At 68.4% G+C, this 57,451-nt stretch carries 49 protein-coding genes, 4 tRNA genes and 1 pseudogene; 28 read left to right on the top strand and 26 right to left on the bottom strand.

Going from position 1 to position 57,451, the window contains the following annotated elements:
* Nucleotides 1-1,790, bottom strand: a 1,790-nt coding sequence (locus tag H7J06_RS32440; protein ID WP_264041155.1) for a cadherin-like domain-containing protein, incomplete at its 3' end; no start/stop codon positions are given.
* A gap of 583 nt (nucleotides 1,791-2,373) precedes the next feature.
* Here H7J06_RS32440 and H7J06_RS21545 point away from each other — a divergent pair.
* Nucleotides 2,374-3,656: pseudogene (locus tag H7J06_RS21545) on the top strand (IS256 family transposase).
* A 146-nt stretch (nucleotides 3,657-3,802) separates the two neighbouring features.
* Here H7J06_RS21545 and H7J06_RS32445 read toward each other — a convergent pair.
* Nucleotides 3,803-4,618 carry a hypothetical protein gene (locus H7J06_RS32445; RefSeq protein ID WP_264041156.1) on the bottom strand — a complete coding sequence of 272 codons (816 nt, stop codon included), beginning with the start codon at nucleotides 4,616-4,618 and terminating at the stop codon, nucleotides 3,803-3,805.
* Between H7J06_RS32445 and H7J06_RS21555 the strand changes: the two genes are divergently transcribed.
* A complete protein-coding gene (locus tag H7J06_RS21555; protein ID WP_264041157.1) occupies nucleotides 4,587-6,737 on the top strand; it encodes a cadherin-like domain-containing protein in 2,151 nt (716 codons plus the stop codon). The genes H7J06_RS32445 and H7J06_RS21555 overlap by 32 nt on opposite strands.
* Nucleotides 6,738-6,983: 246 nt before the next feature.
* Here the strand turns inward: H7J06_RS21555 and H7J06_RS21560 are convergent, their stop codons facing one another.
* The 5 genes from H7J06_RS21560 to H7J06_RS21580 form a co-directional block, all read right to left on the bottom strand.
* Complete coding sequence (locus tag H7J06_RS21560) at nucleotides 6,984-7,883, bottom strand: YncE family protein (RefSeq protein WP_264041158.1); 900 nt, start codon at nucleotides 7,881-7,883, stop codon at nucleotides 6,984-6,986.
* Complete coding sequence (locus H7J06_RS21565; RefSeq protein WP_264041159.1) at nucleotides 7,880-8,092, bottom strand: hypothetical protein; 213 nt, start codon at nucleotides 8,090-8,092, stop codon at nucleotides 7,880-7,882. Before H7J06_RS21565 ends, H7J06_RS21560 begins: the two co-directional genes overlap by 4 nt.
* Nucleotides 8,093-8,349: 257 nt before the next feature.
* A tRNA-Ser gene (locus H7J06_RS21570) sits at nucleotides 8,350-8,440 on the bottom strand.
* Between the two features lie 118 nt (nucleotides 8,441-8,558).
* A complete protein-coding gene (locus H7J06_RS21575; protein ID WP_264041161.1) occupies nucleotides 8,559-9,017 on the bottom strand; it encodes a nucleoside deaminase in 459 nt (152 codons plus the stop codon).
* On the bottom strand, nucleotides 9,007-9,525 hold the full coding sequence (locus H7J06_RS21580; RefSeq protein ID WP_264041162.1) for a tRNA adenosine deaminase-associated protein: 519 nt from the start codon (nucleotides 9,523-9,525) through the stop codon (nucleotides 9,007-9,009). The genes H7J06_RS21575 and H7J06_RS21580 overlap by 11 nt, the downstream gene beginning before the upstream one ends.
* A gap of 82 nt (nucleotides 9,526-9,607) precedes the next feature.
* Here H7J06_RS21580 and H7J06_RS21585 point away from each other — a divergent pair, with 82 nt between their 5' ends.
* Nucleotides 9,608-10,552, top strand: coding sequence for a prephenate dehydrogenase (locus H7J06_RS21585; protein ID WP_264041210.1), 945 nt, complete (start codon nucleotides 9,608-9,610; stop codon nucleotides 10,550-10,552).
* Here the strand turns inward: H7J06_RS21585 and H7J06_RS21590 are convergent.
* Genes H7J06_RS21590 through H7J06_RS21610 form a run of 5 tightly spaced genes read right to left on the bottom strand, consistent with a single transcriptional unit; the run spans nucleotide 10,515 to nucleotide 14,627 of the window.
* Entirely contained in the window at nucleotides 10,515-11,117 is a 603-nt protein-coding gene (locus H7J06_RS21590; protein ID WP_264041163.1) for a putative glycolipid-binding domain-containing protein, read from the bottom strand. The genes H7J06_RS21585 and H7J06_RS21590 overlap by 38 nt on opposite strands.
* Nucleotides 11,118-11,119: 2 nt before the next feature.
* Nucleotides 11,120-11,899 (bottom strand): ABC transporter permease, encoded by a 780-nt coding sequence (locus H7J06_RS21595; protein ID WP_264041164.1) that lies wholly within the window; start codon nucleotides 11,897-11,899, stop codon nucleotides 11,120-11,122.
* Nucleotides 11,896-12,555 carry an ABC transporter permease gene (locus tag H7J06_RS21600; RefSeq protein WP_264041165.1) on the bottom strand — a complete coding sequence of 220 codons (660 nt, stop codon included), beginning with the start codon at nucleotides 12,553-12,555 and terminating at the stop codon, nucleotides 11,896-11,898. Before H7J06_RS21600 ends, H7J06_RS21595 begins: the two co-directional genes overlap by 4 nt.
* Entirely contained in the window at nucleotides 12,556-13,656 is a 1,101-nt protein-coding gene (locus tag H7J06_RS21605; RefSeq protein WP_264041166.1) for an ABC transporter ATP-binding protein, read from the bottom strand.
* A gap of 17 nt (nucleotides 13,657-13,673) precedes the next feature.
* Nucleotides 13,674-14,627 (bottom strand): ABC transporter substrate-binding protein, encoded by a 954-nt coding sequence (locus tag H7J06_RS21610; protein WP_308205814.1) that lies wholly within the window; start codon nucleotides 14,625-14,627, stop codon nucleotides 13,674-13,676.
* A gap of 156 nt (nucleotides 14,628-14,783) precedes the next feature.
* Between H7J06_RS21610 and H7J06_RS21615 the strand changes: the two genes are divergently transcribed.
* Nucleotides 14,784-15,158, top strand: coding sequence for a LapA family protein (locus tag H7J06_RS21615; RefSeq protein WP_264041167.1), 375 nt, complete (start codon nucleotides 14,784-14,786; stop codon nucleotides 15,156-15,158).
* On the opposite strand, the gene H7J06_RS21620 is transcribed toward H7J06_RS21615, so the two are convergent.
* Both H7J06_RS21620 and H7J06_RS21625 read right to left on the bottom strand, forming a co-directional pair.
* Nucleotides 15,151-16,188: a phosphotransferase family protein gene (locus H7J06_RS21620; protein ID WP_264041168.1), complete on the bottom strand. Its 1,038-nt coding sequence runs from the start codon at nucleotides 16,186-16,188 to the stop codon at nucleotides 15,151-15,153. The genes H7J06_RS21615 and H7J06_RS21620 overlap by 8 nt on opposite strands.
* A 9-nt stretch (nucleotides 16,189-16,197) precedes the next feature.
* The gene (locus H7J06_RS21625; protein ID WP_264041170.1) at nucleotides 16,198-16,797 is read right to left on the bottom strand and encodes a histidine phosphatase family protein; all 600 of its coding nucleotides are present in this window, start codon (nucleotides 16,795-16,797) and stop codon (nucleotides 16,198-16,200) included.
* Nucleotides 16,798-16,836: 39 nt separating this feature from the next.
* Here H7J06_RS21625 and H7J06_RS21630 point away from each other — a divergent pair, with 39 nt between their 5' ends.
* Entirely contained in the window at nucleotides 16,837-17,598 is a 762-nt protein-coding gene (locus H7J06_RS21630) for an SDR family NAD(P)-dependent oxidoreductase (protein WP_264041171.1), read from the top strand.
* Nucleotides 17,599-17,677: 79 nt separating this feature from the next.
* On the opposite strand, the gene H7J06_RS21635 is transcribed toward H7J06_RS21630, so the two are convergent.
* Together H7J06_RS21635 and H7J06_RS21640 are read right to left on the bottom strand one after the other, a co-directional pair.
* Nucleotides 17,678-19,555: an alkyl/aryl-sulfatase gene (locus H7J06_RS21635; protein ID WP_275079726.1), complete on the bottom strand. Its 1,878-nt coding sequence runs from the start codon at nucleotides 19,553-19,555 to the stop codon at nucleotides 17,678-17,680.
* Between the two features lie 43 nt (nucleotides 19,556-19,598).
* Entirely contained in the window at nucleotides 19,599-20,090 is a 492-nt protein-coding gene (locus H7J06_RS21640) for a metallophosphoesterase family protein (protein ID WP_264041173.1), read from the bottom strand.
* A 137-nt stretch (nucleotides 20,091-20,227) separates the two neighbouring features.
* Here H7J06_RS21640 and H7J06_RS21645 point away from each other — a divergent pair, with 137 nt between their 5' ends.
* Nucleotides 20,228-22,567 (top strand): putative bifunctional diguanylate cyclase/phosphodiesterase, encoded by a 2,340-nt coding sequence (locus tag H7J06_RS21645; protein WP_264041175.1) that lies wholly within the window; start codon nucleotides 20,228-20,230, stop codon nucleotides 22,565-22,567.
* On the opposite strand, the gene H7J06_RS21650 is transcribed toward H7J06_RS21645, so the two are convergent.
* The 3 genes from H7J06_RS21650 to H7J06_RS21660 form a co-directional block, all read right to left on the bottom strand.
* Complete coding sequence (locus tag H7J06_RS21650; protein ID WP_264041176.1) at nucleotides 22,530-22,919, bottom strand: nuclear transport factor 2 family protein; 390 nt, start codon at nucleotides 22,917-22,919, stop codon at nucleotides 22,530-22,532. The two genes, H7J06_RS21645 and H7J06_RS21650, sit on opposite strands and share 38 nt — an antisense overlap.
* A 22-nt stretch (nucleotides 22,920-22,941) precedes the next feature.
* Nucleotides 22,942-24,741: an Ig-like domain-containing protein gene (locus H7J06_RS21655; protein WP_264041177.1), complete on the bottom strand. Its 1,800-nt coding sequence runs from the start codon at nucleotides 24,739-24,741 to the stop codon at nucleotides 22,942-22,944.
* 61 nt (nucleotides 24,742-24,802) lie between these two features.
* On the bottom strand, nucleotides 24,803-25,291 hold the full coding sequence (locus H7J06_RS21660) for a M15 family metallopeptidase (protein ID WP_264041179.1): 489 nt from the start codon (nucleotides 25,289-25,291) through the stop codon (nucleotides 24,803-24,805).
* A gap of 170 nt (nucleotides 25,292-25,461) precedes the next feature.
* Between H7J06_RS21660 and H7J06_RS21665 the strand changes: the two genes are divergently transcribed.
* Nucleotides 25,462-25,698 carry a hypothetical protein gene (locus H7J06_RS21665; protein WP_264041180.1) on the top strand — a complete coding sequence of 79 codons (237 nt, stop codon included), beginning with the start codon at nucleotides 25,462-25,464 and terminating at the stop codon, nucleotides 25,696-25,698.
* Here the strand turns inward: H7J06_RS21665 and H7J06_RS21670 are convergent.
* Together H7J06_RS21670 and H7J06_RS21675 are read right to left on the bottom strand one after the other, a co-directional pair.
* Nucleotides 25,672-25,744 (bottom strand) — tRNA-Arg (locus H7J06_RS21670). The genes H7J06_RS21665 and H7J06_RS21670 overlap by 27 nt on opposite strands.
* A gap of 39 nt (nucleotides 25,745-25,783) precedes the next feature.
* Nucleotides 25,784-25,872, bottom strand: a tRNA-Ser gene (locus H7J06_RS21675).
* Nucleotides 25,873-25,990: 118 nt separating this feature from the next.
* On the opposite strand from H7J06_RS21675, the gene H7J06_RS21680 reads away from it, so the two are divergent.
* Genes H7J06_RS21680 through H7J06_RS21695 form a run of 4 tightly spaced genes read left to right on the top strand, consistent with a single transcriptional unit; the run spans nucleotide 25,991 to nucleotide 28,804 of the window.
* Nucleotides 25,991-27,055: a pyridoxal phosphate-dependent aminotransferase gene (locus tag H7J06_RS21680; protein ID WP_264041181.1), complete on the top strand. Its 1,065-nt coding sequence runs from the start codon at nucleotides 25,991-25,993 to the stop codon at nucleotides 27,053-27,055.
* Entirely contained in the window at nucleotides 27,052-27,525 is a 474-nt protein-coding gene (locus H7J06_RS21685; protein WP_264041182.1) for a DUF4334 domain-containing protein, read from the top strand. The genes H7J06_RS21680 and H7J06_RS21685 overlap by 4 nt, the downstream gene beginning before the upstream one ends.
* Nucleotides 27,526-27,542: 17 nt before the next feature.
* A complete protein-coding gene (locus H7J06_RS21690; protein WP_264041183.1) occupies nucleotides 27,543-27,947 on the top strand; it encodes a hypothetical protein in 405 nt (134 codons plus the stop codon).
* 32 nt (nucleotides 27,948-27,979) lie between these two features.
* Nucleotides 27,980-28,804 (top strand): crotonase/enoyl-CoA hydratase family protein, encoded by an 825-nt coding sequence (locus H7J06_RS21695; RefSeq protein WP_264041185.1) that lies wholly within the window; start codon nucleotides 27,980-27,982, stop codon nucleotides 28,802-28,804.
* A gap of 14 nt (nucleotides 28,805-28,818) precedes the next feature.
* Here the strand turns inward: H7J06_RS21695 and H7J06_RS21700 are convergent.
* A tRNA-Ser gene (locus H7J06_RS21700) sits at nucleotides 28,819-28,905 on the bottom strand.
* A 62-nt stretch (nucleotides 28,906-28,967) separates the two neighbouring features.
* Between H7J06_RS21700 and H7J06_RS21705 the strand changes: the two genes are divergently transcribed.
* Nucleotides 28,968-29,951, top strand: a complete 984-nt coding sequence (locus tag H7J06_RS21705) for an NAD(P)H-quinone oxidoreductase (RefSeq protein ID WP_264041186.1) — start codon at nucleotides 28,968-28,970, stop codon at nucleotides 29,949-29,951.
* A gap of 1 nt (nucleotide 29,952) precedes the next feature.
* Here the strand turns inward: H7J06_RS21705 and H7J06_RS21710 are convergent, their stop codons facing one another.
* Nucleotides 29,953-31,149 (bottom strand): cysteine desulfurase-like protein, encoded by a 1,197-nt coding sequence (locus H7J06_RS21710; protein ID WP_264041188.1) that lies wholly within the window; start codon nucleotides 31,147-31,149, stop codon nucleotides 29,953-29,955.
* Between the two features lie 109 nt (nucleotides 31,150-31,258).
* On the opposite strand from H7J06_RS21710, the gene H7J06_RS21715 reads away from it, so the two are divergent.
* Genes H7J06_RS21715 through wzm form a run of 5 tightly spaced genes read left to right on the top strand, consistent with a single transcriptional unit; the run spans nucleotide 31,259 to nucleotide 36,253 of the window.
* Nucleotides 31,259-33,205, top strand: coding sequence for a DUF6541 family protein (locus H7J06_RS21715; protein WP_264041189.1), 1,947 nt, complete (start codon nucleotides 31,259-31,261; stop codon nucleotides 33,203-33,205).
* 19 nt (nucleotides 33,206-33,224) lie between these two features.
* Nucleotides 33,225-33,728 carry a bacterial proteasome activator family protein gene (locus H7J06_RS21720; protein ID WP_308205815.1) on the top strand — a complete coding sequence of 168 codons (504 nt, stop codon included), beginning with the start codon at nucleotides 33,225-33,227 and terminating at the stop codon, nucleotides 33,726-33,728.
* A 2-nt stretch (nucleotides 33,729-33,730) separates the two neighbouring features.
* The gene (gene wzt / locus H7J06_RS21725) at nucleotides 33,731-34,540 is read left to right on the top strand and encodes a galactan export ABC transporter ATP-binding subunit Wzt/RfbE (RefSeq protein WP_264041192.1); all 810 of its coding nucleotides are present in this window, start codon (nucleotides 33,731-33,733) and stop codon (nucleotides 34,538-34,540) included.
* Entirely contained in the window at nucleotides 34,533-35,426 is an 894-nt protein-coding gene (gene glfT1, locus H7J06_RS21730) for a galactofuranosyltransferase GlfT1 (protein ID WP_264041193.1), read from the top strand. The genes wzt and glfT1 overlap by 8 nt, the downstream gene beginning before the upstream one ends.
* Nucleotides 35,423-36,253, top strand: coding sequence for a galactan export ABC transporter permease subunit Wzm/RfbD (wzm, locus tag H7J06_RS21735; RefSeq protein ID WP_264041194.1), 831 nt, complete (start codon nucleotides 35,423-35,425; stop codon nucleotides 36,251-36,253). Before glfT1 ends, wzm begins: the two co-directional genes overlap by 4 nt.
* Here the strand turns inward: wzm and H7J06_RS21740 are convergent, their stop codons facing one another.
* Nucleotides 36,254-36,724 carry a carboxymuconolactone decarboxylase family protein gene (locus tag H7J06_RS21740; RefSeq protein WP_264041196.1) on the bottom strand — a complete coding sequence of 157 codons (471 nt, stop codon included), beginning with the start codon at nucleotides 36,722-36,724 and terminating at the stop codon, nucleotides 36,254-36,256. It abuts the gene before it with no gap.
* Between the two features lie 49 nt (nucleotides 36,725-36,773).
* Here H7J06_RS21740 and pdxR point away from each other — a divergent pair, with 49 nt between their 5' ends.
* Complete coding sequence (gene pdxR / locus H7J06_RS21745) at nucleotides 36,774-38,186, top strand: MocR-like pyridoxine biosynthesis transcription factor PdxR (RefSeq protein WP_264041197.1); 1,413 nt, start codon at nucleotides 36,774-36,776, stop codon at nucleotides 38,184-38,186.
* Here pdxR and H7J06_RS32450 read toward each other — a convergent pair.
* Nucleotides 38,177-39,175: an AraC family transcriptional regulator gene (locus H7J06_RS32450; protein WP_264041198.1), complete on the bottom strand. Its 999-nt coding sequence runs from the start codon at nucleotides 39,173-39,175 to the stop codon at nucleotides 38,177-38,179. The two genes, pdxR and H7J06_RS32450, sit on opposite strands and share 10 nt — an antisense overlap.
* Nucleotides 39,176-39,328: 153 nt before the next feature.
* On the opposite strand from H7J06_RS32450, the gene H7J06_RS21755 reads away from it, so the two are divergent.
* The 9 genes from H7J06_RS21755 to H7J06_RS21795 are packed head-to-tail and all read left to right on the top strand — an operon-like array spanning nucleotide 39,329 to nucleotide 55,920.
* A complete protein-coding gene (locus tag H7J06_RS21755; protein ID WP_264041199.1) occupies nucleotides 39,329-40,420 on the top strand; it encodes a PE-PPE domain-containing protein in 1,092 nt (363 codons plus the stop codon).
* Nucleotides 40,420-41,688, top strand: a complete 1,269-nt coding sequence (locus H7J06_RS21760; RefSeq protein ID WP_264041200.1) for a hypothetical protein — start codon at nucleotides 40,420-40,422, stop codon at nucleotides 41,686-41,688. Before H7J06_RS21755 ends, H7J06_RS21760 begins: the two co-directional genes overlap by 1 nt.
* Nucleotides 41,689-41,712: 24 nt before the next feature.
* Nucleotides 41,713-42,108 carry a GtrA family protein gene (locus H7J06_RS21765; RefSeq protein WP_264041215.1) on the top strand — a complete coding sequence of 132 codons (396 nt, stop codon included), beginning with the start codon at nucleotides 41,713-41,715 and terminating at the stop codon, nucleotides 42,106-42,108.
* Between the two features lie 19 nt (nucleotides 42,109-42,127).
* A complete protein-coding gene (dprE1, locus tag H7J06_RS21770) occupies nucleotides 42,128-43,489 on the top strand; it encodes a decaprenylphosphoryl-beta-D-ribose oxidase (protein ID WP_264041201.1) in 1,362 nt (453 codons plus the stop codon).
* Entirely contained in the window at nucleotides 43,490-44,272 is a 783-nt protein-coding gene (dprE2, locus tag H7J06_RS21775; RefSeq protein ID WP_264041203.1) for a decaprenylphospho-beta-D-erythro-pentofuranosid-2-ulose 2-reductase, read from the top strand.
* 35 nt (nucleotides 44,273-44,307) lie between these two features.
* Complete coding sequence (locus tag H7J06_RS21780) at nucleotides 44,308-46,131, top strand: galactan 5-O-arabinofuranosyltransferase (protein WP_264041217.1); 1,824 nt, start codon at nucleotides 44,308-44,310, stop codon at nucleotides 46,129-46,131.
* 6 nt (nucleotides 46,132-46,137) lie between these two features.
* Nucleotides 46,138-49,428: an arabinosyltransferase domain-containing protein gene (locus H7J06_RS21785; RefSeq protein WP_372515378.1), complete on the top strand. Its 3,291-nt coding sequence runs from the start codon at nucleotides 46,138-46,140 to the stop codon at nucleotides 49,426-49,428.
* Between the two features lie 52 nt (nucleotides 49,429-49,480).
* Nucleotides 49,481-52,738, top strand: coding sequence for an arabinosyltransferase domain-containing protein (locus H7J06_RS21790; protein ID WP_264041205.1), 3,258 nt, complete (start codon nucleotides 49,481-49,483; stop codon nucleotides 52,736-52,738).
* A 20-nt stretch (nucleotides 52,739-52,758) separates the two neighbouring features.
* The gene (locus H7J06_RS21795) at nucleotides 52,759-55,920 is read left to right on the top strand and encodes an arabinosyltransferase domain-containing protein (protein WP_264041218.1); all 3,162 of its coding nucleotides are present in this window, start codon (nucleotides 52,759-52,761) and stop codon (nucleotides 55,918-55,920) included.
* Here the strand turns inward: H7J06_RS21795 and H7J06_RS21800 are convergent.
* Nucleotides 55,910-56,461: a TetR/AcrR family transcriptional regulator gene (locus H7J06_RS21800; protein ID WP_264041206.1), complete on the bottom strand. Its 552-nt coding sequence runs from the start codon at nucleotides 56,459-56,461 to the stop codon at nucleotides 55,910-55,912. The genes H7J06_RS21795 and H7J06_RS21800 overlap by 11 nt on opposite strands.
* A 131-nt stretch (nucleotides 56,462-56,592) precedes the next feature.
* On the opposite strand from H7J06_RS21800, the gene H7J06_RS21805 reads away from it, so the two are divergent.
* Nucleotides 56,593-57,435: an LLM class flavin-dependent oxidoreductase gene (locus H7J06_RS21805; protein ID WP_372515379.1), complete on the top strand. Its 843-nt coding sequence runs from the start codon at nucleotides 56,593-56,595 to the stop codon at nucleotides 57,433-57,435.
* The last annotated feature ends 16 nt before the right edge of the window (nucleotides 57,436-57,451 follow it).

The following is a 57,451-nucleotide window of genomic DNA, read 5'->3' on the forward strand; positions in this document are numbered from 1 at the left end:
GACAACGTCTCCGTCCCCGGCCGAGTCGGGTCCGGAATGTAGTACACGCTTTGGGTGACCGACGTCGACGAGCCTGGAAACGGCGGGCTGCTCACGCCCGTGGGCACGGGCACCAGGCCCGCGGCATCGGCGTACAACCCGCCATGCACGGGCGTTGCGATGTAGCCGCTTGTCAGGTCACCTTCGGGCTCGGCGTAGGTCAGCGTCACCTTCACCGCGCCGTTGGCCGCACCGGTCTCCTCGGTCACCACCGACAGCGTCGGCGCGTCGTTGACCGGGTTCACCGTCATGGTCACCGTGCCCAGCGCGGACGCGTTGGCGGCGCCGGTTCCGTCCTCGACCGTGTACGCAAATGTGTCGGTGCCGTTGAAGTTTCCCTTCGGTGTGTAGGTGAAGGTGCCGTCGGCCTTGATCGACACGGACCCGCCTGCGCTGGTGGCTTTGGTCACCGGCACCGTATGCAGCGCGTTGCCGTCGGAATCGGAGTCGTTGCCGAGCACCGACCCACTGAAGGCAGTGTCCTCGTCGGTGGTGAACGAATCGTTCCCCGCCGCTGGCGCGTGGTTGACCGGAGTCGTGCTTGGGGCCACCGTGACGTCCACGCGGGCGGCGGCGGTGTGGGTCTGGCCAAGGGCGTGAACGTGCGAGGCCCCGGTGGCGTCGGTGGCGGTGACGAAGAAGTAGTCCTCTCCGACGTATCCGGCGGTGGGCGTGTACGTGTAGGTGCCGCTGGCCTGATCCACGGTGACGGTGCCGTGGGCGGGAGCACCCGTCCCGGTGCTGGGCACGGTGTAGGCGAGGACGTCGCCGTCGGCGTCACTGCCCCCGAAGGTTCCGTGCACCTGGTCGTCGTCGAGGTCCTGGCTGGTCTGCCGTGGCGCCAGGACCGGGGTCGAGTTGGCGAACGATTCGTTGAACTGGCGACGGACGAAGGCCAACACACCCCACAAGACGGGGTTGTCGGCGGGTGCACCCGGGCCGATGAGCGGAGCCAATGCCGCCGATATCAGATTCAGCGCGGTGGAGATGATCGTGCCTGGCAATGCCAGCACGGCGTCCGCGAGGGTGGGCTGCGGTGCCGTCGGAACCGGTAGCACGGGTACGGCCAACGCGCTGATGGTGTTGTCCTGCAATGCGTTCGACTCTGGAGCATTGATAGTCGCCAGTCGGGCGGCAAAGACGGGCGGTGCCTCGTGACCGGCGGGAGTCGACGCTGCGAACGTCGGGCTCCCCGTGGCGACGGCGGTACCGTTCGTGGCGATGGCGCCGTCGTGGTCTTGCGCACCAACGGGCACGGCAGGTGCCGACGGTGTGGACGTCGGCGGGACCGGCGCCGGAGTGGCGACCACCGTCGTCGGACTCGCGACGGTCGGGTCGGGATTGGCGGCCTCGGGCGCGGTGGTGGCGGTGCTTGGCGGAAGCGGAGGTGGGCTGTCCTCCGTGGTGGCCTCGCCGATGCTGCCGGTGTTGCTTGAGCTGCCAAACGTCACCGTTGGTCCGGATGGGCCGCCCCCCACCGTCGTCGTGGTCGACCCCTGCTGGGTGGTCGTGGTGGTCGCGGTACCGGTGTCGGTGATGCCGTCCTGTGCCGCGCCGGGGGTGCTGGTGTCGGAGCTGCCGGTGTCGGCGTTCGGCCCGGCCGGGTTCGCTCCGTCTTGCGGTGGGTTGTCGTTGCTCGAGGCGCCCGTGTCGTCAGCCCAGGCGATGCCCGGCGCGGTGACGACCGCCGTGCCAATGCCTAGGGCCACGGCCAGGGCGCCGACTCGACCGACATACTTTGCACAACCCACGAAGACTCCCCCCAGAGACTGCGGCCGGCACCTTTGCCAGCGCTCACAGCAAAAGTGAAGCTAATCGCCAGCGGCCCTGGGGGAAACGGGGAAAACCCTACGCGCTCGGGGTGAGAACCCGAGATTGGTGGGGACCGGCGCAAACGCAAGAACCGCCCTTACCTGCGTGAACAGGAGGGCGGTTCGTGGCGGTGGCGGAGGGATTTGAACCCTATTCGTCGCTGCTGCGTGTGGGCTGAAAACGGTGCTGAACGGCGAGTTTAGATCACTGGAGATTCGAACAGATGACCACTAATCAGGGGCATGTGTGGGCAAAATGTGGGCACGACGTTCGCCCACCTTCCGAAGTTGGGCTTCGACGCCTGGTGTTGAATGAAACGCTGTTCGTCTGCAATGCCCCGTATTCCTGGCCCTCCTGACCCGTGCGCTGGAGGCAGAGGATCCGCGCCGGGTTGCGTCCAGCAGAGTGGTGTACGAGTCGGACCTGATCAGCGGTACCGGCGTGTCGTAGCCGACTGATTGAAGGTCATCGCGTGCTTCTTCGAGGGACCGTCCAAAGTCACTCGAGCAAAGGAACCACGCGATGACCGCTGCCCAGAATATCGACCTGCCCACCGTGCTGGCCGAACGACTCACCACCACCCACCCCGACGTCCTGCGAGAGCTGCTCGCCACGTTCATCCACACTTTGATGGGCGCCGAGGCCGACGCCCTGTGCGGCGCCGGTTATGGCGAACGTTCGACGCAGCGCACCAATTCCCGCAACGGCTACCGGCACCGCGAATTCGACACCCGCGCAGGTACATTGGATCTCGCGATCCCGAAGCTACGGCAAGGTTCGTACTTCCCGGACTGGCTGCTGGAACGCCGCAAACGCGCCGAGCGGGCGCTGACGACTGTGGTCGCGACCTGTTACCTGCTCGGGGTGTCCACCCGGCGGATGGACAAGCTCGTCGACACGTTGGGCATCACCAGCCTGTCGAAGTCTCAGGTCAGCGTGATGGCCAAGGAACTCGACACCGCCGTGGGGGCGTTCCGCACCCGCCCGTTGGACGCCGGCCCCTACACGTTCGTGGCCGCCGACGCCCTGGTGCTCAAAGTCCGCGAAGGCGGGCGGGTGGTCAACGTGCACGCCCTGATCGCTGTCGGGGTCAACGCCGAGGGCTACCGGGAGATTCTGGGTATCGACGTCAGCACCGCCGAGGACGGCGCCGGCTGGTTGACGTTCTGGCGGTCGTTGACCGCCCGCGGCCTGTCCGGGGTGAAGCTGGTGACCTCCGATGCGCATGCCGGCCTGGTGGCCGCGATCGGTGCCACCCTGCCCGGAGCGACGTGGCAGCGGTGCAGCACCCACTACACGACCAACCTGATGGCGGTGACCCCGAAGTCGTCGTGGCCGTGGGTGCGCACGCTGCTGCATTCGGTGTTCGATCAACCCGACACCGAATCCGTTGCCGCGCAATATGATCGGATCATCGACGCGCTGGCCGACAAACTGCCCAAGGTGGCCGACCACCTCGAGGCAGCCCGGCCGGATCTGCTGGCGTTCACCGCGTTCCCCAAGCAGATCTGGCGCCAAATCTGGTCGAACAACCCCCAGGAGCGGCTCAACAAGGAGATCCGCCGGCGCACCGACGTCGTGGGCATCTTCCCCGACCGCGACGCCCTGATCCGCCTCGTCGGCGCCGTGCTGGCCGAACAGCACGACGAATGGGCCGAATCGCGATTCGCTACCTCGGATCTCCCAGTTTCAGCGAACCTGGGGCGGGGTGTTTACAAAATATTTGCATTCGTGTCTATAGTTTGCCGTGCAAGCCCCGGTACGTGATCACCGATCCCAGTGACGACAGTCAAGATCAGCGCTGACGCACCCTATTCGAAGCAAATCCGGGTAAGCGCGCGCGTCGGGGAAGCGGGATTGCTGTCATGAGTGCTCATCGGGTGAAGAATCGTGCCAAGGCAAAGGCTCGAGCAGCCAAGTCGGGTCGCGGCCGCCATCGCGTCCCGTCGACCTACGAGGTGCCGACGTGGGTGAGGACCTCGGCGGTGACCGTGGGTTTGGGGGCGGCGTTGATCAGCGGTTCGGGTGTGGCCCACGCCGACACCGACGCCGCGTCGGGGTCTCCCTCGTCGGCGAGTAGTAGCTCCAGCACCGACACCGGCACCGGCACCGCCAAGACCGCCACCGAGGGCACGGCGGCAACCCGTACGACGTCCTCGCCCGCCGCGGGGGCCAGCTCGACCACGACGACCTCACCGTCGTCGACGATTTCAGCGACCACGGTGGGCGGCAGTTCCGGGTCGACCACGACCACTTCCGCGGGCGCATCCAGCTCTGAATCGACCGGGTCGACGAAGCCGATCACCTCCTCGAGTTCCTCGGCGGCCAGTTCCGGTTCGGAGTCGACCACACCGGCGTTATCGGCGTCACCGTCGTCGACCACGTCGTCGGCTGGTTCCAGCGCGGAGTCGACCGCGCCCGCCTCGTCGGATCCGGTTGCGCCCACCACGGCGGGTCCGACGACCCCGGCTACCGAGCCCACCGGGACTGCGCCGACGGTGCCAGCCTCCGAGCCCACCGGGCCGGCGTCGACGCTTACCCCGACCACGCCGGCTTCCCCCGCCACCACCGCGGGGGCAACCGCTCCCACGCCGGCCCCGGCGACGGGTGCGGCGACACCGGCGGCGTCCTCGGCGCCGGCCAACCCGCTGCTGAAGGCCGCGGTGTCCAAGACCGCAGGGTCATCCACTGCTTCGTCGAGCGCCGCGAACGCCGTGGCGTCGGGAGTCGCACCGGTGGCATCGACGGCCAGGTCGACCGCCCTCACCCCGGCAGCCCTGTCGGTGACACCGGTGGCGCCGGTGTCTCAGGCGGTGGTGACGCCGTTCACCGCGATCGTCGGCGTGGTGTTGTCGATCTTCGGGCTCAACGCCGGAAACGCGTTGAGCTCCCCGTCGGCTCCAGTCACCCCGCCGAACCCGTTGGCCGATTTGGTGGTCGCGGTGTTCCGCCGCATCCAAGCGGTGTTCACCCCCTACGCCGCTGACCGCGTTCAACAGAGCGTGGATCCGGTGACCGGGGTGGTGACCGGGTCGGTGGCGTTCACCAGCCCGCTGTTCCTGCCCCAGACCTACACCGTCACCACAGCGCCGACCTCGGGCACCGTCACCGTCAACGCCAACGGCACCTACACCTACACCCCGAGCGCGGCCGCCCGTCAGGGCACGGTGAGCAGCGACGGGTTCACGGTGACCGCGTCGAACTTCTTCTCCTCCGCCTCCAGCACGGTGTCGGTGCCTATCTCGCGGACCAATCAGGCTCCCGTCGCGGGGGCCACCTACGTCACCAACCCGGGGGAGAACGGGGTGGTCCTGGGTCAGGTCAGTGCGACCGACCCCAACGGGGACCCGATCACCTACACCACGGCGGCGACCTCGACGTTGGGCGGCACCGTCGTGGCGCTCAACGACACCGGCGGGTTCGTCTACACCCCGACCGCCCAGGCCCGCCACGACGCCGCCGCGACCGGCGCGCCGGCGTCGGCGTTGTCGGATTCGTTCACCATCACCGCTTCTGACGGCCGCGGCGGGGTGACACCGATCGTGGTGTCGGTGCCGGTGTCCCCTGCCGACGCCGCCCCGGTGCCCGGTACCACCACGGTCAACCCGGCCGGGACCAATGGTGTGGTGACCGGCACGGTGTCGGTGATTGACGCCGACGGCGACCACCTCACCTACACCGGGCCCACCGGCACGACCGCCAACGGTGGGACCGTGACGACCACTGCGACAGGGGGTTTCACCTACACCCCGAGTGCGGCCGCGCAGCACGCCGCCGCCGGTGGTGGGCCGAGCACCGACGGCTTCACCGTGACCGCCGATGACGGCCACGGCGGCTCGGTCGCGGTCCCGGTCAGCGTCACCATCGTCCCGACCAACACCTCGCCCACCGCCACCTACACCGCCGGCGCCCCCGGCACCACGGGGGTCGTCACCGGGGCCATCACCGCGACCGACGCCGACGGTGATCCGTTGACCTACACCGGACCCACCACCACGACCACCCACGGTGGCACCGTCGTGGTCACCTCGACCGGCGCCTTCACCTACACCCCGAGCGCTGCCGCCAGGGCCGCGGCCGCGGTGGGCGGGCCGACGACCGACACCTTCGCAGTCACCGTCGCCGACGGGCACGGCGCCACGACCACGGTGAACGTCGTAGCCAGCATCAGCCCCCCCGCCAGTCTCCGTCTCCCCTACATGGGATTCGGCGGCGACCTCATCCTCCAGAGCGACGGCACAAGTACTGTCTATGAGCTTCCTGACGGCGTCACCGGCGGTACGACCGCGTTGGGCGGAACCGTCACCGCCGTCGTCGCAGCGAACGTGAACGGCGTTTTGGAGTACACCCCTAGCGCGCAGGCCCGCGCCAACGCCGACGCGGGCGGGCCACTGGTGGACGTCTACCAATCCATCATCGTCGACCCGACGGGCACCCCCATCGGCTTCGTCGAGGTCGGGTTCCCGATCGTCCCGGCCTCACAGCAACCCGTCCTGCTGGAGCTGTTCACGAACGTCGGGCCACTCTGGACGGATAATCAAGGCGGCCTCGTCTCCCAAGCCTATATAGCTTTGAGCATCAACGACCCGTACTACGGTTATATAAAGGTCCACACCGCGCTAGGTGGATCGATTTGTCAACAACCGGACCCCTTCTTCTTCACCTACCGCAGCCCTGCCGGCAGCACCACCATCGTCGACAACGCCGTCGCGGGTGGACCGCTCCTCGATACTGGCGTCATCAACGTGTACGCCAGTGGCGATATACCGCCCGACCCACTTGTCTTTCAATTGGGTGTCGGGATACCGATTAGCCTTCCCGCCGGCGTCACGGTATACGCGGACGTGCCAATACCACCACCGGCGGCAGTCACTAACCAGACATGAGCGTCGTCGGCAGCGAGTCGCTCGTACCCTCGGCGCGCCGGGCACCATCTCGTTTCTAGAAATTCGAGACAGGAGTTCTACTTCGGCAATCCGTTCGGATCGGACCAGGTCGCAGCGTCTCGAATCCTGTCTCGCACATGCGGTCTTACGTTTCGTCTGGTGCTCGCAGTGAGATGGTGGTGGGGAAAATCCGATCCATCGACGCCCGGTCAGTACTCAGCGCAATCCGCCTGAAACTTGTCACGATCAACTCCAGGGCCAGCGAGCATGAAGGACGTTGTCGACGCCGTGATCGAATCCAGTTTCGAGTGTGTGTGCTCCGTCGATGATTCCCTGCACTGCCGGGTCGACGACCGCGTTGATCGCGATCTGCGGAACACCGACAGTGTGGCCTATCGTGTTGCCAATTGCGCCGACCACGGCGCTAGTGGCACCGCCTGCGGCGTCGAAGGGATGGGTGATCAGGTATTGCACGAACTCGCTTGGTGACAATGGTGGGCCGCTCGTGGTGAACGACTTGGCGGCTTGAGCGGACAAGTCGAGGAAGATGCCCAGACCTCTGACGAGGAATATGGGGTTGGTTTCCAAGGCTCCTGCGCCCAATTGCACTGTGTCGTATAGCGCGTCGCCGAATCTGCCCTGGGCCAGGTCGTCGAAGATCACGCTGACGTGCAGTGCGGAGCCAATGACGCCTACCTTAAAGTCATCGAAGATCGTTCCGATCGAGTCGATCCATAGATGCATCGCGTCGTTGCCGCCGGCTGAGCCGGTCCCGCCGGTCGACGTTCCGCCACCGGTGGTTCCCCCACCTGAACTTCCCCCACCTGAGGTACCGCCTGTGCCCGTTCCGGCGCTGGCAGCGGGAAACTTGGTGGTGTCGAAGACGTAGACCGTGCCCCCGCCGCCATTGTCCATCAGGGTTTGAGCTGCGTAGAGGAAATGGCCGTCCGGGCTCAGGGCGTAGTTGGGATACTCCAGCAGGGGGCTCGACGTCTGGTTGGTGAGGGAGAGTGTGCCTGCGTCGAATACATTCACGTATTCGGTGCCCGTGGAGTCCATTGACTCGGCGTAGACCTTGCTGCCGTCGGGGCTGATCGCCACGCCGTCGCCGCCATAGCCGAGGAGAACGACACCTTTCGTCGTCAAGGTGCCGTGTCGATGACCGCCAGAGTCGCGTTCGGGCCTGTTCCGAGTGCATTTCTCGACACGACATACATGCTCTTGCCGTCGGGGCTCAACACCGCCGACGTCACTGGCATCGCCACGGTGGTGGTGCGGTTCGTTGCGGTGTCGACAGCGGTGATAGTCCGGTTGGTCGTGTCGGTGACATACACGGTCTTGCCGTCGGGGCTCACCACAAGCCCTCCCGTGTGGGTGGGTGTCAGCGGCACCGTATTCGTGACCGTGTTCGTCGTAGCGCCGTCATCAACTGAGGTCGGGTCGCCGAACGTACCGTCAGTGGGTGGCGAGGCACCGCCGCGCGCTCGGACTCGCTGGTCGATCAGGGGCGGCTACGACAGATTGTGGTCAAAATGTGGGCAGGGAACGACTCATCACATCCCCTGACTATCCAAAAAACCGCCCTGACCTGCGTGAGCAGGGGGGCGGTTCATGGCGGTGGCGGAGGGATTTGAACCCTCGGACGGGGGTTACCCGTCACACGCTTTCGAGGCGTGCTCCTTAGGCCGCTCGGACACGCCACCGTGGGGCAGCTTACCGGGAAGGCGGCGCGGCCCCTAATCGCCGCCGACCGTGGGCCGCATGGCGAATTTCGGGCCGCCTTTCGCCATGAGACCCACACTCGGCGCGCCCGCCAAACGCTCACCGCTGGCGGGCGAAGAACTCCGTCAGCGGCGCCGCGCACTCCTCGGCCAACACGCCGCCGCGCACCTGCGGCCGATGCGTCAACCGTCGGTCGCGCACGACGTCCCACAGTGAGCCAACGGCACCCGTCTTCGGCTCCCACGCCCCGAACACCACCCGGGCGACGCGTGCCATCACCAGAGCGCCGGCGCACATGGTGCACGGCTCGACCGTCACCGCGAGCGTCGCGCCCTCCAACCGCCACCCGTCGCCGAGCACCGAGGCCGCCGCCCGCAGCGCCAGGATCTCGGCGTGCGCGGTCGGATCGCCGAGCGCTTCCCGCGCGTTGGCCGCCCGCGCCAGCTCGACGCCGTCGGAACCGACCACCACCGCACCGATCGGCACGTCGCGGGGTCCGACGGTGCAGGCCGCCTCCAGCGCGAGACGGATCAGGTCGGCGTCGGACTTATCGGTCAAGCTTGTCCAGGAAGGCCGACATCTCGTCGCCGAAGCCCATCTCCTGGGCGATCCGCGAGAGCTGCTCGTCGGCGTAGTCGTCGTCGGAGATGATGATGCTCAGCACGCCCTCGGACAACCCGATGTCGGAGAGCACTCCGAGGTCACCCTCCTCGAAGGGATCCTCGTCCTCGAGGTCGTCGGGGTCGACGTCGGTGCCGAGCTTCTCGAGGACCTGCCTGGCGATGTCGTAGTCCACGGCGGCGGTGGCGTCGGACAGGAACAGTCGAGCACCGCCCGGTGCGGGCCGCACGATGACGAAGAACTCGTCGTCCACGTCGAGCAGACCGAATACCGCCCCGGCGCTTCGCAGTTCCCGCAGCTCGGTTTCGGCATCCGACAGGTTCGTCAGCGCGCCGTTACGCAGCGCCGAACAGCGCCACTTGCCGTCCTCGCGGACCACCGCGACGCCGAATCCGTCCGGGAGATCTGCGGCTTGGTTCTGCGCCTGCGCTCGCTGTACTCCCATGGAGGGCAACGCTAGTCCCAGCTCAGGGTTTTTGACCAGCCATCACGATCAGTGTCAACCTTGCAGGGTGACCAGACGACCGGTGTGCGTGTTGGGCCTCGGGCTGATCGGCGGATCGTTGATGCGCGCGGCGAGCGCCGCCGGCCGCGAGGTCTTCGGGTACAACCGTTCCGTGGACGGCGTGCGCGGCGCCCGCGACGACGGCTTCGACGCCTCCACCGACGTCACCGAGGTCCTGCAGCGGGCCGCGGCGGCCCAGGCGCTCGTCGTACTCGCCGTCCCGATGCCCGCCCTTGCGACCATGCTCCACCACGTCGCCGCGACGGCGCCCGACTGCCCGCTCACCGACGTCACCAGCGTGAAAGTGGCCGTCCTGCAAGCAGTTCGAGAGCACGGTCTGCTCGCGCGCTTCGTCGGAGGGCACCCGATGACCGGGACCGCCCACTCGGGCTGGACCGCCGGGGACGCCACCCTCTTCGTCGACGCGCCGTGGGTGCTCGGCGTCGACGACCACGTCGACGAGCACGTGTGGGCCGAGGTCATGCACCTGGCGCTGGACTGTGGGAGCTTCGTCGTCCCGGCCCGGTCCGATCAGCACGACGCCGCCGCGGCCGTCATCTCCCACCTGCCACATCTGCTGGCCGAGGCACTGGCCACGACGGCGGCCGACGTGCCCCTGGCGTTCTCGCTAGCCGCGGGCTCGTTCCGGGATGGAACCCGCGTTGCCGCCACCGCGCCCGACCTGGTGCGCGCGATGTGCGAGGCGAACGCGGGCCCGTTGGCCTCGTCGCTCGACACGGCCATCGAGTTGCTGAGCCGCGCCCGCGACCATCTGGCCACCCGGGATTCCGTCGCCGAACTGGTCGAGTCGGGCCACGCCGCCCGCACGCGCTACGACGGCTTCGACCGACCGCAGATCCTGACCACCTCGATCGGCGAGGAGGGCTGGCGCGAGCAACTCGCCGCCGCCGGGCGTGCCGGCGGCGTGATCAGATCCGCTCTGCCAGTCCGGGATAGTCGAGGATGAATCCCTCGTCGTCGACGGTGACCGTGGTCTCCGCGACCGGCGACTTCAGCTCGATGCCGGCGCCGGGCTTCCCACTCGCATAGTCGATGGTCACGGTGTCCACCGTCAGCTCCGGCAGCCGCACGTAGACCACGGGCAGCGAGACCGACTCGGCCTCCTTGTAGAGCCCGGTCCGCCGAATCGGCAGCGCGTTGAAGAACGGGCTGTAGATCACGTCGACGTCGAGTGCACCGCCGTACGGCTCCCGCGTGGAGTGGTTCTGCTTGTCCTGCACCAACCACATGTTCTCTTCGTCGCGGGCGATGTTCAGCTGGCGTTCCCGTTCGGCCATGGTCACCGTCAAGGACAGCCGCTTGGTGGCGCCGCTGTCGTCGGTGACCAGGTCATAGGACGCGCTGAACGCCGGGTGCACCTCCGTCGCCGCGGCCACGATGCGACCGTATGCCTTGATGCGGTTGCCCGACAGTTGCACCCGAACCGATTCCATCCGGGGCACGTCCTGCGCGCGCCACGTCAGAACTGCCGGCCAGTTGTCCTGCGACTCAGAGCGGACTACTTCACTCATGCCTACACCGTAGGCGACGGCCCCCGTGCTTCGTGGTCTCCTCGCGAAAGCCCACCAGATCGTGACGTCGATGCGGCTTCGAGCGCGACCTCGTCGCCGAGGAACGGCTGCGGCATCTTCCGGAATCTGTCGGTTCCCGGCTCCGACAGCCACACCGCGAAGGCCAGCGCGGCGTCCAGGATCAGCGCCAGGGCCGTGACGACCAACGCGCCGACCAGGGCGAGGTAGAACTGGCGCACCTTGATGCCGTCGATGAGGTAACGGCCCAAGCCGCCGAGGCTGGCGTAGGCGGCGATGGTGGCCGTGGCGACGATCTGCAGCGTCGCGGTGCGCACGCCGCCGAGGATCAACGGCAGGGCGTTGGGCACTTCGACCCGCAACAGCACCCGGGACTCGGTCATCCCCATCGACCGGGCGGCGTCGACGACGGCGCGGTCGACGTTCGCGATGCCGGAGTAGGTGCCGGCGAGGATCGGCGGGATGCCGAGCAGCATCAGCGCGATCGTCGGCGGAACGAGGCCGAGCCCCCACAGCAGCACGCCGAGCAGCAGCACGCCGAGCGTCGGGAGCGCCCGCAGGGCGTTCACCCCGCCGACGACGACGAAGGTGCCGCGGCCGGTGTGCCCGATGATCATGCCGATCGGGATCGCGATCACCGCCGAGAAGACGAGCGCCACGGCGGTGTACTGCAGGTGCTCGAGGATGCGCACCGTCAAGCCCGCGGGCCCGCCCCAGTTGGCGGCGGTGAAGATGAAGGACAGTGCCTGCTGCAGGAAGTTCATCGGGCACCCGCCTTGGTCTTCTTGGCCGACCGCACCCACGGGGTCGCGAACTTGCCGCCGACCATGATGAGGGTGTCGACGACGATGGCGAGGACGAAGATCGCCACGATGCCGGCGATGATCTGATCGCTCTTGTCCGCCTGGTATCCCTCGGTGAACCAGGTGCCGAGGCCGCCGATGCCGATCACCGAGCCCACCGACACCATCGAGATGTTGGTCACCGCGACGACGCGCAGGCTGGCGACGAGGACCGGAATGGCCAGCGGCAGCTCGACTTTCACGATGCGCGTCAGCGGTTTGTAGCCGACGGCGGTCGCGGCGTCCAGGACCGCCGGCGGGACGGCGTCGAGCGCCTCGGGCACCGCCCGCACCAGCAGTGCCACCGTGTACAGCGTCAGGGCGACGATGACGTTGGCCTGGTCGAGGATTCGGGTCGGGATGACCAACGGGAGGACGACGAACAATGCGAGCGACGGGATCGTGAAGATGATGCTGGCCACGACGGTCGAGAAGCGCCGGAGCACCGTCGTGCGCTGCACCAGGGCGCCAAGCGGCACCGCGATGACCAGACCGAGAACCAATGGCACCAGCGACAGCCAGAGATGGATCAGCGTCAGATCCCAGGCGTCGCCGAGGTGTGTGAAGAGATACCGCACCTAGGTGGATCCCTTCTTGCCCTTGATGGCCGCGATGACGTCGTCGGCCTTCACGCCGCCGATCACCTGCTGCCGGTCGTCGACGACGACGCCGAGCCCAGCCGGCGACGACAGTGCGGCGTCGAGCGCCAGGCGCATCGTGCCGTTGGGGACCAGGAGCGAGCCGCCGGCAATGGTGCTGTCGTACAACGACTTTCCCTGCCGATGCAGGCCGACCCCGTTCACGTCGATCCAGGCGTACGGCGAACCGTCGGCCCGCGTGACCAAGGCCCACTCGTCCGGACCCAGATCGAGGGCGTCGACGCCGGCCTCGCTGACGGTCCTGAGGTCGTGCAGCGGCAGCCCGGTGCCCGGCGTGAACTGCAACCCCCGGTAGCCGCGGTCGGCGCCGATGAACCCGGCGACGAAGTCGTTGGCCGGGTTGGACAGCAGGCGCCGCGGCGCGTCGTACTGCTGCAGCTTGCCGCCGCGGCCGAACACCGCGACCTTCTCGCCGAGCTTCAGCGCCTCGTCGATGTCGTGGGTGACGAACACGATGGTCTTGCGCAATTCGCTTTGCAGCCGCAGGATTTCGACCTGCAACTCCTCCCGCACCACCGGGTCGACGGCGCTGAACGGCTCGTCCATCAACAGGATCGGCGGATCGGCGGCGAGCGCGCGGGCCACCCCGACGCGCTGCTGCTGACCGCCGGAGAGCTGGGCCGGGTACCGGTCGGCGAGCTTCGGGTCGAGCCCGACCCGCTCGAGCACGCCGAGGGCCGCCTTGCGCGCGGAGCGGCGCGACTCCCCCATCAGCACCGGCACCGTCGCGACGTTGTCGACCACCTTCAGATGCGGCATGAGTCCCGCGCTCTGGATGACGTAGCCGATGCCCAGCCGCAGCTTCACCGCGTCGACCTTGGTGACGTCCTTCCCGTCGACGGTCAGCGTGCCCGACGTCGGGTCGATCATCCGGTTGATCATCCGCATGGACGTCGTCTTGCCGCAGCCCGACGGACCGACGAACACGGCCAGGGTGCCGTCGGGGACGTCGAGGGTCAGATCGTCGACGGCGACGGTGCCGTCCGGGTACTTCTTCGTTACGCCGTCGAAGGTGATCATCGGAAGTCCTCTGCTGTCTATCCGGTAACCGGCTTGTCGAACCCGTTGTCCTGGACCCACTTGCGTGCCGCCTCGTCCGGGTCGACGCCACTGTTGCCCGACGTGGCGGTGTTCATCTCGATCAGCGCCTGCGTGCTCAACTTCGCCGACACGGCGTCCAACACCGACTTGAGCTGATCGGACATCTTTTGCGAGGCCACCAACGGAACGACGTTGGCGGCCAAGAAGTTGTTCTTCGGATCCTCCAGGACCACCAGGTTGTTCTGCGGAATCGCCTGCGACGTGCTGAAGATGTCCGCCGCGGTCACGGTGCCGTCGACCAGTGCCCGGACCGTCGCGGGACCGCCGCCGTCGCTGATCGAGACGAAGTTGGCGGGGGCGATGTCGAGCCCGTACTTGGCCTTGAGGCCCGGCAATCCCTCGGCGCGAGTCTGGAACTCCGACGGCCCACCGACTTTCACCTCGGCGGAGTGGGCGGCCAGATCGCCGATGGTCTTGAGATTCCACTTCTGCGCCGTGGCGGCGGTGACCGCGATGGTGTCCTGGTCGTTGGCCGGCGACGGCGTCAGGATGGAGAGATCGCCTGGCAGCGCGCGGTACAGCGCCAACTCGACCGACTGCGGATCGGTGGCCTTGGTGTTCTTGTCGAAGTACTGCAGGAGGTTGCCGGTGTACTCCGGGATCAGGTCGATCGAGTGGTCCTTCACCGCGGGCACGTAGGTCTCGCGACTGCCGATGCCGAACTGGCGACGGATGTCGAACCCGTTGGCCTCCAACGCCTGTGCGTAGATCTCGGCGATGATCTTGGACTCGGTGAAGTCGGCCGAACCCACCGCGATGGACTTCAGGTCACCCGACACCTCACCCCCGCCCAAGGGATTGGAGCTACCGCACGCGGCGGTCACCAGGGCGAGCGTCGTCGCCACCACGGCGAGGGCGCGTCTGCGCGTGGATCGTCGTACGGGGTTCACATGAACGTCCTTTCGGCGTCACCGGCCTGGAGCGACCATAGCCAGCCGATGCGGATGCTGCTTGGCTTTGACTCGGGGTGATTTCGCTGATGACGATCCGGGGACTACCCACTGCCGACGGTTTTCAATTCGCCGGAAAGGGGCAAGGATGGACCCATGAGCGTCGACCCGCAGTTCCAGCCCACCGATCCGAGCCATTCCGGCCCGCTGGACCCGGTCGAGCCCGGACCCGTCGACGCGCCCGCGTCGAGACCGGTACCCGAGAATGCCGTCCACTTCACCAGGGCCGCGGCGCTGTGGTCGGCGCTGATCGTCGGCTTCCTGGTGTTGATCGTGCTGTTGATCTTCATCGCGCAGAACACCGCGTCCGGCACCTTCCACTTCCTGGGCTGGTCGTGGAGCCTGCCACTGGGCGTCGCACTCCTGGCGGCCGCCGTGCTCGGCGGCCTGGTCACGACGCTGGCCGGCGTCGTCCGCATCGTGCAGCTGCGACGCGCGGCGAAGAAGAACTACAAGGCCGCGCTCAGGTAGCGGCGAGCTCCGAAAGACCGGCCGCCACCAAAGGTGCGACGGCCTCCCCCACCTTGTCTCCGTACTCCGTGCCGCCGCCCATCCGGTCGCGGAACTGAATTCCGGCCGCGATGATGGCCAGTTTGAAGTACGCCAGCGCCATGTAGAAGTTCCAGTGGTCCAGCGGCACGCCGGCCGCGACCGAATACTTCTGCGCCAGTTGGTCTGCCGACGGAATCTGCGGGGACGCCCACGCCGCGTTCGCATGGACCATGTCGAACATCGGATGGCGGTACACGCACATCAGCGCGGCATCGCTGAGGGGATCGCCCAACGTCGACATCTCCCAGTCGAGCACGGCCCGCACCTTCGTTGCGTCCGTCGCGTCGAGCATCGTGTTGTCGATGCGGTAGTCCCCGTGCACGATCGAGCTTCTGGTCTGCGGCGGCAACGACTCCCCGAGCGCGGCGTGCAACCGCTTCACGTCGGCGTCGCGGGGGTCGTCCTCGAGGCGCACCAGATCCCACTGCCCACCCCAGCGCCGCACCTGGCGTTCCAGATAGCCGGTCGGCTTGCCGAAGTCGCCGAGCCCGACGGCTTCCGGGTCGAGGGCGTGCAGGTCGGCCAGCACCGTGATCAGCGCGTCGACGCAGGCGTCGATGGCACTCTGATCGCCGAGTGCGGTCAGTTCCTCGGAATAGCGCACCACCCGGCCCGGGACGAAGTCGACCATCTGGAACGGCGCACCGAGCACCGAGTCGTCGTTGCGCATGGTGACGGCGTGGGCGACGGGCACCGCGGTGTTCTCCAGGGCGGCCACCACCTTGTACTCGCGGGCCATGTCGTGGGCCGACGGCGTCAACCCGTGCAGCGGCGGGCGGCGCAGCACCCACTTGGCGGCGTCGTCGAACACCAGGAAGGTCAGGTTGGACCGGCCGCCCGCGATGAGCTCGCCGCGCAGCTCACCCTGGCGTGGGACCCCGATCTCTCGCAGGTGCACGTCGAGCGCATCCAGGTCGAGGCCGTCGAGTGGGGAAGCATCCGTCGTCACCGGACTTGTCTACCACCGCAGGTTTCGCGGCAGCAGGTCCCATACGTGTTCGGTGCCGTTGATCGACGCGACGTTGAGGCCGGCCCTTCGCGACGACAGCAGTCGCGTCACGCCCGCGTAGTCCACCTGGACGCACAGCAGCCGCTCGGTCTTCATGACGGTGTGCACCACGGCGTTGATGACGCCGCCGTGGCTGAACACCGCGACCGTCTCGTCGTGCCCTGCGGCCGCGACGACGTCGTCGACGCCGGCCCTCACCCTGGCGATGAAGGCGTCCTCGTCCACGTCACCGGGCAGCCGCCCGCTCATCAGGCGCTTGAGGTCCTCCTCCGAGGCCTGCTCGATCGGGGTGTAGTGCGACAACCCGTAGTCGTATTCGGCGAGGCGTTCGTCGACCTCGATTGGCAGCCCCAGGGCGTCGGCGACCGGTTGCCCGGTCTGCAGGGCGCGCCGCTGCGGGCTGCTGACCAACCGCGTGATGGGAAACCGCTTCAGCGCGTCGGGTAGCCGATTGGCCTGCTCGACGCCCTCGGCGGACAGGTCGGGGTCCGACCCCTGCCCGGCCTCGCTGCGAAGGGGTAGCGCATGTCGAACCAATAGCAGTTGCACCGTGACACCATATGGCTGCCGAGAGGGGAGAGACCCACCGTGGGGTATGCCGACGAGTTGTTCGACCTGACCGACCGGGTGGTGCTCGTCACCGGCGGCAGTCGCGGTCTGGGCCGCGAGATGGCCTTCGGCGCAGCCCAATGCGGCGCCGACGTCGTGATCGCCAGCCGGAACCTCGAATCGTGCGTCGTCACCGCCGAGGAGATCTCGGCCGCGACCGGCCGCACCGCGTTCCCGTACCAGGTGCACGTCGGGCGGTGGGATCAGCTCGACGGACTGGTCGACGCCGTCTACGACCGGTTCGGCAAGGTCGACGTGCTGGTCAACAATGCCGGCATGTCACCGCTCTACGAATCGCTGACGTCGGTGAGTGAGAGGCTCTTCGACGCGGTACTCAACCTGAATCTCAAGGGCCCGTTTCGGCTTTCGGCGCTGATCGGCGAGCGCATGGTCGCCGCGGGTGGCGGCTCGATCGTCAACGTCAGCTCCGTCGGCTCCATCCGGCCGACGCCCGACCTGCTGCCCTACGCCGCGGCCAAGGCGGGGTTGAACGCCCTGACCGAGGGCCTTGCGAAGGCCTATGGTCCGACCGTGCGGGTCAACACGTTGATGGCGGGCCCGTTCCTCACCGACGTGAGCAAGGCCTGGAATCTGGACGGCACCGAGACGCCGTTCGACGACCTGGCTCTCGAGCGCGCCGGACAGCCCAGCGAAATCGTCGGCGCCGCACTGTTTCTCGCTTCCGACGCGTCGAGCTTCACCACCGGGTCGATCCTGCGGGTCGACGGGGGCCTCCCCTAGCCCACCCCGGGCGATTTGCGGTGTCTTAGGAGCGCTCACCGCTCCTGATCGCACACAAATCGCGGGTGGGGCTAGGCAGCTAGGGGGTGACGATCGCGAAGTTCGGGTCCGGGCGGTCCAGCACGCCGAGCAGCGACGCCATCGCGGAGGCGTCACCCGCGATCTGCACCCCTGGCGAGGCGGTGTCGCCCGTGGCGAAGGTCACCAGCCGCAGCTTGTTCACCACCGTGACCGTCGCCGTGGCGGTCTGCGGGTCGGCGGATGTCTTGCGATACACCAGCACCCCGTTGCGCAACGTCAAGCGGTAGTTCGCCGCCAGATCCTCGAAGGTGACGTCGAGGGCGAGGTCCAAGCCCCAGGCCTTGGGCCCGTTGACGCTGATCGCGAAGCTGTCGAACATCTGCTCCGGCGTCAGCTGCGACAACAGCGACAGCGACGTCGTCTGCGCCGGCGTACCGAAGTTGCCCTCGCGCAGTTCGGTGGCGCCGCCGAGGAAGAAGTTGCGCCACGTGGCGTTCTCCGCGCCGTAGGCCAACTGTTCCAACGTGTCGGCGTACAGCGTCCTGGCCCCGTCGTGGTTCTCGTCGGTGAAGATGGCGTGGTCCAGAAGTGTTGCAGCCCAGCGGAAGTCGCCTTCGTCGAAGGCGGTACGGGCGATCTCCACCACCCAGTCGAGGCCACCCATTGCGGCCACGTAACGCGGTGCGATCGCCTCGGGCGGGTGCTGCCACAGCCGTGCCGGGTTGCCGTCGAACCAGCCCATGTAGCGCTGGTAGACGGCCTTCACGTTGTGGCTGACCGACCCGTAGTAGCCATGCGTATGCCAGGCCTCGTGCAGCGCGGGCGGCATCTGGAACGTCTCGGCGATCTCGATGCCGGTGTGGCCCTGGTTGATCAGCCGCAGGGTCTGATCATGCAGGTATGCGTACAGATCCCGTTGCAGGGACAGGAATTCGACGATGCGCTCCTCGCCCCACGTCGGCCAGTGATGCGAGGCGAACACGACGTCGGTGCGGTCGGCGAACGCGTCGATTGCCTCGGTGAGGTAACCCGACCACGCGTGCGGGTCGCGCACCAGCGCACCGCGCAACGTCAACAAGTTGTGCAGATTGTGCGTCGCGTTCTCGGCCATGCACAGCGCCCGGTAACGCGGGAAGTAGAAGTGCATCTCGGCGGGCGCCTCGGTGCCCGGCGCCATCTGGAACTCGATCTCGACGCCGTCGACGGTGCGCGTCTCACCCGTGGCGGCCACGTTCACGGTCGGCACGATGACGGCCACCTCACCGGTCGACGGCGTCTGTCCGAGGCCGCACCCGACCTGACCTTGCGGTCCGCGGGCCAGCACGGTGCCGTACATGTACGCCGCCCGGCGCGTCATCGCCGTGCCCGCGTAGACGTTCTCCTGCACCGCGTGCTCGATGAACCCCGCCGGCGCGATGACCTCCACCCGGCCCGCGTCGACGTCGGCCTGCGTCGTCACCCCGAGAACGCCACCGAAGTGGTCGACGTGGCTGTGGGTGTAGATGACGGCGGTGACGGCGCGATCTCCCCGGTGCGCGCGGTAGAGCGCCAGTGCGGCCGCCGCGGTCTCGGTGGACACCAGCGGGTCGATCACGATGACGCCGGTGTCGCCCTCGATGAAGCTGACGTTGGACAGGTCGAGGCCGCGGACCTGGTAGACGCCCGACACCACCTCGTAGAGGCCCTGCTTGGCCGCCAGCGTCGACTGACGCCACAGGCTGGGGTGCACGGAGGTCGGCGCGTCCCCGGTGAGAAACGAGTAGACGTCGTTGTCCCACACCACGCGACCGTCGGCGGCCTTGACGACGCAGGGTTCGAGTGCGGCGATGAAGCCGCGGTCGGCGTCGGCGAAGTCCCTGGTGTCGGCGAACGGAAGACCGCTCACGTGCTCGGCGTGGGCCGTTTCGATCACGGCGGTGGGCGGCTTCTGGTCCATGCCCATGACCCTGCCACCACGCGATGGCGGGTGAGGCCGAAACTCACACGCGGTGCAGTGTGACGTCCGACAGCACCGCGTCGTGGACGGTCGCCGTCATGTAGGTGCAGAACGGTTGCCGGCGCCGATCGGTCGGGGAGCCTGGATTCAGCAAACGCAGGCCCGTCTCGGCGGTGGTGTCCCAAGGGATGTGACTGTGCCCGAACACCAGCACGTCCACGTCGGGGTACGCCTTCGCCATCCGCTGGTCCCGGCCCGTCGACGCACCCGTCTCGTGCACGACGGCGAAGCGCACCCCCTCGAGCTCCACGTCGGCGCGTTCGGGCAACCTTTGCCGCAATTGGTCACCGTCGTTGTTGCCCCAGCACCCCACCAGCCGCGCGGCCCGGGCCTCCAGCTCGTCGAGGAGTTCGGGCACCACCCAGTCACCGGCGTGAAGCACCACGTCGACGTTGCCCACGCGGTCCCACACCGAGGTCGGCAGGTCCTTGGCACGCTTCGGCAGGTGGGTGTCGGCGATCAACAGCAACTCCACGCCGTCCACGGTAACCGCAATACGGCAGACGCACTCACTCCGTTGCTGGGATTTCGTTTACCGGACCACGTAGGCTGGCGGGCACGTGCTCCAAACGGAGGAAAATTGACGCTGCGATCAGCGACCTGGGGGGGTCCATGACGGTACGGCCCCGCAGCCGGGCGACGATCGCGCCTGCCACCGGCGTGCTCCTGGTGTTTGCCAGCTGGCTTGCATTCGGGTGGGGCGGACCGGTGGTCACGGCGTGGTTCAGTGAGGTCGCCTCGGTGGTGGCCAGCGCGTTCGCCACCAGCTGCACGGTCGCGGCCGCCCGCCACACCCACGGGCGCCAGCGGAAGTCCTGGGTGTGCCTGTCGGTCGGCCTGTCCGGATGGGTAGCCAGCAATCTGTTGTGGGCCTACCTCGAGCACGTCGCCCACCAAACCCCCTCGGCGCCGGGCCTAGTAGACCTCGGCTACCTCCTGCTACCCGTCAGCGGCTGTGCGGCGGCGCTCTTCGTGCCCTTCGGCGGCGCCCGGTCCAGCCTGCGCATCGTCCTCGACGGAGTGCTGGTCGCGACGGCACTCTTCGCCATCGCGTGGACCACGTTCCTGCGGGAGCTCTTCGAACTGAGCAACGTGTCGGGTCTCGCGTTCGCCGTCTCGGTGGCCTATCCGGTCGGCGACGTCGCCATGGTGACCTTCGCCCTGGTGATCGTCGCGCAAGCCAGGCCCGGTCGTCGGCTTCCCCCGGCGCTGCTGGCGGTCGGGTTGGCACTTCTCGGCGTCGCCGACGGCATCTACGTCGTCGAGGCTGCGCACGGCGAGTATCCGAGCCCCGCCATCACGATCGGGTGGGTCACCGGTCTTTACGTCATCGGACTTGCCGGCCTCGTGGCGCAGCGCCTCCCCGCCACCTCGCTGCCCTCCATGCGCGCGACGCCACGCGCCGTCTTCTGGGTTCCCTACGTGCCCGTGCCGTTCGCCGTCGTCCTCGGCGCTCGCGAACTGTTTGCCGGAGAGAGCCAGCCGATCCTGATCGCCGGGATCGTCCTGATCTTCGTCGCGCTGGCCCGCCAGTTCGTGCTGCTCGACGAGAACCGCCGGCTTCTCGAGATCGTGGCCGAGGTGGCGCTGCGCGATCCGTTGACCGATCTCGCCAATCGGGCCCTGTTCAACGACCGACTGGCTCACGCCATCGAACTGCGCGGTCGCACGGGCGCACCCGTCGGCGTGCTGGTGGCGGACCTGGACGACTTCAAACTGGTCAACGACAGCCTCGGCCATCCCGTCGGCGACGAGTTGTTGCGCAGCGTGAGTGACCGCATCCAGTCCGTGGTGCGCCCCGGCGACACCGTCGCCCGGCTCGGCGGCGACGAATTCGCGATCCTCGTCGAAGATTCGCCCGCCGTCGCCGACCAGATTGCCACGCGCGTGGTTCGGGCCATGGGCGAACCCTTCGTGGTCGACGGTCGCCCGGTCGACGTGCGACTCAGCATCGGGCTGGCCACCGCCGCCGGTGATGCGGACCTCTCTGCCGAGGAGCTGTTCAAGCGGGCAGATCTGGCGATGTACTCGGCCAAACGGGCGCACGCCGGGTCTCGCAGCTTCACCCCCAACATGCGGCAAGACGCCACCGAGTTGAACCTCCCCAGCCAGCAAGAGCGGACGGGCTGCCGCAGCGGCGTCGCCCGCATCGAGTTCCTGAGCGACCTGCGACGGGCCGTCGACGACGGCGAACTCGATCTGGTCTACCAACCGAAGATCAGCCTGCACACGTGGTCAGCCGTCGGCGTCGAGGCGTTGATCCGTTGGCCACACCCGGAATTCGGGCTGCTCGAACCCGCTGACTTCCTCCCGATGGCCCGCGAGAACGGGATGATGGAGACCCTCACCGACTTCGTGCTCGACCGCGCACTGGCCGATGCCGCCGGCTGGCGCGCGGCGGGCGTCGACATGCCGGTAGCGGTTAACGTGTCGGCGCCGTCGCTGAACGACGACGCGCTGCCGGACCGGGTGCTGTCGGTGCTCGCCCGCCACGGGCTGCCACCCGCCACGCTCACCGTCGAGATCACCGAAGACGCGTTGGTGTCCAGCGTCGCCCGGGCCAGAACCGTGCTCGAGGAGCTGCGGGATTCCGGTGTGCGGGTTGCCATCGACGACTTCGGAAGTGGTTATGCCGCAATGACCTACCTCCACGAACTGCCGGTCGACGAACTGAAGCTCGACCGGGAGTTCGTCAAGCCGATCCTGCACGACGAACGCGCCGCCGCCATCGTCGTGTCCGTGCTGCACCTGGCGAAGGGGTTCGGGCTGGCCTGCGTGGCGGAGGGTGTCGAGGACCGGGCGACGGCGGAACTGTTGAAGAGTCATGGCTGCGGTTACGCCCAGGGCCACTACTTCAGCCGGCCGGTGAGCGCACAGGCCATCAGGCACTGCATGCCCGCGGCCGCACCCGCCGTTACGGCGACGACAGCAGTTCGGCCATCCTGGGCATGATTGCCTGCAGTCCCTTGAACGGGCGCATCATCACCTTGAACGAGACGATGCGGTCGTCGTCGTCCCACCGGATCGCGTCGATGCCGTTGACGTAGACGCCGTCGACCGTGGCCTCGAACTCCAGGACCGCCGAGCGATCGCCGACCCATTGCTCGACGTAGTGGAAGTCGGTGCCGCCGAACATCTTCGCCGCCGCCATCAGGTAGGACGCCGTCTTTGCCCGGCCCTCCTGAGGGGTGAACACCGCCGGTGAGTAGAAGACCGCGTCGTCGTGGAGTAGGTCGTTCAGCGCGGCCGGGTCGTGGCCGCCGTCGATGAACTGGTGCCAGCGATCGATCACAGACGACGTCATGGGGTCATCTTCGCAGGGCGCGTCAGTGGTTGGACGCAAACCCGTCGACCACCGTGTACCCGATGTCCTTCAGGATGCCGAGCTCGATGGGGCTGAGCGTCCTCAGCCGTGGACCGGTACCGCTGAAGGCATTCATCAGCTGCTGGTTGGCGCCGGTAAAGGTGTCGTCGTCCAAGTGCGCCACCGCGCTGTTCGAAAACTCAGCGGGCGTGTAGACCGGCACGGGTCCGCCGTACGCGGCAACCGCATTGGGACCGGCGAAGTACAGGCCGCCGTCGCCCCCAGTCAAGTTCGCGTCGAAGGCCGTGTCCCAGGTGAAGTCCTTCGTGATCACGGGGTTCCCCGCATCATCGACGACATAGCCGTCGTACACCGCCCAGTGCGTGCCAGTGTTCGTGCCGGGCGCACCGGCAATGGACGTGAACCCGAACGAATGCAGCAGCTCGTGAATCACGATGGCCCGGAAGTCGAACTCGGTGCTTGCGACCGAATCGCCGAGCGCCCAGGAGTAGCCCCAGTTCCAGTTGAGGATGCCGTCGGCTGCCGCGCCGTTGACGTCGATGCCGTTGGTCATCTTGTACTGGACCACGGTCGGACAGAACGAGGGCACGCTGAATCCGACCAATCCGCTTCCGGCCGAGGCTAGCACGTCGCTCTCGGGGTCCGACGTACCGGAAACGGCATAGCTGAGCGTGACCGGCCTCGTGACCAGGAAGTAGGCCGTCATGGCGTCGGCCGCGTCCTTCAATGCGGCTCGGCGAGCGGGTGTCCAGGTGTTCGCGCCGGTCGTGTAGTTGAAGTCGAACTTGATGGCGCCCTGGTTGACCAGCGCACCGGCGGCAGTACCGGTTCCGCGGAACGGGTCGAGCAGGTTGACGTGGAGACCGAGGTCCTGGGCCACCACCACGAACGAGTCGACGCCGTCGAAGCCCTCGGCGGGGGTGTAGGTAAAGCTGCCGTCGGCGTTCAGTGCCACGGTGCCCGACGACGGACCCCGCACCAGTCGATAGACAATCGCGTCGTTCTCCGGATCGGTGGCGTCGACGCGACCGTTGACCACCGTGTTGGACAGGCCGCTCACCGTAAGAGGAGCCACCGTCGGCGCGAGGTTGAACAGAGTTCGGCGCGTGGTCCACAGCGCTCCCTCCAGATGCCATTTCAGCGCTTCCGGCACGGGGAGCGAATCGATCCACCCCTGCGAGGAATTCGTCCACGCGGTCAGCTGATCGGTGATGAACTGCTGTCGCGGGTCGACCGGCGCCTCGACCTGAACCGCCCATGGTGGGGTCGAATTCACCGCCGGCGCAACGTCCTTGGTGATCTCCGGGGTGGGTGTGCTGACCGGTGCGGCCGCCACGGGCTTGGCGGCGACGCTCTTCTCGTCGTCGTCTTCGCTCTTGGTGACGTCACTCGTCTTGACGTCGTCCTTCTTGACGTTGATGTTCTTGACGTTGCCGTTCTTGACGTCGCTGTTCTTGGCGTCGCGCTTGGTGGTCTCGGGCTCGTCGTCCTTCTCGGTGTCGGCCTCGTCCCTCACACTCGAGGACGGCGAGGCTCCCACCGAGGTCTTCGGTCCCGAATCGGGATCGGCCGCCGACCCCGGCGGCGACGAGTGGGCCGCCCCCGACCCCGATCCCGCTGCGCCGGTGGACGACCCGCCGTCGTCTGACCCCGTAGATCCGCCGGAGGCCGACGATGACGCCCCCGACTCGTCGGCGAGCGCGACACCGACCTGCGGGCCCAGCGACGACAGCCCGAACAATGCCGCACTCACGCCGGCCGAGGCCGCCCCCAGCTGCAGCCAACGCCGCATGCCCGCCATGTAATGACCCCCACGTCAATTAATTCTGAGCAAAGGTACAACAGCGGTCGCGGTGGTGCAGCTATTCCTGGGGGCTGGCTGCGTCCGGCAGCAACGGCGGGCAGGTGCCCGTCGCGTCGGCGGTGAGCTCGAAGTGCCACGCCTCGTTGGCGTAGACCTGACACAACCCGTAGCGAGAGCCGTTGGCCGCCAGCCACTGATCCGCGCCGGCGCCCCCGACGTCGACCGCCTCCCCCACGACGTGCTTCGACTTCTGGGGGGTCTGAACGTACCTCCGCGCCGCAGCGAGGCTGCCGTAGGTCTGGACGGCGTCGTCTAGGAGCTGCTGCTGAAACTCCGGCGACCGCCACCCCGAGGTGACGGTCATGGTCACCCCGTCGGCCGACGCGGCGACCGCGGCGCTCTGAAGGGCACTCAGCAAGCCCGGGTCGAGTCGGCCGACCGCCGGGTCCGCGACGTCGAACACGGACGCGCCGGGATCGGCCGCGGCGAGCCCGGGACTGACCCCGAGCGCCACGAAGACCACCACCGCGACGGCGATCGACCGCATCGTTCACCCCTTCACCTAGACGCCACCCGACCGTACGGAGCGGCGGGTGCCTGCGTCGAACCGGGGTGTTCGGCGTTCCGGTCACAGCCGTACCGACATTTGCCGTAACGTCATCCCGCGGAGGATTTGCCAGCAAGACAAGCCTGTGGCATGAACGAGGAGAGTTACACATGCCAGCGAGCGACGACGAACCGGCCGCCAAGTACCAACTCCACTGGCTGCCGATCACCGCGGCCTACTGGGTCGTGGCGGCCATCGTCGCGATCGTCGCCGGGAACGCCTGGCTGTTGTTTGCGTTCTGGCTGGCCAACCCGGCAGTGCTGGCCGCGGCCTGGCTGCTCTGGGTGAAGGTACTGCCACGGCTGAGCCGTGATGCTGAGTGCGCCCGAAGGGATTCGAACCCCTAACCTTCTGATCCGTAGTCAGATGCTCTATCCGTTGAGCTACGGGCGCGTGCTATTCAGTTGTACGGCTGACGCGAGTCAGCCGCGGCGGAGGCGAGAGGATTTGAACCTCCGGTCCGCTTTAAGACGGACAACTCATTAGCAGTGAGTCCCATTCGGCCGCTCTGGCACGCCTCCTGACCGATCCCGAGGGTACCGGACGTGAAAGCAATCCCCAGAACCGCCGAGGAGGAAGCGTACACAGGGGGCACCGCCGAAGGCAAAGCAGCGTCTCGGCCACCCCTAGACTGGTCGCGTGACCGCCCGTCTCCGCCCCGAACTCGCCGACCTGCCCGCCTACACACCCGGCAAGACGGTGCCCGGGGCGATCAAGATCGCCAGCAACGAGACCGTCGACGGTCCGCTGCCCAGCGTGCGGGCAGCGATCCTGGCCGCGACCGACGGCATCAACCGCTACCCCGACAACGGTTACGTCGAGCTCAAGGAACGCCTCGCCAAGCATCTCGACGGCGGCGCCTTCGCCCCCGAGCACATCTCGGTGGGCTCCGGCTCGGTCAGCCTGTGCCAGCAGCTCATCCAGATCACCACGACGGTCGGCGACGAGGTGCTCTACGGCTGGCGCAGCTTCGAGATCTACCCGCTGCAGGTCCGCACCGCGGGCGCCACCCCGGTCCAGGTGCCGCTGACCGACCACACCTTCGACCTGGACGCGATGCTCGCCGCGATCACCGATCGCACCCGGCTGATCTTCATCTGCAACCCGAACAACCCGACGTCCACCGTGGTCGACCCCGACGCGCTCGCCCGCTTCGTCGCCGCGGTCCCCAGTGACATCCTCGTCGTCCTGGACGAGGCGTACGTCGAGTACATCCGCGACGGCATGCTGCCCGACAGCTTCGGCTTGGTCCGCAACCACCGCAACGTCGTTGTCCTGCGGACGTTTTCGAAGGCCTACGGGCTGGCCGGCCTGCGCATCGGCTACGCCGTCGCCGATCCGGACGTCATCTCCGCGCTGAGCAAGGTCTACGTCCCCTTCACCGCCACCAGCGTCTCTCAGGCCGCCGCCATCGCCTCCATCGACGCCGCCGACGAGTTGCTGGCGCGCACCGACGCCGTGGTCGAGGAGCGGGCCCGCGTCACCGCGACGCTGCGCGAGGCCGGCTTCACCGTGCCGCCGTCGCAGGCGAACTTCGTCTGGTTGCCGCTCGCCGAGGACACCAATGCCTTCGTCAACGGTGCCGCCGACAACCGGATTCTGGTGCGGCCCTATGGTCAAGACGGTGTGCGCGTCACCGTCGCCGCGCCGCACGAGAACGACGCCTTCCTCGAGTTCGCCACCGCTTGGATGGGACACAGATGAGTACCGCGCGAAAGACGTTCGCCGCGTTGACCGAACGCACCGAACAGATACCCGACGCCGAGCTGGACGCGTTCTGGGACACCCTGCAGCCGGCCACCCTCGACTTCATGATCGGGGAATGGAAGGGCGGCGAGTTCGACACCGGCCACCGCGCCAACGGGTTCATGAAGCGGCTCAACTGGTTCGGCAAGACGTTCCTGTCCGCCTCCGACGCCAAGCCGCTGGTCTGTCTGGACGCCGACGGAAACAAGTTCTCCAACACCGAGGCCATGAAGGGCGAGGCCAGCCTGTGGCTCGAGGAGTTCCGCGGCGAGGTGACGGCGTCGATGGTCTACGACGGCGCACCGGTGCACGACCACTTCAAGAAGGTCGACGACAACGCCGTCATGGGCATCATGAACGGCAAGGGCTCGCTGGACGACAGCACCGGCTCGCCGCGTCACCTGTACTTCTACCTGGAACGCGTCTAGCCCCTATCGTCTCTCAGATGAGGACGCGCGTTCTGGTCGCCACCGGGCTCGTCGTGGTCGCCACCGCGGTAGCTAGCTGCGACCGGACCACCGATGGCACGGTGGCCATGACCACCCAGGCGGGTCCGCCGCTTCCGAGCTCGACGTCGTCGCGGCCCACGCCGTCCTCACCAAGAACCACGCTTCCGCCGTCGTCGTCCCCCGCCCCGCCGCCGGGCGACTCGTTCGCCGTCACCTGCAAGCAGTACGTCGGGCTCGACGAAGCGAGCCGCACCGCGGTGGTCCAGGAGATCCTCAAGGACGAGACCTCGGTGCTCAGCCCGGGTGACGCGGACATCGCCAAGACGCTCGCCGACGCCGTGTGCACGTTCCTGCCCGACAGCACGGTGGCCGAGATCCTCCTCGGCGAGACCCCGCCCTGAGACCGGCTGCGGCTGGCCGTAGCCTTCCTGCCATGGGCGATGCATACGAATCCCTCACCGTCGACGTCGACGATCACGTCGCTCGCGTCACGCTGACGGGTCCCGGCAAGGGCAACTCGATGGGGCCGGCGTTCTGGGCCGAACTCCCCGTGGCGTTCACCAAGCTCGACGCCGATCCGGACGTCCGCGCGATCGTGCTCACCGGATCGGGCAAGAACTTCAGCTACGGGCTGGACCTGGCGAGCATGGGCGGCACCCTGGCGCCGGTGCTCGCCGACGGGGCGATGGCCAAGCCTCGCACCGAGTTTCACACCGAGCTGAAGGCCATGCAGGGCTCGATCACCGCGGTGGCGGACTGCCGCACACCGGTGATCGCGTCGGTTCACGGCTGGTGCATCGGCGGCGGCGTCGACCTGATCTCGGCGGTCGACCTGCGCTACGCGAGCGCCGACGCGAAGTTCTCGGTGCGCGAGGTCAAGCTCGCGATGGTCGCCGACGTCGGCAGCCTGGCGCGGCTGCCGCTGATCCTCTCCGACGGCCACCTTCGCGAACTCGCGTTGACGGGCAAGGACATCGACGCCGCCCGCGCCGAGAAGATCGGTCTGGTCAACGACGTCTACCCCGACGCCGAGGCCTCGCTGGCCGCCGCGCACGAGACCGCCAGGGAGATCGCCGCCAACCCACCGCTCGTGGTGCGGGGCATCAAGGACGTCCTCGACGAGCAGCGCACCGCGCAGGTGTCGGCGAGCCTGCGATACGTGGCGGCGTGGAACTCGGCGTTCCTGGCGTCGAAGGACCTTACCGAGGGCATCACCGCCATGTTCGCCAAGCGGCCGCCGGAGTTCACCGGCGAGTAGCGCCGTGCAAAGAGCGGTGGCGGAGGGATTTGAACCCCCGGACGGTGTTAGCCGTCTCTCGCTTTCAAGGCGAGTGCATTAGGCCGCTCTGCCACGCCACCGCCGACAACTCTAGGCGAGTGGGCTCCGAACCACCCTCGCGGGCGGTAGTAGCGTTGGGCCCATGCGTGCGATCGTTGTCGAACCAGGCCCGAACCTTGCCTGGGGAGAAGTCCCTGACGTCACCGCCGCCGACGGCGAGGTGGTCATCGACGTCGTCACCGCGGGGGTGAACCGCGCCGACCTGCTGCAGGCCGCCGGTCATTACTCGCCGCCTCCCGGCGCCAGCGAGACGATGGGCCTCGAAGTCTCCGGCCGGATCTCGGAAGTCGGTGCGGGGGTCACCTCGTGGACCGTCGGCCAACCGGTCTGCGCCCTGCTCGCCGGTGGCGGCTACGCCGAGCGCGTCGCCGTACCGGCCGGGCAGGTCATGCCCATTCCCGACGGTCTCGGCCTGCACGAGGCCGCGGCACTGCCAGAGGTGGCGTGCACGGTGTGGTCCAACCTCGGGATGACCGCGCACCTGGCGGCCGGCCAGACGGTGCTGTTCCACGGCGGCGCAAGCGGTATCGGCACGCACGGCATCCAGGTGGCGCGCGCGCTGGGGTGCCGCGTGGCCGTCACCGCCGGGTCGGCCAAGAAGTTGGAGGTGTGCCGCGCCCTCGGTGCCGACATCACCGTCAACTACCGCGACGAGGACTTCGTCGAGCGGGTCAAGGCGGAGACCGACGGAGTCGGTGCAGACGTCATCCTGGACCTCCTCGGGGCGTCGTATCTGGACCGCAACATCGACGCCGTGGCGCCGGACGGCCGCATCATCGTCATCGGGTTCCAGGGCGGACTGAAGGCGGAGTTGAACTTCGGCAAGCTGATGGCCAAGCGCGCCGGCGTCATCTCCACGGCACTGCGCTCCCGACCGGTCGACGGGCCGTCGGGCAAGAGCGCCATCGTCGCGTCGGTGGTGGAGAACGTGTGGCCGATGGTCGCCGACGGTCGGGTACGTCCCATCGTCGGCGCGGAGCTTCCCGTCGAAGAGGCCTCCGACGCCCACCGCCTACTGGAGTCCGGCGACGCTCACGGGAAAGTGCTTCTGCGCGTTCGAGATTGAGCTATCCGAGCGAGGCAATCGCGCGCACCAGCTGGTCGACCTCGGCCATCGTGGTGTAGTGCGCCAGCCCGACGGTGACGGCGCCGCCGATGTCGTTGACCCCGATCAGGTCGAGCACCCGCGAGGTGGTGTTCAACGACGCCAGCACCCCGTTGTCGGCAAGCCTCTGCACCACCCGCGGGGCTGGCACGCCGTCGAGGGCGAAGCTCAGCACCGGGATGCGTTCCTCGGGCTGGCCGATGACCATCACCAACGGCAGCGACCGCAACGACGTCAACAGGTACTCGAACAGCCGGTCCATGTAGGCCGCCGCCGATTGCATTGAGACCGAGAGTCTTTCGCGACGGGTACCGGTCGCCGACTCGTCGAGGTTCGCCAGGTATTCGACGCTGGCCACCACCCCGGCGAGCATGCCGAACTGGTGGGTTCCCATCTCCAGCCGTTCGACTCCGGCGGCCAGCGGGTCCAGCGACACCGCACCGAACGACTCGATGGTCGACGGGTCGCGGAACACCAGCGCACCAATGGGCGGGCCACCCCACGCCACGGTGTTCACCGCGAGGATGTCGGCCTCGATCTCGTTGACGTCGACCAACCGGTACGGCGCCGCGGCCGAGTGGTCGACGACCACAGTGCCGCCGTTCTCGTGCAGCAGCTTGGTGACCGGACGCAGGTCGGTGACGGCGCCGATGGCCGAGGACGCCGACGTGATGGCGACCAGCTTGGTGGGCTTGTCGATGAGTGATTCCCACTGATAGCCGGGCAGTTCACCGGTCTCGATGTCCACCTCGGCCCACTTGACCTTGGCGCCATAGCGATTCGCGGCGCGCAGCCAGGGTGCGATGTTCGCCTCGTCGTCGAGACGCGTGACGACCAGTTCGTGCCCCAGCCCGACCCGCGACGCCGAGGCGTCGGCGAGCGAGGTCAGCAGGATGGCCCGGTCGGCGCCCAGCACGACCCCGCGCGGGTCGGCTCCCACCAGGTCGGCCACCGCCTGCCGGGCGGCGTGCAGCACCGCGGCGCTGCGCAGCGCGGCGGGATGCGGCCCTTGGCCGGTGGTCATCGAACCGCGGAACGCCGTCGAGACGGTGGTCGCCACGGAGTCCGGCAGCAGCATGCCGTTCTGAGCGTCGAAGTGCACCCAGCCGTCGCCCAGAGACGGGTGCAAACCACGCACCCGGGCGACGTCGTATGCCATGCCTGCCACCTTCGAGCCCTGTGAATACCGCGACCGAACCGATTGCCGATGGTGCCCGGCGTGTGCACGCCGTGACGGACCAATTCACCTGCGTGGTCATACTAGTGCAGTGAGCCTGGCGTCCGGAGTGGTAGTCGCGTGGGCGTTGCTCATCATCCCAGGAGCAACCATTGCGCGGGCCGCGCAGCTAACGTGGCCAACCGCGGTCGCCGTCGCTCCGGCACTGACCTACGGCACCGTAGCGCTGGCAATTCTTCCCCTCGGAGCCGTCGGCGTCCCGTGGACTCTGGTGACCGCATTCCTCGCCTTCCTGATCGTCGTCGCCGTCGTCGCGGGTTTGCAGGCAGCGCGGACGCGGTGGCGCGACCGCCCCGCGGACGGGGAGCACATTCCGCCGGGACCGGCGCTCGTCGTCGCCGCGGGCGTCGTCCTCGGTGCGACGTTGATCACACTTGCAGCAATCCGCGGCATGCCCAACTGGCAATCCATCCCGAGCACCTGGGATTCGGTCTGGCACGCCAACACGGTCCGGTTCATCCTCGAGACCGGGCAGGCCTCGCCCACCCACATGGGCGAGCTGCGCAACGTCGAAACCCACGACGCGCTCTACTACCCGTCGGCGTTTCACGCGCTGGTCGCGATCCAGTGTCAGCTCACCGGCGCCGCTGCCACCACTGCCTACACGCTGAACTCGCTGGCCGTCTCCGTCTGGCTGTTCCCGGCCAGCGCGGCGGCGCTGGCGTGGCAACTGCTGCGCGGCCGCGAGGTCGGCCAATGGCAGGCGGCGGGCTCGGCGGCGGCCGCGGCGGCACTGGCCGCGTCGTTCACCGCGGTGCCCTACGTCGAGTTCGACACCGCGTCCATGCCCAACCTGGCGGCGTACGGGTTGGCCGTGCCGACCATGCTGCTGACGGTGTCGGCGTTGAGACACCGCGACCGCATACCGCTGGCCGTGCTCGCGCTGCTCGGGGTGTTCTCGGTGCACATCACCGGTGGCGTGGTGACGGTGTTGTTCATCACGGGGTGGTGGTTGGCCGAAGGGCTCTGGCGGCCGATCCGCGGGCGGCTGGCCGACTTTGGCACCCTGGTCGCGATCGCAGCGCCGGCGGTGCTTCTGCTGCTGCCCCAGTTCGTCGGCGTCCTCCAGCAGGCCGAGATCATCGCCGGGCACGAATTCGACACCCACGAGGGCAAGAAGAAGGCGCTGTTCGACGCCGTCGTACAGCACACCAGACACCTCAACGACTATCCGATCCAGAACGCGCTCATCGCGCTGGCCGCCGTCGGCTTCGTCATCCTCCTGATCCGGCGCATCTGGTGGCCCGCGGCGATCTGGCTGGTGCTGGTGTACTCGATCGTGCACTCGTCGGCGCCGTTCGGCGGAGTGATCGGCAAGGTCACCTCGCTGTTCACCGACCTGTTCTACAGCGATCCCCGCCGCCTGTCGGCGGTGGTGACGTTGCTGCTCGTGCCCATGGCGGGCATCGCGCTCTTCACCGTCACTTCGGCCGCCCTGGCGGGGCTGCGACGGCTGGCCCCGCGGCTGAACAGCCGTGTCGGCCACGCCGTCACCGCGGTGGTCCTCGTGCTCGTCCCGGTCGGCCTGGCCTGGCACTACTTCCCCCGCCACCGGCACCTCATCGGGGAGAAGTACGACAAGGTGATCATCGACGACAAGGACCTCGAGGCGTTTGCCTACCTGTCGACCCTGCCCGGGGCCCATGACACCCTGATCGGCAACGCCAACACCGACGGCACGGCCTGGATGTACGCCGTCACCGGTCTGCATCCGCTGTGGACGCACTACGACTATCCCCAGCAGCAGGGACCGGGCTACCACCGCTTCATCTTCTGGGCCTACGCCGACGACGCCGACACCGATCCCCGGGTCGCCGAGGCGGTCCACGCGCTCGACATCAGGTACGTCATCACCAGCACACCGGTGGTCCGCGGGTTCGTCATGCCCGACGGACTAGTGTCGCTAGGCAAGTCGAAGTCGTGGAGGCTGATCTACGACAACGGCGAGGACCACATCTATGAGTGGCAGGGACGTTAGATCCAAGGGAGTGTCAGACGTGACGAGTAACGCCGACGAGAACGACATCGAGATCATCGGGGACGTCTCCGCGATGGGCGACGACGCCGACGGCAAGTCCCTGAGCGATCTGGTCGAGCAACCGGCCAAGGTCATGCGGATCGGCACCATGATCAAGCAGCTGCTCGAGGAAGTGCGCGCGGCTCCCCTCGACGACGCCAGCCGCAGCCGGCTCCGAGACATCCACGCCCGCAGCGTGCGCGAGCTCGAGGAGGGACTCGCGCCCGAACTGCGTGAGGAACTCGAGCGGCTCGCCCTGCCCTTCGGCGAGGACACGCTGCCGTCGGACGCCGAGCTGCGGATCGCCCAGGCTCAGCTGGTCGGCTGGCTCGAGGGTCTGTTCCACGGCATCCAGACGGCACTGTTCGCCCAGCAGATGGCGGCGCGGGCCCAGCTCGAGCAGATGCGGCAGTTGCCGCCGGGCGCCGCCGGTGCACCAGGGCCACGCGGCCCGGGCAGCGCCGGCACGGGGCAGTACCTCTAGCGGTGGCCGACCCCCAGATCGAGACCCGGAACGCGTGGGTCGAATTCCCGATCTTCGACGCCAAGTCCCGATCGCTGAAGAAGGCGTTCCTGGGCAAGGCGGGCGGCACGATCGGGCGCAACGAGTCCAACGTCGTCGTCATCGAGGCCCTCCGCGACATCACCCTCTCGCTGAAGATGGGCGATCGCGTCGGCCTCGTCGGCCACAACGGCGCCGGCAAGTCGACGTTGCTGCGCTTGCTGTCGGGCATCTACGAACCGACCCGCGGGTCGGCGACGGTCCGCGGCCGGGTGGCGCCGGTGTTCGACCTTGGCGTCGGCATGGACCCCGAGATCTCCGGCTTCGAGAACATCGTCATCCGCGGCATGTTCCTGGGGCAAACCCGTAAGCAGATGGCGGCCAAGGTCGACGAAATCGCCGAGTTCACCGAACTCGGGGACTACCTCTCGATGCCGCTGCGCACCTACTCGACCGGCATGCGGGTGCGGTTGGCCATGGGCGTGGTCACCAGCATCGACCCGGAGATCCTGCTGCTCGACGAGGGCATCGGCGCGGTGGACGCCGAGTTCATGAAGAAGGCCCGCACGCGGTTGCAGGATCTGGTGGCCCGGTCCGGAATCTTGGTGTTCGCCAGCCATTCCAACGAATTCCTGGCCCAGCTGTGTGACACCGCCATGTGGGTGGACCACGGCACGATCAGGCTGGCGGGCGGCATCGAGGACGTCGTGCGCGCCTACGAGGGCGACGACGCGGCCCATCACGTCCGCGAAGTCATCGAGGAGAACAAGCGCTCGGACGTCCGGCGTGACTGATCGCGTCATCGCCGTCGTGGTCACCCACCGGCGCGTCGCGGAATTGGCCCTGTCGCTGGACGTCGTGTCCGGGCAGACCCGAGCCCCCGACCACCTGATCGTCGTCGACAACGACGACGACGACCGCGTCCGGGAACTGGTTGCCGCACAACCCATTCCGACCACCTACCTCGGGTCCCGCCGCAACCTGGGCGGGGCGGGCGGCTTTGCGCTCGGGGTGCTCACCGCCCTGTCACTCGGCGCGGACTGGGTGTGGTTGGCCGACGACGACGGCCGACCGGCGGACGCCGCCGTCCTCGGCACGTTGCTGGACTGCGCGACCCGTCACGAGCTGGCCGAGGTCTCCCCCATGGTGTGCGACCTCGCCGATCCGACCCGGTTGGCGTTCCCGCTACGCCGCGGGTTGGTGTGGCGAAGGTGGGTGCACGAACTGCGCACCGACGGATCCGGTGACCTGCTGACGGGCATCGCGTCGCTGTTCAACGGCGCGCTCTTTCGCGCCGCGACGCTGGAAGCCGTTGGCGTTCCCGACATCCGGTTGTTCATCCGCGGCGACGAGGTGGAGGTCCACCGTCGGCTGGTGCGGTCGGGACTGCCGTTCGGCACGTGCCTCGACGCGGTGTACCTGCATCCCCAGGGCTCCGACGAGTTCAAGCCGATCCTCGGCGGTCGGATGCACACCCAGTACCCGGACGACGCCACCAAGCGCTACTTCACCTATCGCAACCGGGGTTACGTCCAATCCCAGCCCGGCATGCGTCGACTGATCCCTCAGGAATGGGTGCGATTCGGCTGGTTCTTCCTGGTGACCAAGCGCGACCCGGCCGGGCTGCGGGAATGGATCCGGTTGCGGCGGTTGGGCAGAAACGAGAGGTTCTCCAGATGACCTTCATCGACGCGGCGGCGCAGTCGAAGACCTTCGGCCGGGCCTGGGGCGACCTCACCGAGGGCTTCGGCAAGCGCGAGCTGTGGTTGCACCTCGGCTGGCAGGACATCAAGCAGCGCTACCGCCGCTCGGTGCTGGGGCCAATCTGGATCACCATCGCGACCGGCACCATGGCCGTCGCGCTGGGCGGGCTGTACTCCACGCTGTTCCACTTGCCGCTGGCCGAGCATCTGCCCTACGTCACCCTCGGGCTGATCATCTGGAACCTGATCAACGCCTCCATCCTCGAGGGCGCCGACGTGTTCGTCGCGAACGAGGGCCTCATCAAACAACTTCCGACCCCGCTGTCGGTGCACGTCTACCGGCTGGTGTGGCGCCAGATCATCCTGTTCGCGCACAACATCGTCATCTTCGTCATCATCGCCATCATCTTCCCCCAACCGTGGAAGTGGACCGACCTGGCGTTCATCCCCGCGCTGATGTTGATCTCGTTGAACTGCGTGTGGGTGGCGCTGTGCTTCGGCATCCTGGCCACCCGATACCGCGACATCAGCCCACTGTTGTTCAGCCTCGTGCAGCTGTTGTTCTACGTCACGCCGATCATCTGGAACGACCAGACGCTGCGACAGCAGGGCGCGGGCACCTGGGCCAAGGTCATCGAGTTCAACCCGCTGCTGCACTACGTCGACATCGTGCGCGCGCCGCTGCTGGGGGCCGACCAGGAGCTTCGGCACTGGGTGGTGGTCATCGCGCTGACCGTGGTCGGTTGGACCGTCACGGCCTTCGCGATGCGGCAGTACCGCTCCCGGGTGCCGTACTGGGTCTGACTAGCGGCGCGGCGCCTTCATCCGCGTGGCGACGTTGAAGCGGTTCCACGCGTTGATGGTGACGGCCATCGCAATCACCTGGGCCAGCTCCTTCTCGGTGAACACCGCCGCGGCCTTGGCGTAGACCTCGTCGGGAACGTGTCCGTGATGGAGCTCGGTGATGGCCTCCGTCAGCTCGAGGGCCGCCCGCTCCCGGTCGGTGAACAGGTCGCCCGCCTCCTCCCACGCCGCGACCAGCGCCAGGCGCTGCTCGGTCTCGCCGTTCTTGCGGGCGTCGGCGACGTGCATGTCGAGGCAGAACGCGCAGTGGTTGACCTGAGAGGCGCGGATCTTGATCAGCTCGCCGATGCCCGGGTCGACGTCCTTGGCCGACGCGGTCGAGAGCCTCATCATCGCGTCGTACAGCTCGGGCGAGACCTGGTAGATCGACAGGCGGTCGATGGCGGTGGGGTGTTCGAGTGTTTGTGTCATGACCACCACGCTAGCCACTAAAGACCCGTCCACATGGTTCAATTAACGAGTGACTTCATGGGCCAATTCGGGGGCCCGCGACCTGCACCTCGACCTTCGCGAGGTCATCGTCCCCGGCGCCCGCGGCGCGCGTGAACTGCTGATCGCCGCGCTTCGGGACGCCGTCAGGTCCGGCCGCCTCGCGTCGGGTACGACGCTGCCACCGTCACGCACGCTGGCCTCGGATCTCGGACTGGCCCGCAACACCGTCGCCGAGGCCTACGCCGAACTCGTCGCCGAAGGCTGGCTGGCGTCCCGGCAGGGTGCCGGCACGTGGGTGGTCGACGCGGCGGCCACGCCGCTGCCCACCCGCTCGCGCGGAACACCCGTCGTGCCCACCCACAACCTGATGCCCGGCTCACCGGACGTCAGCGCCTTCCCCCGCGCGGCGTGGCTGGCCGCCACCCGGCGCGCCTTGGCCGCCGCCCCTCACGAGGCACTGCGGATGGGCGACCCGCGCGGTCGGGTCGAACTGCGAGAAGCCCTCGCGGAGTACCTCGGCCGGGTCCGTGGCGTGCGGGCCTCACCCGAGTCGATCGTCATCTGCGCCGGGACGCGGCACGCCGTCGAGATCCTCGCGAAGACACTCGGTGGCCCAATCGCGGTCGAGGCCTACGGGCTGTACCTGTTCCGGGAGGCGTTTGCCGGCGTCGGCGTCGCGTCGACCCCGATCGGCGTCGACGAGCACGGAGCGGTGGTCGACGACCTGGCGCGGACCACCGCGACGGCCGCACTCCTGACCCCCGCCCACCACTTCCCCCACGGCGGTCCGCTGCATCCGGCGCGACGCAAGGCGGTGGTGGACTGGGCCCACCGAACCGGGGGCTACCTGCTCGAGGACGACTACGACGGTGAGTTCCGCTACGACCGCCAGCCGGTCGGAGCCGTGCAGGGACTCGACCCGGACCGCGTCGTCTACCTGGGTTCGGCGAGCAAGAGCCTGTCGCCGGCACTGCGGCTGGGCTGGATGGCGCTGCCCGACGACCTGGTCGACCGCGCGCTGGCCGCTTCAGGCGGGCAGCAGTTCTACGTCAACGCCATCACCCAGCTGACCATGGCCGACTTCATCGCAAAGGGCCACTACGACAAACACATTCGACGGATGCGGCTGAGCTACCGGCGTCGCCGCGACCGTCTGGTCGAGGCCCTGCAGCCGTTCGACGTGGGCATCCGAGGTCTGTCGGCGGGCCTGCACCTGCTGCTGACGCTGCCCGCCGGCAGCGAGCCCGAGGTCATCCGGCGGGCGGGCGAGGCGGGCATCGCACTCGCCGGACTCCGTCTGCTTCGGCACCCCGACGCGGGCCCGGACGTACCCGCCGCCGACGGCATCGTGATCAGCTTCGGCACGCCTGCCGAGAGCGCCTTCGCCGCGGCCGTCGACGCCCTGTGCGGAGTGCTGGCCGGTCTCCACCGTCACCCCTGAGCCAACCGGTACGCACCGGGCGGGCTTCCGGTCCATCGACGGAAGGCACGCCGGAAGGCGCTGGGCTCGGAGAAGCCCAGACGCGCGGACAGTTCGTCGACCGTCTCGCGTCCGCTCGCCAGCGCGGCAATCGCCGCGTCGCGCAGAACGTCCTCCTTGATCTCGCGGAACGTCGTCCCCTCGTCGCGGAGCAGACGCCGCAGATGCTGGGCGCTGACGTTCAGCGGCTTGGCCACGTCCTCCACGGTGAGCAGGTCGGGAAGGGGTCGGCGTTCGACCATCCTGCGGACGCGACTGGACGTGGTGGGGTGGTAATCCTGACGAAACAGCAACGCGCCGGGGAGATTTCGCAGAAAGGCGACCAGCTCGTCCTCGTTGCGCACCACGGGCGCGTTCAAGTATTCGCTGCCGAAGGCGATCGACGCGGCCGGTGCGTCGAATGCCGGCGCGACGCCGAAGATCGACGGATAGTCCGCGTGGGACGGCGCGGGTTCGGGCAATTCGACCGCCGTCAGCGCGATCTCTCGACCGATCAGCCAGCTGGCGAAACGGTGCCCCACCACGATGCCGATGGCACCGACGAGCTGATCGGCCCGGCTACGGCCACCGGGAGTGACGATCATCCGGGTGGTCGTGGCGTCGCCGGTGAGCTCCGTTACCTCGAAACCGATTCCGATGCCGACGAATTCGATCAGTCGCCGCAACGCGGCGCGGAGATCTGGGGTGTGGATCAGTCCCAACGTGACCATCCGAAACGTGCCGCGGGGAATGACCATGGGGCCCAGCCCCACCATCTCGTCACCGGTCACCGACCAGAGGACCTGGATCACCCGCGCGGCCTGCGCCTCGGTCACCCGGGCGGCGTCCTCGTCGACCAACCCGGCCGGGATCCCCGCTTCGCGCAGCACGTGGCCAACGTCGAGGCCCCGGGCCGCCGCCGGGGCGATCGCCGCACGGATGAGCTGGATTGCGACTGTGCGGGCCGCCACGATGAGAAATTACCACCGCACACGTGCGCGATTCGGTCACTGACCTCGCTAATTGCGGTCATTTTCGCCGGCGTCAAACCCTCTTAACTTTGAGCCGAATGACCGACACACCAGAACGGACGCGGACATCCGTCGCAGAGAAGGGCAGTCGTCATGCTACGAGAGTTCGTCAGTTCCGTTGCCGTGGCGGCAATCGTCGCCACGCCCGGCGTCGCGATCGCGGCGCCCACCACGTTCACCCTCGGGGGTACGTGGCAGTTGACGGACACCGGCCAACCCGTTCCGCCCCTCAACCTCGTGGGCGTCCTCGGCGGCAGGTACGACGACGGTCCCGCGGTCTCGGTACCCTTCCCGGCCACCGTGATCGGCATGGATCGCTCCGTCGCCCTGGGCGCGGAACACCTTGTCGCACAGCTTCAGTCGACCACAGGCGAGAGACGCGCCCTGGGCCTCAGCCAGGGCGCCATCGCGGTCGCCGAGGCCAAGCGCCGCCTGATGGCGTTGCCCGCCGATCAGCGGCCGGACCCCGGCACCCTGACCTTCGTCGCCGTCGCCGACCCGACGCGTCCCGGCCACGGTGCACTGACGCAGATGGGCTACCAGACCCCGGACACCCCGTACGACACGGCGTACTTCACCCGCGAATACGACGGGTTCGCCGACCTTCCGGACCGGTTCAACGTGCTCGCCCTCGTCAACGCTGCCGCCGGAATCGTCTACCTACACCCGTTTTACGGTGAACTGCCCGCCGACATCCCCGCGAAGAACGTCACCACGACGGTCAACGGCGCGGGTGGCGCGGTGACCGACGTGCTGATTCCGACCCCACACCTACCCATGCTGCAGCCGCTCCGCAACCTCGGCATGAACGTCGACCGTCTGGAGGCGACGCTGAGGCCGATGGTGGACGCCGGGTATTCACGCAACGACGTCGAGCCCGCCGCCGCATCTGGCACGAAGGCCGATGCAAGCAACGTGATTCGCAAGACGAACCGCCAAAGAAGCCGCACCGCAACGTGCAGGCCTCCGACGCCACCCACGAGGTCGAGAACCAGAAGCCTGCCACACCGGACGACGAGAAGACCGGGAACAGCGCGCCGGCGCCTACGCCGACGCCCAAGGCGGAGGCGGACGAACCGGCCGCCGGTCCCGACGCCAACGACACCGAAGGCGCCGACACCGCTGAGGGGTAGCCGCGAAGATTGGTGCGCGGACCCCCGTTGGCGGCTGGAAAGATCGACGTAATGCCCAAGAAGCAGCTGACGGACCCGCTCGCGCTCGACGAAAGGGCCCCGACGCCGGGTCTCGCCGGCTGGCAAGCCACGGGCCTGTGCGTCGCCGCCGTCGCCATGACGGGTATCTCGGGCGGGCTCGGGGGGTTGCTTGGGGCAGTGCTCTTCGCCCCGGTGATCTACGCCCTGGTCCGCCTGCGCAGACATGCGCCCGGCGCGGTGTCCACGGCAGGCCTGGTCGGCTCGACACTCGGCCGTCGGGCTGCCGCGTTGGCCGGCGGAGTGCAGATCCTGGCGTACTCGGCACTGGTCGTCACCTCCGCACAGGGGATCGCCCTGGTGTGGCTGCCGGTCGAGGCGCCGAGCGATCCGTTCGGCGAGCTGGTGTTCAGCAACTCGCTGTGGTCGCTGTACGCGGTGACGGCGCTCGTCGTCGCCGGGGTTCTGGTGTTCGCCCTGCCCGAGCGGGTGACCATCGGGTTCGCCACTGCCCTCGCGGCGGGCGGACTGCTCATCCACTTCTATCTCGGGCTGGCCATCGTTGCCACGATCCTGTCGGGAGGCGCCACGGATGAGCCGCACAACGCGGCTCCCCCGACGACGGGCCTGGACGCAACCACTGCGCTGGCCATACTCGCCGTCGGGATCGCCGGCTTCGAGGTCATCACCACCCGCCGCCGGCGGGGTACCTCGTCGGGCTGGTCCATGGGACTGGCCCTTGGGATCGTCGCGATGTGCGCCGCCATCGTGTCGTGGGCCGGCCAGCTCGGCGCAAACGGTCTTGGCCCCTTCGATCGCGGCGACACCTCGCTGATCGCCGGGCAGTTGTACGGGTCGACGGGCACGAACCTGATCACCGCCGCGTCGACGATGATCGTCGTGGCCGGCATGCTGGCCCTGCTCTGGGGCATCATCCAAATCGTCGGCCGGCTGGGCACCGCGGTCTCACCTGAGATCCTCTACGCCGGCGTGCTGGCGGCGATGGTGGTCCTGACCGTCGCCACCACCCAACTCCGCGTGCAATTCGGCTACGTCGGTGGACTGTTGCTCGTCGCCCTGTATGCCATCGTGCTCGCAGCGAACGCCCGCATTCCAGGGGACAGCGTGGTGACCTGGTGGCTACGCATCGTCATGCCCGTCGTACTGGTGGTCATCGTCCTGCTCCCGCTGGTGAACGCACAGTTCTCGATCGGAGCGCTCATACCGGTCGTAATCGCGGCCGCGCTGGTCGCGATCGCAGGCGCCGTTGCCACGGTCACGACCCGCAGCCGGCCTGACTAAGCTGCCCCCGTGGCCGAGCCCCCGATGTCGCCGAATCTGTCCCTGGCGACCCAGGCGTGGCGCTTCGTGGTCACCGGCGGACTGTCGGCCGTGGTCGACTTCGGGCTCTACGTGCTGTTCCTGCACCTCGGCCTGAACGTCAACGTGGCCAAGACGCTCAGCTTCGTCGCCGGAACCACCACGGCCTATCTGATCAACCGTCGATGGACCTTCCAGGCCCCGCCCAGCAGGTCCCGGTTCATCGCGGTGGTGCTGCTGTACGCCGTGACCTACGCCGTCCAGGTCGGCATCAACTACACCTTCTACACGCTGTGGGCCGACAAGCCGTGGCGCGTACCCGTGGCCTTCGTGATCGCCCAAGGCACCGCGACGGTGATCAACTTCGTGGTGCAGCGCGCGGTGATCTTCAAGCTGAGGTGAGGGCGGTACCCTCGTCACGATGTTCGAAACGACCACCAAGCAGCTGATGGGCTGGGGGCGCACCGCGCCGACCGTCGCCCGGGTGCTGTCGACCCCAGATGCCGAGACCATCGTCGAAGCCGTCACCAGTGCCGACGGCCGCGGCATCGTCGCGCGCGGCCTGGGGCGCTCCTACGGCGACAACGCCCAGAACGGCGGCGGCCTCGTCGTCGACATGACGGCGTTGCACCAGATCCACTCGATCGACCGCGACACCCACCTCGTCGACGTCGACGGCGGGGTGAATCTCGATCAGCTGATGCGCGCGGCACTGCCGCTGGGGCTGTGGGTGCCCGTGCTGCCCGGCACCCGACAGGTCACCGTGGGCGGGGCGATCGCCTGCGACATCCACGGCAAGAACCACCACAGCGCGGGTAGCTTCGGCAACCACGTCCGCTCCATGGAGTTGCTGACCGCCGACGGTCGGGTCCGCCACCTCACGCCCGACGGCGAGGACGCCGCGCTCTTCTGGGCGACGGTCGGCGGCAACGGCCTCACGGGCATCATCCTGCGGGCGACCGTGGCGATGACGCCGACGGAGACCGCCTACTTCATCGCCGACGGTGACGTCACGCCCACCCTCGACGACACCATCGCCTTCCACAGCGACGGCAGCGAGAACGACTACACCTATTCGAGCGCCTGGTTCGACGCCATCAGCGCGCCGCCGAAGCTGGGCCGCGCGGCCATCTCGCGTGGCTCGCTGGCCAGGCTGGACCAGCTGCCCGAGAAGCTGCAGAAGAACCCGCTGAAGTTCGATGCGCCGCAACTGCTTACGTTCCCGGACGTGTTCCCGAACGGGCTGGCCAACAAGTACACCTTCGGCCCGATCGGTGAACTCTGGTACCGCAAGTCGGGTACCTACCGCGGCAAGGTGCAGAACCTGACGCAGTTCTACCACCCACTCGACATGTTCGGAGAGTGGAACCGGGGCTACGGGTCGGCGGGCTTCCTTCAGTACCAGTTCGTGGTGCCGACCGAGGCGGTCGAGGAGTTCAAGCGCATCATCGTCGACGTCCAGCGCTCGGGGCACTACTCGTTCCTCAACGTCTTCAAGCTCTTCGGGCCGGGAAACCAAGCGCCGCTGAGCTTTCCGATCCCGGGCTGGAACGTTTGCGTCGACTTCCCCATCAAGGCCGGACTCAACGAATTCGTCACCGAGCTCGACCGTCGGGTGCTCGAATTCGGCGGTCGGCTCTACACCGCCAAGGATTCGCGGACCACCGCGGAGACCTTCCACGCCATGTACCCGCGGATCGACGAGTGGATCGAGATCCGCCGCAGCGTCGACCCCGCCGGAGTGTTCGCCTCCGACATGGCCCGACGTTTGGAGCTTCTGTAAATGGTTTTCGATGCCGTCGGCAACCCCCAGGCCATCCTCGTTCTCGGCGGCACGTCCGAGATCGGGCTGGCGATCGCCGAACGCTACCTCCGCGACGCCTCGGCGCGCGTGATCCTGGCCGACCTTCCGGACCACCCCCGCAAGGCCGACGCCATCGCCGCGATGACGTCGGCGGGCGCCAAGTCCGTGGAATGGGTCGACTTCGACGGCGTCAAGACCGACGCTCATCCCGCCGTGATCGACCAGGCCTGGGCAGGTGGTGACGTCGACGTTGCCGTCGTCGCCTTCGGGTTGCTCGGTGACGCCGAGGAGCTGTGGCAGAACCAGCGCAAGGCCGTCCAAATCGCCGGAATCAACTACACCGCAGCCGTTTCCGTCGGCGTCCTGCTCGGGGAGAAGATGCGCGCGCAGGGTTCGGGCCGCATCATCGCGATGAGCAGTGCGGCAGGCGAGCGGGTGCGCCGCTCCAACTTCGTCTACGGCTCCACCAAGGCCGGGCTCGACGGCTTCTACCTTGGTCTGGGAGAGGCGTTGCGCGAGTTCGGTGTTCGCGTGCTCGTCATCCGTCCCGGACAGGTACGCACGAAGACCACCATCGACTACCTGTCGGCCACGGGCGCCAAGGAGGCGCCGATGACCGTCGACAAGGAGTACGTCGCCGAACTCGCCGTCACCGCGTCCGCCAAGGGCAAGGACCTGGTGTGGGCGCCCGGCGCATTCCGGTACGTGATGATGGTGCTGCGTCACGTGCCGCGGCCGATCTTCCGCAAGCTGCCGATCTGACCGTGCTCAGGACAGCGGGCCGGTCGGCGGCGGCCATGCTCGCCGCGACGGTGACGGCGGCGATCGTCGCGGGCATCTCGCTGATGGCGATCGCGAGGGTCGAGTGGCCCGCGTTCAATTCGTCGAATCAGCTGCACGCGCTCACCACGGTCGGCCAGTTCGTGTGCCTGGCGGGGCTCTTCGCCGCGGGTTGGCTGTGGCGCATCAATCGACGACTGATCGCCAGGGTCCTCTCGGTGGTGTTCCTCTCCGCCCTGTCGGCCGTCACGCTGGCAATGCCGTTGGGCGCCACCAAGCTCTACCTGTTCGGCGTCTCCGTCGACCAGCAGTTCCGCACCGAGTACCTGACGCGGTTCGCCGATTCCGCGGTGCCCCACGACATGACCTACATCGGTCTCCCGCCGTACTACCCGAGCGGCTGGTTCTGGTTGGGCGGCAGACTCGCGCACCTGACCGGCACGCCCGCCTGGGAGATGTTCAAGCCCTGGTCGATCATCTCGATCACCGCGGCGACAGCCGTCGCCCTGGTGCTGTGGACGACGCTGATCCGCTTCGAGCTCGCCCTGGTGGCGGCGACGGCGACCGCCGCGGCCACGCTCGCCTACGCCCCCACCGAGCCGTACGCCGCGATCGTCACCGTGCTCTTGCCGCCGGTGTTCGTGCTGGCGTGGTCGGGGTTGCGGGCCGACCGCGACAGGGGCAACGGCTGGGCGGGCGTCGTCGGCGTCGGGCTCTTCCTCGGGCTGGCCGCGTTGTCCTACACGCTGCTGCTCGGATACGCCGCCTTCACCGTGACGATCATGGCTCTGCTCGCCGCCGCCACCCGGCGCAGCTGGGCTCCCCTGCTGAGACTTGCCGTCGTCGCCGTCATCGCCGGTGCGATCGCGCTGATCCACTGGGGGCCGTACGTCCTGGCCGCATCGCGGGGTGCGCCCGCCGACAGCGGCACCGCCCAGCACTACCTGCCCGCCGACGGCGCCCAACTGACGTTCCCGATGCTCGACTTCACCCTGCTCGGCGCGCTGTGCATGGTCGGCACGCTGTGGCTGGTGGTGCGGGCGCGCACCTCCGTCCGCGCTGGCGCACTCGCCGTCGGTGTCCTGGCCGTCTACGCGTGGTCACTGTTGTCGATGCTGACCACCCTGCTGGGGACCACGCTGCTGTCCTTCCGGCTGCAGCCCACCCTCACGGTGCTCCTGACGGCGGCCGGTGCGTTCGGCTTCGTCGAGGCGACCGTCGCCCTGGCCGCCAGGTACACCCCCCGCACGCGGCAGCGCATCGTCGCCGCGGGCGCGGTCGTCGGCGCGATCGGCGCCGTCACGTTCACCCAGGACATTCCCGACGTGCTGCGACCCGACCTCGTCGTGGCCTACACCGACACCGACGGCAACGGTCAGCGTGCCGACCGTCGCCCACCGGGCGCCGAGCAGTACTACCGCGAGGTCGACGCCAGGATCGCCGAGGTCACCGGGCGCCCTCGCGACCAGACCGTGGTGCTGACCGCCGACTACAGCTTCCTGGCCTACTACCCGTACTACGGCTTCCAGGGCTTGACGTCGCACTACGCCAACCCGCTCGCGCAGTTCAAGGAGCGGTCCGCGGCCATCGAGGGCTGGGCCACGATCACCACGCCCGACCAGTTCGTCGCCGCCCTCGACAAGCTGCCCTGGCAGCCGCCGACCGTCTTCCTGATGCGGCACGGCGCCAACGACACCTACACGCTGCGACTGGCCAGCGACGTCTACCCGAATCAGCCCAATGTCCGCCGCTACCAGGTCGCGCTCGACGCCGCGTTGTTCGACGATCCGCGCTGGGCCGTGTCCGACATCGGACCGTTCGTCCTGGCAATCCGGCGGTAAGTGATCATGACCGGTGAGGGCCCGTCGAACGGGGAACTATCATCTAGCCCCGTGAGCCGCGAGGGAGTGGAAGCCAAACCTCCTCGGGGCACCGGAAACCACGCCACCGCGCGCCTGGTCGCCATCGTCGCCGGTTTGCTGGGGTCGCTGCTCGCCATCGCGACGCCCTTCCTGCCGGTCACCCAGACCACCGCCACCCTCAACTGGCCGCAGAACGGCGTCATGCAGAGCGTGGACGCGCCGCTGATCGGCTACGTGCCGACCGACCTGACCGTGACCATCCCATGTCGCGCAGCCGCGGGCCTGGTCGGCGCCGAGAATGCGAACCGGACCGTCCTGCTGTCCACCGTCCCCAAGCAGGCTCCCAAGGCCGTCGACCGCGGGCTGCTGGTGGAGCGTGTCGGCGGCGACCTGCTGGTCATCGTGCGCAACACCCCGGTGGTCAGCGCCCCGCTGAGCCAGGTGCTGAGCCCCGCCTGCCAGCGCCTGACGTTCACCGCGCACGCCGACAAGGTCACCGCCGAGTTCGTCGGACTCGTCGCCGGGCAGGACGCCGAGGGCCAGGTCAAGCCCGGCGACCCGCTGCGCGGCGAACGCGGCGGTTACGACTTCCGCCCCCAGATCGTCGGCGTCTTCACCGACCTGTCCGGACCCGCGCCACCCGGCCTGCAGTTCTCGGCCACCGTCGACTCCCGGTACAGCACCTCCCCCACGGTGCTGAAGATGCTGGCCATGGTCGTCGGCATCGCGATGACCGTCGTCGCCCTCGGCGCACTGCACGTCCTCGACACCGCCGACGGCATGCGCCACCGCAGGCTCCTTCCGCCGCGCTGGTGGTCGTTGACGCCGCTGGACGGCCTCGTGACCGCGGTGCTGCTGTGGTGGCACTTCGTCGGCGCCAACACCTCCGACGACGGCTACATCCTGACGATGGCGCGGGTCTCCGAACACGCCGGCTACATGGCCAACTACTACCGATGGTTCGGTACGCCCGAGGCGCCGTTCGGGTGGTACTACGACCTGCTGGCGCTCTGGGCCCACGTCACCACCGCCAGCATCTGGGTGCGCCTGCCCACGTTGCTGATGGCCCTGGCCTGCTGGTGGGTGATCAGCCGCGAGGTGATCCCCCGACTGGGTCACGCGGTCAAGATCAGCCGGGCGGCGGCCTGGACCGCGGCCGGCATGTTCCTGGCCTTCTGGTTGCCCCTCAACAACGGTCTGCGGCCCGAGCCGATCATCGCCCTCGGGATCCTGCTCACCTGGTGTTCGGTGGAACGTGGCGTTGCCACCAGCAGGCTGCTGCCGGTCGCGATCGCCATCATCATCGGGGCGCTCACCCTGTTCTCCGGGCCCACCGGCATCGCCGCCGTCGGCGCCCTCCTGGTCGCGATCGGCCCGCTCAAGACCATCGTGGCCGCGCACACGTCCCGCTTCGGTTACCTCGCGCTGCTCGCACCGATCCTGGCCGCGGGCACCGTGACGATCTTCCTGATCTTCCGCGACCAGACCCTGGTCGCCGAACTCCAGGCCAGCGCGTTCAAGTCCGACGTCGGCCCCAGCCTGGCCTGGTTCGACGAGCACATCCGCTACGAGCGACTGTTCATGGCCAGCCCCGACGGTTCGGTGGCCCGCCGCTTCGCCGTCCTCGCGCTGTTGCTCGCACTGGCCGTGTCGGTCGCAATGTCGTTGCGCAAGGGCCGAATTCCCGGCACGGCCGCGGGCCCGGCCAGACGCATCATCGGCATCACGATCATCTCGTTCCTCATGATGATGTTCACGCCGACGAAGTGGACCCACCACTTCGGCGTGTTCGCCGGGTTGGCCGGATCGCTCGGTGCGCTGGCGGCCGTCGCGGTCGCCTCCGCCGCGATGACGTCGCGCCGTAACCGCACCATCTTCGCCGCCACGGTTCTGTTCATGACGGCGTTCTCGTTCGCCAGCGTCAACGGCTGGTGGTACGTGTCGAACTTCGGCGTGCCGTGGTCGAATCAGTTCCCGCAGTACAAGTTCGGCTTCACCACGATCCTGCTGGGGCTGTCGGTCGTCGCGCTCCTGGTGGCGGCGTGGCTGCACTTCACCGGCCGGGACGCGTCGCCACCGAGCAAGCCTCGACGCTGGTCCTGGGTCGCCCGGGTGCCGCTGACGATCGTCGTGTGGGCGCTGGTGGTTTTCGAGGTGATGTCGCTGACCGTGGCGACGGTCGAGCAGTACCCCGCGTGGTCGGTCGGCCGGTCCAACCTCGAGTCACTCACCGGCAAGACGTGCGGGCTGGCCACCGACGTCCTCGTCGAGCAGGATCCCAACGCCGGCATGTTGGCGCCGGTGAGTGCTCCCCTGGCCGTGGCGCTCGGACCGTCGTCACAAGGCTTCGGCCCCAACGGCATTCCGGCGGACCTCTCGGCCGACCCCGTCGCCGAACCCCAGGGCAGCAACAACTTCGCCGACACCGACGGATCGGTGGTGAGCGGCAGTGAACCGGGCACCGAGGGCGGCACGACGGCCGCCGCGGGCGTCAACGGCTCGCGGGCGCGGCTGCCGTACAACCTGAACCCCGCCACCACCCCGGTGATGGGCAGCTGGCGTTCGGGTACGCAGCAGCCGGCCCAGCTGCGGTCGGCGTGGTACCGCCTGCCGCCGCGCGACCAGGCGGGTCCGCTGCTCGTGGTTGCCGCAGCCGGGCGATTCGACCCGGGCGAGGTGACGATCCAGTGGGCGACCGACGAGCAGGCGGCCAGCGGACAGCCCGGCGGCAGCGTCGGCTTCGGCGACGTCGGCGCGGTGCCGGCGTGGCGCAACCTCCGCGTCCCGATGAGCGCCATCCCGTCGCAGGCCACGCAGGTGCGGCTCGTCGCCTCCGACCAGGACCTCGCGCCTCAGCACTGGATCGCGGTGACGCCCCCACGGATCCCGCTGCTGAAGTCACTCCAGGACGTCGTCGGGTCCACCGACCCGGTACTGCTGGACTGGCTGGTCGGCCTGGCGTTCCCGTGCCAGCGGCCGTTCGGACACCAGAACGGCGTCACCGAGGTGCCCAAGTGGCGCATCCTGCCCGACCGCTTCGGTGCCGAGGCGAACTCACCCGTCATGGACTACCTGGGCGGTGGACCGCTGGGCATCACCGAGCTGCTGGTGCGTGCCGTGCCGGTGCCGACGTATCTGAAGGACGACTGGTTCCGTGACTGGGGCGCCCTCCAGAAGCTGACCCCTTGGTACCCCAACGCCGAGCCCGCGCGGCTGGATCTCGGCACCGCGACACGCAGCGGGTTGTGGAGTCCCGGACCTCTTCGTTTGAGCTGAGGCCCGCATGGCGGCGCAGCGCACACGAGTGCGTCGCCTAGCATCGAACCTCGTGCCCGCCCGGACCCTACGACTCATCGCGATCATCGCGGGGGCCCTGGGACTCCTGCTGTGCGCCCTCACCCCCCTCCTTCCCGTCAAGCAGACGACCGCCACCATCCTGTGGCCGCAAGGCGTCGGGACCGACGGTCTGATCACCGACGTGACGGCTCCGCTGGTCTCCGGCGCGCCGCTGGCGCTCGACGTGACCATCCCCTGCCAGGTGATCTCCACGCTGCCCGCCGCGGGTGGGGTCGTCCTGTCGACCATCCCCGACGGCGGGATCGACGCCGGCCGCAACGGCCTCTTCGTCCGCGCCACCGCCGACAGCGTCATCGTCGCGTTCCGTGACTCGGTCGCCGCCGTCGCGCCACGGCCGGCCGTCAACTCCGGGGCCTGCAGCTCGCTGCACGTGTGGGCCAACGTGGGCGGCGTCGGCGCGGAGTTCGTCGGCATCCCCGGCGCCGCCGGCACCCTCGCCCCTGAGAAGAAGCCTCAGGTGGCCGGTGTGTTCACCGACCTGAAGGTCGCCGCCCAGCCGGGGCTGTCCGCCCGCGTGGACGTCGACACCCGCTTCATCACCTCGCCGACCGCCCTGAAGACCGCCTTCATGGTCCTCGGCGTGCTGTGCACCATCGCGTCGATCGTGGCGCTGGCCCTGCTGGACCGTGGGCGGCGCGCCACCGGTGCGTGGCGTCGGTTCTGGCGGGCGAGGGTGGCGACCTGGCTCGCCGACGGCGCGGTCGTCGGCACCCTGCTGCTCTGGCACGTCGTCGGGGCGATCTCCTCCGACGACGGCTACAACCTGACCATCGCCCGGGTGTCCGGCGACGCCGGCTACGTCGCCAACTACTACCGCTACTTCGGCGCTACCGAGGCACCCTTCGACTGGTACCAGTCCGTGCTCGCGCACCTCTCGGCGATCAGTACCGCCGGGGTGTGGATGCGACTGCCCGCCACGCTGGCCGGCCTTGCCACCTGGATGCTGCTGAGCCGCTGGGTGCTGCCTCGACTCGGCCGGCGGCTGGCTGACAACCGGGTGGCCGTCTGGACCGGCGCCGCGGTCTTCGTCGCCGCGTGGCTGCCGTTCAACAACGGCCTGCGCCCCGAACCGCTCATCGCCTTCGGTGCGCTGCTGACGTGGGTCCTCGTCGAGTACGCGATCGGCACCCGCCGGTCGTGGCTCGCCGCCGTGGCGATCGTGGTCGCGATGTTCAGCGTCACCCTGGCCCCGCAGGGCCTGATCGCGCTCGCCCCGCTGCTGGTCGGCGCCCGGGCCGTCGCCAGGAACGTCCGGGACCGGCGGACCGGGCTGCTCGCGCCGCTGGCCGCCTTCGCCGCGTCGCTGTCGCTGGTGTTCGTGATCGTCTTCCGCGACCAGACGCTGGCGACGGTCGCCGAATCGGCTCGGATCAAGTACACCGTCGGCCCGACGATCTCCTGGTACCAGGAGTTCCTGCGCTATTACTTCCTGACCGTCGAGGACAGCGTCGACGGCTCGCTGACCCGACGCTTCTCGGTGCTGATCCTGCTGCTGTGCCTCTTCGGCCTGCTGGCGGTCATCCTGCGCCGCGGCAGCCTGCCCGGCATGGCCACCCCACCGGTCTGGCGTCTGCTGGGCACCACCGCGGTAGGTCTGCTGCTGCTCACGTTCACCCCGACGAAGTGGGCCATCCAATTCGGCGCGTTCGCCGGGCTCGCCGGTGCGCTGGGCGCCGTCACCGCCTTCACCTTCTCCCGCGTCGGGCTGCACAGCCGACGCAACCTCGCGCTCTACGTGACGGCGCTGCTGTTCGTGCTGGCATGGGCGACCTCGGGCATCAACGGCTGGTTCTACGTCGGCAACTACGGCGTGCCGTGGTTCGACAAGCAACCCGTGATCGCGGGTTCGCCGGTGACCTCGATGTTCCTCGGGTTGGCCATCCTTACCGGCCTGCTGGCTGGCTGGCTGCACTTCCGCATGGACTACACCGGGCACACCGAGGTCGAGAACACCCGGCGCAACCGGGTGCTGGCCTCCACCCCGCTGCTGGTGGTGGCCACCCTGATGGTGCTTCTCGAGGTCGGGTCGATGGTCAAGGGCGCCGCCGGCCGCTACCCCAACTACACGACTGCCAAGGCCGACGTCGACGCGCTGGCCTCGGGCCTCGGCGCGACCAGCTGCGCGATGGCCGACGCCGTCCTGGTCGAGACCGACCCGAATGCCGGCCTGCTGCAACCCGTTTCGGGTCAGCAGTTCGGATCCGACGGACCCCTCGGCGGCGTCGACCCGCAGGGCTTCACCCCCAACGGCGTCAGCGACAGCCTGCTGCCACCCGAGCCGGTCACCGCCAACCCGGGCACCGTCAACTCCCCGGGATCACCCGACAAGCCCAACGTCGGCATCGGCTTCTCGGCGGGCACCGGCGGTGGCTACGGACCGGTGGGCGTCAACGGCTCGCGGGTGTTCCTGCCCTTCGGACTCGACCCCGCGCGGACCCCCGTGATGGGCAGCTACGGCGAGAACACCGCGGCCGCCAAGGCGACGTCGGCCTGGTACGAACTACCGCCCCGCACACCCGACCGGCCGCTGGTCACCATCTCGGCCGCCGGCGCGATCTGGTCGGTCGACGAAGAGGGCGACTTCAACTACGGGCAGTCGCTGAAACTGCAATGGGGCGTGCGCAATCCGGACGGCAGCTTCCGCGCGCTCGCCGCCGTGGAGCCCATCGACCCGCTGGTGCCGCAGCGAGCCTGGCGCAACCTGCGCTTCCCGCTCGCGTCGGCACCGCCGGAGGCCAACGTGGCCCGCATCGTCGCCGACGATCCGAACCTGTCCACCGACCAGTGGTTCGCGTTCACCCCGCCGCGCGTCCCGACTCTGGAGTCGGCGCAACGATTCCTGGGGTCGACGACGCCGGTGCTGATGGACATCGCAACCGCGGCGAACTTCCCCTGCCAGCGCCCCGCGTCGCAGCACCTCGGCATCGCCGAGCTGCCGGACTACCGGATCCTGCCCAACGCCAAACAGGTCGTGGTGTCGTCCAACCAGTGGCAGTCCGCCGACGACGGCGGACCCTTCCTCTACATTCAGGCGCTGCTGCGCACGTCCACCGTGCCGACCTACCTCAGCGGCGACTGGTACCGCGACTGGGGCACCATCGAGCGCTACGACCGGATCGTGCGCGAGTCCACCGCGCCCAGCGTCACCGTCGACCAGGGCGCCGAGACGGTTCTGGGCTGGACGCGCCGCGGACCCATCCGAGCCCTGCCACTGGAGACGGACAAGTGAGGACTACCCGCTGGGTGGCGATGATCGCGGGGCTGATCGGCTTCGTGCTGTCGGTGCTGACCCCACTGCTGCCGGTGGTGCAGACCACCGCGACGGTGAACTGGCCCCAGGGCGGGCAGGTCGCTGACGTCACCGCTCCGCTCATCACGCTCACGCCGGTCACCATGACGGCAACCGTGCCCTGTGACGTGTTGCGCGACATGGCCAACCGCGGTGGCGGCACCGTGTTGGGCACCGCTCCGCCCAACACCAAGGACGCGGCGCTGAACTCGCTGTTCGTCAACGTCGGCGGAAAGCCCGACGACCAGCGGGTCACCGTCACCGACCGCAACGTCGTCGTGGCCACGATGCCGATGAGCCGGGTCCGCGGCCCCGAGTGCACCCGCTTGGAGATCACCTCGTCCGAGGCCGGCACGTACGCCACGTTCCCGGGGATGAGCGATCCGACCGATCCGCAGAAGGACTTCCGCTCCGGGTTCGCCGACCCCAACCTGCGGCCCAACTTCGTCGGTGTCTTCACCGATCTCACCGGACCTGCGCCGCAGGGACTTTCGGTGTCGGCGACGGTCGACACCCGCTTCACCACCAAGCCGACGGTGGTGAAGCTCGGGGCGATGCTGCTCGCCATCGTGGCCACCGTCATCGCGCTCGTCGCCCTGTGGCGTCTCGACCAGCTCGACGGCCGCCGCATGCAGCGCGTCATCCCGTCGCGGTGGCGGACCTTCTCGGCGACCGACGTCGTGGTGGTCTGCGGGTTCCTGATCTGGCACGTCATCGGGGCCAACTCGTCCGACGACGGGTACATCCTGCAGATGGCCCGCGTCGCCGACCGCGCCGGCTACATGTCCAACTACTTCCGGTGGTTCGGCAGCCCCGAGGATCCCTTCGGCTGGTTCTACAACGTCCTCGCGCTGATGACGCACGTCAGCGACGCCAGCATCTGGATGCGCTTGCCGGACTTGATTTGTGCACTGGTGTGCTGGCTGCTGCTGTCGCGCGAGGTGCTGCCCCGACTCGGCCCCGCCGTGGCCTCCAGCCGGTCGGCCACGTGGGCCGCGGGTCTGGTCCTGATGGCCGCGTGGATGCCGTTCAACAACGGCCTGCGGCCCGAGGGGCAGATCGCCACCGGCGCCCTCATCACCTACGTGCTCATCGAGCGGGCCATCATCTCCGGCCGGCTCACCCCGGCCGCACTGGCGATCGTCTCGGCCGCGTTCACCCTCGGCATCCAGCCGACCGGCCTGATCGCCGTCGCGGCGCTGCTGGCCGGCGGCCGACCGCTGCTGCGCATCCTGGTCCGACGCCACCGCGTCGTCGGCACCTGGCCGCTGGTGTTGCCGCTGCTGGCCGCGGGCACCATCATCCTCGCGATCGTCTTCGCCGACCAGACCTTGGCAACGGTGTTGGAGGCCACCAGGATTCGCACCGCGATCGGACCCAGCCAGGCGTGGTACACCGAGAACCTGCGCTACTACTACCTGATCCTGCCGACGGTCGACGGCTCGCTGTCGCGCCGCTTCGGATTCATGATCACCGCGCTGTCGCTGTTCGCGTCGCTGTTCATCATGTTGCGGCGCGGGCGGGTCCCCGGCGTCGCACGCGGGCCGGTGTGGCGCCTCGTCGGCATCATCTTCGGCACCATGTTCTTCCTGATGTTCACCCCCACCAAGTGGGTGCACCACTTCGGCCTGTTCGCCGCCGTCGGCGCGGCGATGGCCGCGGTCGCCACCGTACTGGTGTCGCCGGTGGTGCTGCGCTCGGCCCGAAACCGGATGGCGTTCACCGCCGCGGTGCTGTTCGTGACCGCGCTGACCTTCTCCACGACCAACGGCTGGTGGTACGTCTCCAGCTACGGCGTTCCGTTCAACAACGCGCTGCCCAAGATCGGTGGGGTGACCGTCAGCTCGATCTTCTTCGCGCTCTTCGGCATTGCCGCACTGTGGGCGTTCTGGCTGCACCTGGGGCGCGATCGTACCGAGAGCAAGGTGGTGCGGCTGGTGACCGCGGCGCCGATTCCGGTCATCGCGGGCTTCATGGTCGCGGTGTTCGTCGGGTCGATGCTCGTCGGCGTGGTGCGGCAGTACCCGACGTACTCGAACGGGTCGTCCAACCTGAAGGCGTTGACCGGCGGCTGCGGTCTGGCCGACGACGTGCTCGTCGAGCCGGACGCCAACGCCGGCTTCCTCGCAGCGCTGCCGGGCAATTACGGACCCCTGGGTCCGCTCGGTGGCGTCGGCGCCGTCGGGTTCACCCCCAGCGGCGTCCCCGAACACATCGTCGCCGAGGCGATTCGCAGCGATCTGCCGACGCCGGGCACCGACTACGACTGGGACGCACCGGTCAAGCTGTCGAGTCCCGGGGTGAACGGGTCGACGGTTCCCCTGCCGTTCGGTCTGGACCCCCGGCGCGTGCCGCTGGCGGGCTCATACGTCAACGGGCCTGCGCAGCAACAGAGTCGGCTGACTTCGGCGTGGTACCAGTTGCCCGCCGCGGACGAGGCCCACCCGCTGGTGGTCGTCACGGCTGCGGGCAGCGTCACCGGCAACAGCATCTTCAACGGCCGCACCGAGGGTCAGCGCGTCGAATTGGAGTACGGCAGAACGGGTCCCGACGGCACACCCCAGGCCGCGGGCCGTGTGACGCCGTACGACATCGGACCGATTCCGTCGTGGCGCAACCTGCGCTTCGACCGGTCCCAGATTCCGGCGGATGCGACGTCGGTCCGGATCGTGGCCGAGGATCTCTCGCTGACGCCGGGCGACTGGGTCGCCGTCACACCACCGCGCGTGCCCGAGCTGAAGACGGTGCAGCAGTACGTCGGCTCCACCGAGCCGGTGCTACTGGACTGGGCCGTCGGCCTGGCCTTCCCGTGCCAGCATCCGATGCTGCACTCCGACGGGGTCACCGAGATCCCCAAGTTCCGCATCACGCCGGACTACAACGCCAAGCGCAAGGACACCGACACCTGGCAGGACGGCCTCAACGGCGGTCTGCTCGGGATCACCGACCTGCTGCTACGGCAGAACCTGATGGCGACCTACCTGAACCACGACTGGGGACGGGACTGGGGCTCGCTGCGCAGGTTCGACACCGTCGTCGAGGCGCAGCCGGCGCAGGTCGAGCTGGGCTCCGCGACCCACAGTGGGTTGTACTCGCCGGGCAAGATCCGGATCAAGCCCTGAGACCCGCGATGACCACCCGCACCATGCGGCGGGCGTCGTAGCCCCGATCTCCGTCGGCGCCGATGCAGATGTTGCCGACGCCGCGCATCAGCCACAGGGCGTCGACGTCCGGGATGATCTCGTCGGCCGCGGCGGCGAGTAGGTCCTCGCACACCGGGACCAGCCGACTCAGGAAGTAGGCGTGCAGGCTCTCGTGACCCGTGGAGTCCGACTGCCAGGCGTGTGCCAGGCCGTGTTTGGTGACGAGGAAGTCGACGAAGAGGTCGATCCACTTCGCCAGAGCATCGTAGGGAGAGTCGCTGGTGCTCAACAGGGTTGGGCCCGCCTCCGCACAGGCCTCGACCTGGTGGCGGTAGACGGCGACGATGAGGTCGGCGCGCGTCGGGAAGTGCCGGTAGATGGTGGCGACGCCGACGCCGGCCGCGGCCGCGATGTCGCGCACGGGTACGTCGACGCCGGACTCGACGAACGCGGCAGCGGCCGCGGTCAGTAGGGCCGCTTCGTTGCGGCGAGCGTCTGAGCGCTTTCGCGGCGCCGTCATGAGCCACCCTCCTTGCTAAACGGAACACTGTTCCGTATGGTTCGACATCAGGAACGGTGTTCCGTTTCGTGAGTCTATCGGCCTCGAGGAGGCGTCGCGTGACACCTACATTCCCGGTGCGGTTCGGCATCATGACGGCCCCGCAACAGGTCGCCTATGCCGACGTGCTGCGCGTCTGGCAGGAGGCCGACGCGCTTCCCGAGCTCGAGCACGCCTGGCTGTTCGACCACCTGATGCCGATCGGTGGTGACCCCGACGGTCCGATCTTCGAAGGGTGGACGCTGCTCTCCGCACTCGCCGGCCAGACGCAACGGCTCCGAATGGGACTACTGGTGACCAGCAACCGCTTTCGACCACCGGCGCTGCTAGCCAAGATCGCCACGACCGTCGACGTCGTCTCCGGAGGGCGTCTCGACTTCGGCATCGGTGCCGGATCGCGACCCAGCCACCCCCTCGCCCGGCGCGAGTACGAGGCGAACGGCCTGCCCTACGACGACTTCGCCGACTCCGTCGCCAGCCTCGCCGAGGCGCTGGTGGTCATCAAGAAGTCGTGGACCGAGACCCAGCCGTTCGACGTCGCCGGTGACCACGTCACCGTGACCGGAGCGTTCGGCAATCCCAAGCCCGTTCAGCGGCCGCATCCGCCCATTGTGATCGGCGGGCGTTCAGCCATGCTGCTGCGCGTCGTCGCCGAACATGCGGACGTCTGGAACATCCCCGGCGGGGACCTCGACGACGCCGTCGAGCGCAGCGCCCGACTGGACCGCTACTGCCACGAGATCGGGCGCGATCCCGCCTCGATCGTCCGGTCGATGCACGTACCGGTCTCCTACGACCGGCCCGACGCCACCCGAGACGCGATCCGACACGCCGTCGACGCCGGCTTCGAGCACCTGATACTTGGGCTGTCGGATCCCTACCCCTCGGGCGTCGCCCAGTGGGTCGTCGACGAACTCGTTCGCCCCTCGGTCTGACGACTTCGTCGTAGGG

Origin of the sequence: Mycolicibacterium hodleri (assembly GCF_025822245.1) — a bacterium.
Classification (GTDB): domain Bacteria; phylum Actinomycetota; class Actinomycetes; order Mycobacteriales; family Mycobacteriaceae; genus Mycobacterium; species Mycobacterium hodleri.

What these genes read in the sequence shown, in the direction of transcription:
- H7J06_RS21740 (WP_264041196.1), bottom strand. Translation starts at nt 36,724, where the DNA reads ATGACACAAACACTCGAACACCCCACCGCCATCGACCGCCTGTCGATC.
- H7J06_RS21795 (WP_264041218.1), top strand. Translation starts at nt 52,759, where the DNA reads ATGATCGCGGGGCTGATCGGCTTCGTGCTGTCGGTGCTGACCCCACTG.
- H7J06_RS21665 (WP_264041180.1), top strand. Translation starts at nt 25,462, where the DNA reads ATGCCAGCGAGCGACGACGAACCGGCCGCCAAGTACCAACTCCACTGG.
- H7J06_RS21590 (WP_264041163.1), bottom strand. Translation starts at nt 11,117, where the DNA reads ATGAGTGAAGTAGTCCGCTCTGAGTCGCAGGACAACTGGCCGGCAGTT.
- H7J06_RS21785 (WP_372515378.1), top strand. Translation starts at nt 46,138, where the DNA reads ATGACCGGTGAGGGCCCGTCGAACGGGGAACTATCATCTAGCCCCGTG.
- H7J06_RS21645 (WP_264041175.1), top strand. Translation starts at nt 20,228, where the DNA reads ATGACGGTACGGCCCCGCAGCCGGGCGACGATCGCGCCTGCCACCGGC.
- H7J06_RS21685 (WP_264041182.1), top strand. Translation starts at nt 27,052, where the DNA reads ATGAGTACCGCGCGAAAGACGTTCGCCGCGTTGACCGAACGCACCGAA.
- dprE2 (WP_264041203.1), top strand. Translation starts at nt 43,490, where the DNA reads ATGGTTTTCGATGCCGTCGGCAACCCCCAGGCCATCCTCGTTCTCGGC.
- H7J06_RS21655 (WP_264041177.1), bottom strand. Translation starts at nt 24,741, where the DNA reads ATGGCGGGCATGCGGCGTTGGCTGCAGCTGGGGGCGGCCTCGGCCGGC.
- H7J06_RS21805 (WP_372515379.1), top strand. Translation starts at nt 56,593, where the DNA reads ATGACGGCCCCGCAACAGGTCGCCTATGCCGACGTGCTGCGCGTCTGG.
- dprE1 (WP_264041201.1), top strand. Translation starts at nt 42,128, where the DNA reads ATGTTCGAAACGACCACCAAGCAGCTGATGGGCTGGGGGCGCACCGCG.
- H7J06_RS21710 (WP_264041188.1), bottom strand. Translation starts at nt 31,149, where the DNA reads ATGGCATACGACGTCGCCCGGGTGCGTGGTTTGCACCCGTCTCTGGGC.
- H7J06_RS21650 (WP_264041176.1), bottom strand. Translation starts at nt 22,919, where the DNA reads ATGACGTCGTCTGTGATCGATCGCTGGCACCAGTTCATCGACGGCGGC.
- H7J06_RS21660 (WP_264041179.1), bottom strand. Translation starts at nt 25,291, where the DNA reads ATGCGGTCGATCGCCGTCGCGGTGGTGGTCTTCGTGGCGCTCGGGGTC.
- H7J06_RS21695 (WP_264041185.1), top strand. Translation starts at nt 27,980, where the DNA reads ATGGGCGATGCATACGAATCCCTCACCGTCGACGTCGACGATCACGTC.
- H7J06_RS21635 (WP_275079726.1), bottom strand. Translation starts at nt 19,555, where the DNA reads ATGGACCAGAAGCCGCCCACCGCCGTGATCGAAACGGCCCACGCCGAG.
- H7J06_RS21765 (WP_264041215.1), top strand. Translation starts at nt 41,713, where the DNA reads ATGTCGCCGAATCTGTCCCTGGCGACCCAGGCGTGGCGCTTCGTGGTC.
- H7J06_RS21800 (WP_264041206.1), bottom strand. Translation starts at nt 56,461, where the DNA reads ATGACGGCGCCGCGAAAGCGCTCAGACGCTCGCCGCAACGAAGCGGCC.
- H7J06_RS21605 (WP_264041166.1), bottom strand. Translation starts at nt 13,656, where the DNA reads ATGATCACCTTCGACGGCGTAACGAAGAAGTACCCGGACGGCACCGTC.
- H7J06_RS21690 (WP_264041183.1), top strand. Translation starts at nt 27,543, where the DNA reads ATGAGGACGCGCGTTCTGGTCGCCACCGGGCTCGTCGTGGTCGCCACC.
- H7J06_RS21755 (WP_264041199.1), top strand. Translation starts at nt 39,329, where the DNA reads ATGCTACGAGAGTTCGTCAGTTCCGTTGCCGTGGCGGCAATCGTCGCC.
- H7J06_RS21595 (WP_264041164.1), bottom strand. Translation starts at nt 11,899, where the DNA reads ATGAACTTCCTGCAGCAGGCACTGTCCTTCATCTTCACCGCCGCCAAC.
- wzm (WP_264041194.1), top strand. Translation starts at nt 35,423, where the DNA reads ATGACCTTCATCGACGCGGCGGCGCAGTCGAAGACCTTCGGCCGGGCC.
- H7J06_RS21705 (WP_264041186.1), top strand. Translation starts at nt 28,968, where the DNA reads ATGCGTGCGATCGTTGTCGAACCAGGCCCGAACCTTGCCTGGGGAGAA.
- H7J06_RS21580 (WP_264041162.1), bottom strand. Translation starts at nt 9,525, where the DNA reads ATGGGAGTACAGCGAGCGCAGGCGCAGAACCAAGCCGCAGATCTCCCG.
- H7J06_RS21780 (WP_264041217.1), top strand. Translation starts at nt 44,308, where the DNA reads ATGCTCGCCGCGACGGTGACGGCGGCGATCGTCGCGGGCATCTCGCTG.
- H7J06_RS21760 (WP_264041200.1), top strand. Translation starts at nt 40,420, where the DNA reads ATGCCCAAGAAGCAGCTGACGGACCCGCTCGCGCTCGACGAAAGGGCC.
- H7J06_RS21615 (WP_264041167.1), top strand. Translation starts at nt 14,784, where the DNA reads ATGAGCGTCGACCCGCAGTTCCAGCCCACCGATCCGAGCCATTCCGGC.